The sequence below is a fragment of the Fructobacillus sp. EFB-N1 genome (genome assembly GCF_001038455.1).
Classification (GTDB): Bacteria; Bacillota; Bacilli; order Lactobacillales; family Lactobacillaceae; genus Fructobacillus; species Fructobacillus cardui.
On record NZ_LDUY01000006.1, the window covers coordinates 1 to 57,671 of the forward strand.

57 protein-coding genes and 3 tRNA genes (1 of these 60 running past the window's edge) are annotated in these 57,671 nt (G+C 44.2%); 45 read left to right on the forward strand and 15 right to left on the reverse strand.

Annotated elements, in window-relative coordinates; translation table 11 throughout:
• Positions 1-173: 173 nt before the first annotated feature.
• Positions 174-566 (reverse strand): aldoketomutase, encoded by a 393-nt coding sequence (locus FEFB_RS01825; RefSeq protein WP_047974555.1) that lies wholly within the window; start codon positions 564-566, stop codon positions 174-176.
• Between the two features lie 491 nt (positions 567-1,057).
• On the opposite strand from FEFB_RS01825, the gene FEFB_RS09125 reads away from it, so the two are divergent.
• The 14 genes from FEFB_RS09125 to FEFB_RS01890 all read left to right on the forward strand — a co-directional run bounded on the left by FEFB_RS09125 (position 1,058) and on the right by FEFB_RS01890 (position 13,004).
• Positions 1,058-2,305: a DNA/RNA non-specific endonuclease gene (locus FEFB_RS09125; RefSeq protein WP_304413442.1), complete on the forward strand. Its 1,248-nt coding sequence runs from the start codon at positions 1,058-1,060 to the stop codon at positions 2,303-2,305.
• A gap of 195 nt (positions 2,306-2,500) precedes the next feature.
• A complete protein-coding gene (locus tag FEFB_RS08205; protein WP_152666219.1) occupies positions 2,501-2,680 on the forward strand; it encodes a hypothetical protein in 180 nt (59 codons plus the stop codon).
• Positions 2,641-2,892, forward strand: a complete 252-nt coding sequence (locus FEFB_RS08570) for a hypothetical protein (protein WP_161795085.1) — start codon at positions 2,641-2,643, stop codon at positions 2,890-2,892. Before FEFB_RS08205 ends, FEFB_RS08570 begins: the two co-directional genes overlap by 40 nt.
• Before the next feature lie 252 nt (positions 2,893-3,144).
• A complete protein-coding gene (locus FEFB_RS01840; RefSeq protein WP_047974556.1) occupies positions 3,145-3,678 on the forward strand; it encodes a hypothetical protein in 534 nt (177 codons plus the stop codon).
• Between the two features lie 234 nt (positions 3,679-3,912).
• Positions 3,913-4,650 carry an amino acid ABC transporter ATP-binding protein gene (locus FEFB_RS01845; RefSeq protein WP_047974557.1) on the forward strand — a complete coding sequence of 246 codons (738 nt, stop codon included), beginning with the start codon at positions 3,913-3,915 and terminating at the stop codon, positions 4,648-4,650.
• Between the two features lie 25 nt (positions 4,651-4,675).
• Positions 4,676-5,545 (forward strand): transporter substrate-binding domain-containing protein, encoded by an 870-nt coding sequence (locus FEFB_RS01850; RefSeq protein ID WP_047974558.1) that lies wholly within the window; start codon positions 4,676-4,678, stop codon positions 5,543-5,545.
• Positions 5,542-6,183, forward strand: coding sequence for an amino acid ABC transporter permease (locus FEFB_RS01855; RefSeq protein ID WP_047974559.1), 642 nt, complete (start codon positions 5,542-5,544; stop codon positions 6,181-6,183). Before FEFB_RS01850 ends, FEFB_RS01855 begins: the two co-directional genes overlap by 4 nt.
• Positions 6,184-6,195: 12 nt before the next feature.
• Entirely contained in the window at positions 6,196-6,849 is a 654-nt protein-coding gene (locus FEFB_RS01860; RefSeq protein WP_047974560.1) for an amino acid ABC transporter permease, read from the forward strand.
• Between the two features lie 241 nt (positions 6,850-7,090).
• The gene (locus tag FEFB_RS01865) at positions 7,091-7,828 is read left to right on the forward strand and encodes an amino acid ABC transporter ATP-binding protein (protein ID WP_047974561.1); all 738 of its coding nucleotides are present in this window, start codon (positions 7,091-7,093) and stop codon (positions 7,826-7,828) included.
• A 46-nt stretch (positions 7,829-7,874) separates the two neighbouring features.
• Positions 7,875-8,744, forward strand: coding sequence for a transporter substrate-binding domain-containing protein (locus FEFB_RS01870; protein WP_047974562.1), 870 nt, complete (start codon positions 7,875-7,877; stop codon positions 8,742-8,744).
• A complete protein-coding gene (locus tag FEFB_RS01875; RefSeq protein WP_047974563.1) occupies positions 8,741-9,382 on the forward strand; it encodes an amino acid ABC transporter permease in 642 nt (213 codons plus the stop codon). The genes FEFB_RS01870 and FEFB_RS01875 overlap by 4 nt, the downstream gene beginning before the upstream one ends.
• A 12-nt stretch (positions 9,383-9,394) precedes the next feature.
• A complete protein-coding gene (locus FEFB_RS01880; RefSeq protein ID WP_047974564.1) occupies positions 9,395-10,048 on the forward strand; it encodes an amino acid ABC transporter permease in 654 nt (217 codons plus the stop codon).
• A 24-nt stretch (positions 10,049-10,072) separates the two neighbouring features.
• Positions 10,073-10,300, forward strand: a complete 228-nt coding sequence (locus FEFB_RS01885) for a hypothetical protein (protein ID WP_047974565.1) — start codon at positions 10,073-10,075, stop codon at positions 10,298-10,300.
• Positions 10,301-10,886: 586 nt separating this feature from the next.
• Positions 10,887-13,004: a KUP/HAK/KT family potassium transporter gene (locus FEFB_RS01890; RefSeq protein WP_082131884.1), complete on the forward strand. Its 2,118-nt coding sequence runs from the start codon at positions 10,887-10,889 to the stop codon at positions 13,002-13,004.
• Positions 13,005-13,041: 37 nt separating this feature from the next.
• Here the strand turns inward: FEFB_RS01890 and FEFB_RS01895 are convergent, their stop codons facing one another.
• From FEFB_RS01895 to FEFB_RS01915, 5 genes are all read right to left on the reverse strand, one after another.
• Complete coding sequence (locus FEFB_RS01895; protein WP_047974566.1) at positions 13,042-13,473, reverse strand: arsenate reductase ArsC; 432 nt, start codon at positions 13,471-13,473, stop codon at positions 13,042-13,044.
• Between the two features lie 88 nt (positions 13,474-13,561).
• A complete protein-coding gene (gene mmuM, locus FEFB_RS01900) occupies positions 13,562-14,482 on the reverse strand; it encodes a homocysteine S-methyltransferase (RefSeq protein WP_047974567.1) in 921 nt (306 codons plus the stop codon).
• Positions 14,436-15,827 carry an amino acid permease gene (locus FEFB_RS01905; RefSeq protein WP_047974568.1) on the reverse strand — a complete coding sequence of 464 codons (1,392 nt, stop codon included), beginning with the start codon at positions 15,825-15,827 and terminating at the stop codon, positions 14,436-14,438. Before FEFB_RS01905 ends, mmuM begins: the two co-directional genes overlap by 47 nt.
• Before the next feature lie 70 nt (positions 15,828-15,897).
• Complete coding sequence (locus tag FEFB_RS01910) at positions 15,898-17,538, reverse strand: peptide ABC transporter substrate-binding protein (protein ID WP_047974569.1); 1,641 nt, start codon at positions 17,536-17,538, stop codon at positions 15,898-15,900.
• Between the two features lie 14 nt (positions 17,539-17,552).
• Entirely contained in the window at positions 17,553-18,695 is a 1,143-nt protein-coding gene (locus FEFB_RS01915) for a 5-methyltetrahydropteroyltriglutamate--homocysteine S-methyltransferase (protein ID WP_047974570.1), read from the reverse strand.
• A 506-nt stretch (positions 18,696-19,201) separates the two neighbouring features.
• Between FEFB_RS01915 and FEFB_RS01920 the strand changes: the two genes are divergently transcribed.
• From FEFB_RS01920 to FEFB_RS01950, 7 genes are all read left to right on the forward strand, one after another.
• Positions 19,202-19,759, forward strand: a complete 558-nt coding sequence (locus FEFB_RS01920) for an NADPH-dependent FMN reductase (protein ID WP_047974571.1) — start codon at positions 19,202-19,204, stop codon at positions 19,757-19,759.
• Positions 19,752-20,084 (forward strand): CHY zinc finger protein, encoded by a 333-nt coding sequence (locus FEFB_RS01925; protein WP_235271948.1) that lies wholly within the window; start codon positions 19,752-19,754, stop codon positions 20,082-20,084. The genes FEFB_RS01920 and FEFB_RS01925 overlap by 8 nt, the downstream gene beginning before the upstream one ends.
• A gap of 109 nt (positions 20,085-20,193) precedes the next feature.
• Positions 20,194-20,901, forward strand: coding sequence for an AzlC family ABC transporter permease (locus tag FEFB_RS01930; protein ID WP_047974572.1), 708 nt, complete (start codon positions 20,194-20,196; stop codon positions 20,899-20,901).
• Positions 20,888-21,217: an AzlD domain-containing protein gene (locus FEFB_RS01935; RefSeq protein ID WP_152666221.1), complete on the forward strand. Its 330-nt coding sequence runs from the start codon at positions 20,888-20,890 to the stop codon at positions 21,215-21,217. Before FEFB_RS01930 ends, FEFB_RS01935 begins: the two co-directional genes overlap by 14 nt.
• An 82-nt stretch (positions 21,218-21,299) precedes the next feature.
• Positions 21,300-22,226: an L-lactate dehydrogenase gene (locus FEFB_RS01940; RefSeq protein ID WP_047974573.1), complete on the forward strand. Its 927-nt coding sequence runs from the start codon at positions 21,300-21,302 to the stop codon at positions 22,224-22,226.
• A gap of 101 nt (positions 22,227-22,327) precedes the next feature.
• A tRNA-Asn gene (locus tag FEFB_RS01945) sits at positions 22,328-22,400 on the forward strand.
• 193 nt (positions 22,401-22,593) lie between these two features.
• Positions 22,594-22,666, forward strand: a tRNA-Asn gene (locus tag FEFB_RS01950).
• A gap of 77 nt (positions 22,667-22,743) precedes the next feature.
• Here the strand turns inward: FEFB_RS01950 and pnuC are convergent.
• Positions 22,744-23,511 (reverse strand): nicotinamide riboside transporter PnuC, encoded by a 768-nt coding sequence (pnuC, locus tag FEFB_RS01955; RefSeq protein WP_053068918.1) that lies wholly within the window; start codon positions 23,509-23,511, stop codon positions 22,744-22,746.
• 226 nt (positions 23,512-23,737) lie between these two features.
• Here pnuC and FEFB_RS01960 point away from each other — a divergent pair, with 226 nt between their 5' ends.
• From FEFB_RS01960 to FEFB_RS02040, 17 genes are all read left to right on the forward strand, one after another.
• On the forward strand, positions 23,738-25,006 hold the full coding sequence (locus tag FEFB_RS01960) for a NupC/NupG family nucleoside CNT transporter (protein WP_047974574.1): 1,269 nt from the start codon (positions 23,738-23,740) through the stop codon (positions 25,004-25,006).
• A gap of 283 nt (positions 25,007-25,289) precedes the next feature.
• Positions 25,290-25,826: a hypothetical protein gene (locus FEFB_RS01965; RefSeq protein ID WP_047974575.1), complete on the forward strand. Its 537-nt coding sequence runs from the start codon at positions 25,290-25,292 to the stop codon at positions 25,824-25,826.
• 309 nt (positions 25,827-26,135) lie between these two features.
• Positions 26,136-28,817: a valine--tRNA ligase gene (locus FEFB_RS01970; protein WP_047974576.1), complete on the forward strand. Its 2,682-nt coding sequence runs from the start codon at positions 26,136-26,138 to the stop codon at positions 28,815-28,817.
• Positions 28,818-28,958: 141 nt separating this feature from the next.
• Entirely contained in the window at positions 28,959-29,933 is a 975-nt protein-coding gene (locus FEFB_RS01975) for a beta-ketoacyl-ACP synthase III (RefSeq protein WP_047974577.1), read from the forward strand.
• A 141-nt stretch (positions 29,934-30,074) separates the two neighbouring features.
• Positions 30,075-30,836, forward strand: coding sequence for a CAP domain-containing protein (locus FEFB_RS01980; protein ID WP_053068919.1), 762 nt, complete (start codon positions 30,075-30,077; stop codon positions 30,834-30,836).
• A gap of 210 nt (positions 30,837-31,046) precedes the next feature.
• Entirely contained in the window at positions 31,047-32,210 is a 1,164-nt protein-coding gene (locus FEFB_RS01985) for an LCP family protein (protein ID WP_047974579.1), read from the forward strand.
• A 109-nt stretch (positions 32,211-32,319) separates the two neighbouring features.
• Positions 32,320-33,264 carry an exopolyphosphatase gene (locus FEFB_RS01990; RefSeq protein WP_047974580.1) on the forward strand — a complete coding sequence of 315 codons (945 nt, stop codon included), beginning with the start codon at positions 32,320-32,322 and terminating at the stop codon, positions 33,262-33,264.
• The gene (locus FEFB_RS01995; RefSeq protein ID WP_047974581.1) at positions 33,257-34,495 is read left to right on the forward strand and encodes a hydroxymethylglutaryl-CoA reductase; all 1,239 of its coding nucleotides are present in this window, start codon (positions 33,257-33,259) and stop codon (positions 34,493-34,495) included. The genes FEFB_RS01990 and FEFB_RS01995 overlap by 8 nt, the downstream gene beginning before the upstream one ends.
• Positions 34,476-35,447, forward strand: a complete 972-nt coding sequence (locus FEFB_RS02000) for a hypothetical protein (protein ID WP_047974582.1) — start codon at positions 34,476-34,478, stop codon at positions 35,445-35,447. Before FEFB_RS01995 ends, FEFB_RS02000 begins: the two co-directional genes overlap by 20 nt.
• Positions 35,448-35,473: 26 nt before the next feature.
• Positions 35,474-36,196, forward strand: coding sequence for an NAD-dependent protein deacylase (locus FEFB_RS02005; protein ID WP_047974583.1), 723 nt, complete (start codon positions 35,474-35,476; stop codon positions 36,194-36,196).
• Between the two features lie 99 nt (positions 36,197-36,295).
• Positions 36,296-37,309, forward strand: a complete 1,014-nt coding sequence (locus FEFB_RS02010; RefSeq protein WP_082131885.1) for a cation diffusion facilitator family transporter — start codon at positions 36,296-36,298, stop codon at positions 37,307-37,309.
• A gap of 415 nt (positions 37,310-37,724) precedes the next feature.
• A complete protein-coding gene (locus tag FEFB_RS02015; protein ID WP_047974630.1) occupies positions 37,725-39,125 on the forward strand; it encodes an Nramp family divalent metal transporter in 1,401 nt (466 codons plus the stop codon).
• A 451-nt stretch (positions 39,126-39,576) separates the two neighbouring features.
• On the forward strand, positions 39,577-40,965 hold the full coding sequence (locus FEFB_RS02020) for an Nramp family divalent metal transporter (protein WP_047974584.1): 1,389 nt from the start codon (positions 39,577-39,579) through the stop codon (positions 40,963-40,965).
• A 56-nt stretch (positions 40,966-41,021) separates the two neighbouring features.
• The gene (locus FEFB_RS02025; protein WP_047974585.1) at positions 41,022-41,483 is read left to right on the forward strand and encodes a universal stress protein; all 462 of its coding nucleotides are present in this window, start codon (positions 41,022-41,024) and stop codon (positions 41,481-41,483) included.
• 118 nt (positions 41,484-41,601) lie between these two features.
• On the forward strand, positions 41,602-42,219 hold the full coding sequence (locus FEFB_RS02030) for a cadmium resistance transporter (RefSeq protein ID WP_047974586.1): 618 nt from the start codon (positions 41,602-41,604) through the stop codon (positions 42,217-42,219).
• A 7-nt stretch (positions 42,220-42,226) separates the two neighbouring features.
• Positions 42,227-42,577, forward strand: a complete 351-nt coding sequence (locus tag FEFB_RS02035) for a helix-turn-helix transcriptional regulator (RefSeq protein ID WP_047974587.1) — start codon at positions 42,227-42,229, stop codon at positions 42,575-42,577.
• 82 nt (positions 42,578-42,659) lie between these two features.
• Positions 42,660-42,743 (forward strand) — tRNA-Leu (locus FEFB_RS02040).
• Positions 42,744-42,862: 119 nt separating this feature from the next.
• Here the strand turns inward: FEFB_RS02040 and FEFB_RS02045 are convergent.
• From FEFB_RS02045 to FEFB_RS02060, 4 genes are read right to left on the reverse strand one after another with little or no spacing between them, the layout of a single operon-like run.
• Positions 42,863-43,777 (reverse strand): DNA/RNA non-specific endonuclease, encoded by a 915-nt coding sequence (locus FEFB_RS02045; protein WP_047974588.1) that lies wholly within the window; start codon positions 43,775-43,777, stop codon positions 42,863-42,865.
• The gene (locus tag FEFB_RS02050) at positions 43,777-44,511 is read right to left on the reverse strand and encodes an amino acid ABC transporter ATP-binding protein (RefSeq protein ID WP_047974589.1); all 735 of its coding nucleotides are present in this window, start codon (positions 44,509-44,511) and stop codon (positions 43,777-43,779) included. The genes FEFB_RS02045 and FEFB_RS02050 overlap by 1 nt, the downstream gene beginning before the upstream one ends.
• On the reverse strand, positions 44,508-45,206 hold the full coding sequence (locus FEFB_RS02055; RefSeq protein ID WP_047974590.1) for an amino acid ABC transporter permease: 699 nt from the start codon (positions 45,204-45,206) through the stop codon (positions 44,508-44,510). The genes FEFB_RS02050 and FEFB_RS02055 overlap by 4 nt, the downstream gene beginning before the upstream one ends.
• A gap of 27 nt (positions 45,207-45,233) precedes the next feature.
• A complete protein-coding gene (locus tag FEFB_RS02060; protein ID WP_047974591.1) occupies positions 45,234-46,025 on the reverse strand; it encodes a transporter substrate-binding domain-containing protein in 792 nt (263 codons plus the stop codon).
• A 435-nt stretch (positions 46,026-46,460) separates the two neighbouring features.
• Between FEFB_RS02060 and metG the strand changes: the two genes are divergently transcribed.
• The gene (gene metG, locus FEFB_RS02070) at positions 46,461-48,503 is read left to right on the forward strand and encodes a methionine--tRNA ligase (protein WP_047974593.1); all 2,043 of its coding nucleotides are present in this window, start codon (positions 46,461-46,463) and stop codon (positions 48,501-48,503) included.
• A 122-nt stretch (positions 48,504-48,625) separates the two neighbouring features.
• Here metG and pyrE read toward each other — a convergent pair whose 3' ends face one another.
• The 4 genes from pyrE to FEFB_RS02090 all read right to left on the reverse strand — a co-directional run bounded on the left by pyrE (position 48,626) and on the right by FEFB_RS02090 (position 52,339).
• Complete coding sequence (pyrE, locus tag FEFB_RS02075; RefSeq protein WP_047974594.1) at positions 48,626-49,261, reverse strand: orotate phosphoribosyltransferase; 636 nt, start codon at positions 49,259-49,261, stop codon at positions 48,626-48,628.
• Positions 49,262-49,308: 47 nt separating this feature from the next.
• Positions 49,309-50,022, reverse strand: a complete 714-nt coding sequence (gene pyrF / locus FEFB_RS02080; RefSeq protein WP_047974595.1) for an orotidine-5'-phosphate decarboxylase — start codon at positions 50,020-50,022, stop codon at positions 49,309-49,311.
• 217 nt (positions 50,023-50,239) lie between these two features.
• Complete coding sequence (locus tag FEFB_RS02085; RefSeq protein ID WP_047974596.1) at positions 50,240-51,574, reverse strand: NAD(P)/FAD-dependent oxidoreductase; 1,335 nt, start codon at positions 51,572-51,574, stop codon at positions 50,240-50,242.
• Between the two features lie 273 nt (positions 51,575-51,847).
• Positions 51,848-52,339 (reverse strand): ECF transporter S component, encoded by a 492-nt coding sequence (locus FEFB_RS02090; RefSeq protein ID WP_047974597.1) that lies wholly within the window; start codon positions 52,337-52,339, stop codon positions 51,848-51,850.
• Positions 52,340-52,555: 216 nt separating this feature from the next.
• Here FEFB_RS02090 and gap point away from each other — a divergent pair, with 216 nt between their 5' ends.
• The 6 genes from gap to FEFB_RS02120 all read left to right on the forward strand — a co-directional run.
• Positions 52,556-53,566, forward strand: a complete 1,011-nt coding sequence (gene gap / locus FEFB_RS02095; RefSeq protein ID WP_047974598.1) for a type I glyceraldehyde-3-phosphate dehydrogenase — start codon at positions 52,556-52,558, stop codon at positions 53,564-53,566.
• A gap of 180 nt (positions 53,567-53,746) precedes the next feature.
• Complete coding sequence (locus tag FEFB_RS08685; RefSeq protein ID WP_047974599.1) at positions 53,747-54,871, forward strand: hypothetical protein; 1,125 nt, start codon at positions 53,747-53,749, stop codon at positions 54,869-54,871.
• A complete protein-coding gene (locus tag FEFB_RS02105) occupies positions 54,852-55,850 on the forward strand; it encodes a MucBP domain-containing protein (RefSeq protein ID WP_047974600.1) in 999 nt (332 codons plus the stop codon). Before FEFB_RS08685 ends, FEFB_RS02105 begins: the two co-directional genes overlap by 20 nt.
• Before the next feature lie 147 nt (positions 55,851-55,997).
• Positions 55,998-56,810 (forward strand): metallophosphoesterase, encoded by an 813-nt coding sequence (locus FEFB_RS02110; protein ID WP_047974601.1) that lies wholly within the window; start codon positions 55,998-56,000, stop codon positions 56,808-56,810.
• Positions 56,811-57,048: 238 nt separating this feature from the next.
• Positions 57,049-57,492, forward strand: coding sequence for a 3-hydroxyacyl-ACP dehydratase FabZ (gene fabZ, locus FEFB_RS02115; RefSeq protein ID WP_047974602.1), 444 nt, complete (start codon positions 57,049-57,051; stop codon positions 57,490-57,492).
• Positions 57,479-57,671, forward strand: the 5' end (the start) of a protein-coding gene (locus tag FEFB_RS02120; protein WP_047974603.1) for a MarR family winged helix-turn-helix transcriptional regulator. 278 nt of this gene lie beyond the right edge of the window; 193 of the gene's 471 nt are visible here — the first part of the coding sequence; it begins with the start codon at positions 57,479-57,481; its stop codon lies off the right edge, out of view. The genes fabZ and FEFB_RS02120 overlap by 14 nt, the downstream gene beginning before the upstream one ends.

Below are 57,671 nucleotides of genomic sequence, written 5' to 3' on the forward strand. Positions count from 1 at the left end.
ACCACGGTCATAAGATGATAAAATTAAATGGCTCAAAGAATTTCTCCTTTTGGTTGGTCTAATCAACTACCATTGTAAAGAAATTCTTTGGGTTTTTATTTTAAATTTTCTCGTTCGAATTAATTATAGAATCTGCCATATTAAAAGGCTGAGTGGTCAACACTCAGCCTTTTTTAATCCGTAAATCTCAGTAAGTAGCCATTTGAATCTTGAATTAAAAATTCTTTTTGAACAATCAAAACGTCAGCACCTTCGTATCGGTTGACTGTTAGTTTACGAAATAGGGACACACCACTGCTCATAATTTCATGATAGAAATTATCAATTGCTGGGATTTCAAATGATAAATTGATACCACGCCCGAGAGGATAAACGAGCTCTGAGGTGTTCCAACCGCTATCGTGAATTTCTTCCAACATGACCTGGTTACCATCTTTACTTAAGAAAACGAAATGTCCACCTGGTCGTTCATACTCAACTTTAAATTTTAAAGTCTCGAGATAAAAGCGTTTTGATTGTTCAAGGTTAAAGACTGAAAACTCGGGGATGGTTTTATTAAATTTCATTGCTTTTTTCCTTTATTAATCAAGATGTTGTGGAGGATTTAGCCCTTTCTTGAATTATACTGTAAAAGTTGAAGGTGTGCTTTTGTTGATTATAGGGTTTTTGAACGAATGTTTAATCGACAGGAGGAGACAAAACCTAAAATTTCCTCATCCAATCAATTAATCAAATAATGCCGGGGTAAATGCTGGTTGATAAATTTGTCATGCGTTAGTCGATATAAAATTACTTTTTATTACAGCCTCTTTGAATATTTATGCACTGATACACATTAGAAAAAAATACTGTAAAATAGAAAAAGGTATAAATTAATATCTAAATGTCTAACGTTTGGATTGGGTGAAGGTAGAGGTACTAGAGAGAATTTTTTAGCAACGTCTTTAATTGCTAAGAAAATATAATCAATAAATTTAGTATTTTCTTCCATTAACTTGAACAACGTGCGCAAAAACACGCTAAGAGCGAGGGAGAAATCATGAATGGATTTTTTGTAATGCTATTTTTCGTATCCCTGATTTGGCTAATGGTCGAATGGGTGAAGGATAAGCGGGCGGGGTTGAAACTGCAAAAGCGAGGTAAGTGGTTACTAGTGGCAACGCTGGCCTTCTTTATGATTGCTGGAGTAACGACACCTGCCGATCAATCACAGGCGGATGACAAGCCAAAGGCGAAAAAATCAGCTATAAGAGCATCGCAGTCAAAAAAATCGGCTGCTACTTCAAGTAGTGCCACAGCTACTCAAAGTTCAAGTGCCAATGTTGACCAAAAACAGCAAACGGATAGTGGCCTCTTAACATTTACCGGCAAGCGGCAAATGGTCATGGGTGACTTGGATCGATTGGGTCGAGCAACTTATTCTCATATTCAATTGCAGGATAAGGATGAGCCAAAAGTTAAACGGCCAGCAAAATTAAAGTACAACCCGGTCGGGTGGCACAACTTTAAATTTTATTATGGTGATGGAACCAAGCAGGCTTGGGTAATGAACCGAGGTCATTTGGTTGGTTACCAATTTAGCGGTTTGAATGATGAACCCAAAAACTTAGTACCAGAAACGGCTTGGATGAATGCTGGTAATTATAAGGGAATGAACGATAGTAACCAGGATTCGATGCTTTTCTATGAAAATCGTCTTGACTCTTGGTTGGCTAACCACCCCAACTATTGGCTAGACTACCAAGTAACACCAATTTACCAGGGGGATGAACTGATCCCTCGACAAGTAAAATTGGATTATGTCGGCTTAGATAGCTCCGGTAAGGCACTTACGATTCAACTAGGATCAGGTAAAGAGTCCACTGATAGTAACGGAGTTACTCATGTTGTTCTTGATAATGTGACACCAAACGGGACAATTGATTATGCTAGTGGGCGGGCAACAAATACAGTGGCCAAAGCCGGTAGTGGCACTGGAGCCAAGGAAAATAAGACCAGTAGTAGTAAGTCAAGCGAAAACCAGGAAAAGAAGCAGGAACAAAGTACGGCTGCTGCAACGCAACCAGCCGCTCCAGCGGCATCATCATCACAGCCTGCTGCCTCGACTTCCCAACCAGCCCAGTCTTCTAATCAAGAAAATGGTGGCGGATCCGATAGAATCGTTTATGTTACTGGTGGTGGTAAGTCAGATGTTTACTGGTACAGTACCGATTCAATGCCGGCTCGCACTAATAAGGCAAACATCATTACAATGACTGAGGCACAGGCAAAGGCTCTGGGGAAACGTCTTTCGTTAAAGCAGTGATTGGAAACGAAGCAGAAGAACTTCCCCTATTCAACACTATGCCATCTTGCGTGGCTATCTGACTTTGCGTACAATAGCAATTAATAGGAAAAGAGAAGGAGAACAACACAAATGACTATGGGGGCTTCTTTCAAAAGCTTTTGGAAAAACTATTTTAATTTTACCGGTACTGCGACTAGGGCCGAATATTGGTGGATGGTTTTACTTGGCGGCATTTTGGCAATTCTTTGGGTAATTGCGACTGTGATTATGGCTGTTTTTGCCGGCCTGTCACCAGCTAATGAAAAAATGAATATTTGGCATTGGTTAACGACCTTGTCGGGTGGTCTAATCCTTTGGCTAGTTGTCTCAACATTGGTTTTTTGGCTATTTTAATTCCTTCGCTATCGTTGGAAGTCCGACGTATTCGAGATACAGGGTTGAATGCCGTCCTGGTTTGGATTGTTTTTGCCATCGATATGTTGTCTGATGCTTTTGGTTCCACCGGGGTGTTGAACGATATCGTGTCCTTATTGATTCTGTTGATCTTAGTCTTTCCAACCGATAAGTTAGCAAACGTTCGAATGATTGGTAAAAATCAGCGCTAAAGCTTGCCGACAATAACATCAATTGATACAACTTTGAGAAAGCAATTCCAATTCTGAATTGCTTTTTTAGTTTATAATTTATTGCTAGTAAGATAGAAACATTAACAAATTTAGACAAATGTCAGGTTTTCTGTTATGGTTGAAATATAAGTGCTTTGACATTTCCTGCCGTTGAATCAGCTAGGGTTGCCATCGGGTCGCCCAGGCTGATTTTTTTGGTGGAAAAATAATAAATGAAAGGAAAATTATTAGATGAAATCGTTATCCAAATTTTTACATAAGCTTTTGCACCACCCTAATACCCTTGCTTGGGTTTTTCCAATCGTGATGGTTGCCATCATGTCCACATATAATACTGTTATTCGTTTTGGTTTTTCTGAACAGAAGCTAGAACGCGTTTGGCTCATGTACCCCGTTATTGTGGTTTTTATTTATTGCCTGCGAACGTTTGTGACCCTGCCAATTACCATGCGGCTTCATAAGCATTATCCGAAATTTATTAAAAATCATTTGTCCGAAAGTTACACGGTCCCATTGACTGTGATGATGCTTAATGTTGCCATCATGATGCTCTGGCTGACCGAAATGTACCATCGTCTTTACCCACAATTCTTGCCAGGTTACTTGATGAATTGGGTCAAAACGTTCTTTGTTGCTGTACCGATTTTCTTCTTGATTGTTCGACCAATTATCTTAGCCATTTTTGATTACCTCAGAAATCGGTTCCCTGTCGAACCATTAATTGAAAAAATGGAAGATAGATTGGAAACGGGTCACCGGGCCTAACGACAAGGTTGAAAATCAGGTGAATTATTTTAGAGTAAAAGCAGAACGTTTGTCTTCTTTTGCTCTTTTTGTTTGTTTTTAGGCGGTCAATATAAGAAAAACCTTAAACTTTTTTCATTCTTTTGTTATGTTAGCTAACAAAGTTTGTCAGTTTATAGGACGTTGACCCGTAAGATGGAAATAAGCTTGGCCCACTTACGGTCGACTAGAATAAATGTTGCAAGGAGAAAAACGATGTCAATGATCGAATTCAAAAATGTACAAAAGTACTATGGTGACTTTCATGCCCTCCACGACATCAATTTAAAAATTGATGCTGGTGAGACTGTTGTCTTAATTGGCCCTTCTGGGTCAGGAAAGTCGACCTTGATTCGAACCGTCAACGGTTTAGAAGAAATCGAAGACGGGCAGTTGATTGTGGATGGTCAAGACCTCCACGACCCCAAAACCGACATTAATAAGATCCGTCGGGATGTCGGGATGGTCTTCCAACACTTTAATTTGTATAACAACAAAACAGCGTTGGAGAACATCATGTTGGCACCGCGTCTAGTTTTGGGCCGTGAAGAGGCCGAAAACAAGCGAATCGCAATGGAATTGCTTGAAAAAGTTGGTTTGGCTGATAAGGCCAACAACATGCCATCTGCCTTATCAGGTGGTCAAAAGCAACGAATCGCCATTGCCCGGTCTTTGGCAATGAAGCCAAAGGCACTCTTGTTCGATGAACCAACTTCTGCATTGGACCCCGAAATGATTGGAGATGTTTTGGATGTGATGCGTGATATTGCCAAGGATTCATCCATGACTTTGTTGGTTGTGACGCACGAAATGGGCTTTGCCAAGGCAGTGGCCGACCGGGTGATCTTTATGGCTGACGGTCGCATTTTGGAAGATAATTCGACAGCTAGTTTCTTTGAAAATCCTCGAGAACCGCGGGCGAAGAAGTTCTTAAGCCAGGTGGAACACCACTAAGAAGACGGGAAAGGGGAATTGCTTTATGGAAAAAGCAAAGAAGCGGCGCTTTGGCTTAATCGCGACTATTATTTTAGCCCTGGCCATTGTCCTTGGTCTATTTTGGGCGCAACAAACGGTTGCACATAATGCCAAGCACCAAGATACCCTCACTCGAGTAAAGAAGAGTGGGAAAATTGTTTGGGGAACCAAGGCTGATACGAAGCTGTTTGGTTTGATGGACACGAAGACTGGTCAATCTGAAGGATTCGATGTCGATATGGCCAAGGCTGTCACCAAGCAAATTGGTAAGCAAATCGGCGAAAAGTTGACACCATCCTTCGTGACGGTTTCAACTGCTTCTAAGATTCAATTACTGAAGAACACCAATATTGATGGGGTCTTCGGTGTGATGACGATTACCCCAGAACGGGCAAAGATTGTTGATTTCAGTCAACCATATTTCCCAGCGGGTCAGTCACTGTTAGTTAAGAAGGATTCAGGTATTAAGTCTGTCAATGATTTGAACGACCCAAGCAAGACTGTTTTGGTCGTTGTCGGAACAACCGCAGCTCAAAACATTAAAAAGTTTGCACCGAAGGCCAAGACGATTGCCTTACAAGACTATGCTTCTGCCATGCAGGCATTGAAGGCTGGTCAAGGACAAGCAATCTCAACCGATAACGCGATTTTGTATGGTTTGGCCACGGAAAACCCAGACTACCAGGTTGTTGGTGGTACGTTGACCAACGGTCCTTACGGGGCAGCCTTTGACCATGATCAAAAGCCAATGGTTGATCAAGTCAATCAGGCAATTAACACCATGAAGAAGAACGGTGTCTACAACCAGTTGATTAAGAAGTGGTTCGGTCAGGTGCCAGGTTTGGATTGGCATGATTTGGAGGTGCACGAATGAGTTTGTTTGAACAAAATTTCTCGGTTTTCCTCCAAGGATTTGGTCACACCCTGTTGGCTAGTATCTTTGCCTTGGTGGGATCACTGATTTTAGGAACAATTTTTGCGATTATGCAGGTCACGAATTCAAGAACGGCCCGCTCGATTGGTAATATTTATGTCCAGGTTTTCCGAAATATTCCTTTGTTGATTATTACACTCTTCTTCTATCTCGCGGTAGCGAAAGTGATTAAGATGACTGGGTTTACGGCTGGAACAATTGCCTTGACGCTGTATACGTCAGCCTTTATTGCTGAATCTGTCCGAGCTGGTATTCTTTCCATAGAAGCTGGCCAGATGGAAGGGGCACGAGCAAACGGATTGACGTTTGGTCAGGCAATGCGGGTGATTATCTTACCTCAGGCCTTCAAGGTGGCGATTCCGTCATTAGGAAATCAGTTTATTAACTTAGTTAAGAACTCATCAATTTTGGCCTTTGTCGGTGGATTGGACTTGATGTACCAAGGAAACATCGTGGCAGCGAACTCCTTTGATACCTTTACGACTTACATTATCATTGGACTCTTCTATCTGGTAATCACCTTGCCACTCAGTTACTACATCCAACACCTTGAACATAAATTGAAGAAGAACGCATAAGGAGGCCGCAGAATGTCAGGATTTTTTAGTGCCTTTACAGAGGCAAACCTCGGCTACCTGATGGGCGGTCTAGGGATTACCGTTGGGGTCTCAATCATCTCGGTTGTTTTGAGTCTGATTTTTGGTTCCATTATTGGAATTGTTTTCTTTGAAAAGATTCCTTACTTCTCAAGTTTCGTTGGAACAATCAACAACATCGTCCGTAACTTGCCGTTGTTGTTAATTATTTTCTTTACCTACTTTGCTTTGCCACAATTAGGCCTGCACTTGCCAATTTTTTGGGCAACGGTCGTGGCCATGACGGTTTTCCAGTCGGCAATGTTGGCTGAAATTGTCCGTGGTGGTTTGGAAGCTGTTGATGTGGGCCAGTTTGAAGGGGCCCGTGCCAATGGTTTGACGAACATGCAGACGATGTGGCATATTGTGTTGCCACAAGCCTATAAGAAGATGATTCCGCCAATTATCTCGCAACTGATTTCCTTAGTGAAGGATACGAGTTTGGCATCCGGAATTGTTCTTGCGGAATTGACTTACCGTGGCCAAATTATCTACGCACAAAACACGAATTTCATCGTGCCCGTCTTGGTCGTGATGACCTTGGTTTACTTCCTGTTAAACTACGGCTTGTCATTGATTGCCAAGTGGTTTGATCACAAGTTGGCATAATTGTTTGCCTATTATATATGAAGAAAACGATTCACTTTTGAGTGGATCGTTTTTTCTTTTGGACAAATTAGTTGTCTTTAGTTCGGCAACTTAGCAATTAACTAGTAGAACTAGGTCGATTTCAAGTCTTTTAGTCAAAATACCTAACGTAGAGGGGCTATAAATGGTAAAATGTACGTATTAATCTTAACGCCTTTTCCTGCAGTTAGGAAGAGGCGACTTTTTTGTGAGGAGAAAAGCGATGTCAATGATTGAATTCAAAGATGTACAAAAGTACTACGGGGATTTTCATGCCTTACACGATGTGAACTTGAAAATTGACGCGGGTGAAACGGTGGTCCTCATTGGCCCTTCCGGTTCCGGAAAGTCAACCTTGATTCGCACAATCAATGGTTTGGAAGAAATCGAAGAGGGACAATTGTTGGTTGATGGGTTTGACCTGCATGACCCCAAGACGGATATTAATAAGATTCGTAAGAACGTTGGGATGGTTTTCCAGCACTTTAACCTCTACAACAACAAGACAGTTTTGGAAAATATTATGCTGGCACCACGCTTGGTTTTGCACCGCGATGAAGCCGAGAACAAGCGGATTGCCATGGAATTGTTAGAGCAGGTTGGTTTAGCAGATAAGGCGAATAGCATGCCGGCAGCGTTATCAGGAGGCCAGAAGCAACGAGTGGCAATCGCTCGTTCATTGGCAATGAAGCCAAAGGCTTTGCTGTTTGATGAGCCAACTTCCGCCTTGGATCCTGAAATGATTGGGGATGTGCTGGATGTCATGCGTGATATTGCGCGCGATTCCGATATGACCTTGCTGGTGGTGACTCATGAAATGAGTTTCGCCAAGGCGGTCGCTGATCGGGTGATTTTTATGGCCGATGGCCGAATCTTAGAAGATAGTTCAACGGAAGCTTTCTTTGAGAACCCAACAGAACCACGGGCCAAGAAGTTCTTGAGCCAGGTAGAACATCACTAAAATGGAAGGAAGGGTCTAGCTAAATTAACTTAGTTAGACAAAGCGTATGGAAAAGATTAGAAAACGCCGTTTTGGAATCATTGCTTCGCTGGTTTTGGCTGCCCTGATTTTGCTGGGGGCTTTTTGGGCCAGCGTGACGATTGACAAAAACAAAACGCACCAAGATACCCTGGCCCGGGTTGAAAGGAAGGGGCAAATTACCTGGGGTGTTAAAGCCGATACGAAACTTTTTGGCCTGATGGATACTAAAACTGCCCAACCGGCCGGTTTTGAAATTGATTTGGCAAAGGCGATGACCGCCCAGATTGCTAAACAAACCAATACGAAACTTTCAGCAGCCTTTGTGCCAGTATCTTCCGCTTCGCGGATTCAGTTGCTGAAAAATACGAACATCGATGGGCTGATTTCCACGATGACGATTACGCCAGAAAGAGCGAAAATCGTTGACTTTACCAACGTTTACTTTAACGCCGGTCAGTCATTATTGGTTAAAAAGGACTCTGGCATTCAATCCGTCAAGGATATGAACGATCCGAAGTACACGGTGTTGGTCGTTGTCGGAACGACCGCCGCCCAAGAAACGAAGAAGTATGCGCCCAAGGCTAAGATTATTGCCTTGCAGGACTACGCTTCTGCGATGCAGGCTTTGAAATCAGGACAGGGACAGGCACTGTCAACGGATAATGCCATCCTTTATGGTTTGGCGACCGAAAATCCAGACTACCACCTTGTTGGTGGGGTCTTCACCAAGGCACCTTACGGAATGGCCTTTGACCATAACCAAAAGCCAATGACAAAGCAGGCCAACCGCGCTTTGAAGACTTTGCAGGAAAATGGCACGTACAACCGTTTGGTTGAAAAGTGGTTCCATAACGTTCCTGGCTTGGATTGGCATGATTTGGAGGTAAACAAATGAGCCTTTTAAATCAATATTTTTCAGTGTTTGTCCAAGGATTTGGGCACACGCTTTTAGCAAGTATTATTGCCCTAATTGGTTCACTAGTTTTGGGAACCCTGTTTGCCATTATGCAGGTCTCATCTTCGAAGACCGGTCGCATCATTGGCAATATCTATGTTCAGGTTTTCCGGAATATTCCACTCTTGATTATCACGCTTTTCCTGTATTTGGCAGTAGCGAAGGTGATTAAGATGACTGGTTTTGTTGCCGGAACGGTCGGTTTGACCCTGTACACGTCCGCCTTTATCGCTGAATCGGTTCGTGCCGGCATTCTTTCGATTGAAGCTGGCCAAATGGAGGGGGCCCGTGCAAACGGGTTGACCTTTAACCAGGCTATGCGGGTGATTATTTTACCCCAGGCCTTTAAGGTGGCGATTCCTTCATTGGGAAATCAGTTTATCAACCTGGTCAAGAATTCCTCCATTTTAGCCTTTGTTGGTGGTTTGGACTTAATGTACCAGGGTAACTTAGTGGCGGCTTCATCCTTTGATACCTTTACGACGTACATCATTATTGGTGTCTTCTATTTGGTGATTACGATGCCACTGAGTTACTACGTTCAACACTTGGAAACCAAGTTGAAGAAGAAAGCCTAAGGAGGAAAGGTCATGTCTGAATTTTTTAACGCTTTTACCTCAGCGAACATGGGCTACCTGCTTGGCGGCTTAGGCATTACCGTTGGCGTTTCAGCCATTTCGGTTGTCTTGAGTCTGCTGTTTGGTTCCATTGTGGGGATTATTCAATTTGAAAAGATTCCATTCTTTTCATCATTTGTTGGCACGTTGAACAACATTGTCCGTAACTTGCCACTGTTGCTGATTATCTTCTTTACTTACTTTGCCTTGCCACAATTAGGCATCCACTTGCCAATCTTTTGGGCGACTGTGGCAGCGATGACTTTCTTTGAGTCGGCCATGTTGGCTGAAATTGTTCGTGGTGGACTGGAAGCGGTTGACCGCGGTCAATTTGAAGGCGCACGGGCAAACGGCTTGTCCAACATGCAGACAATGTGGCACATTGTGCTGCCGCAGGCCTATAAGAAGATGATTCCGCCAATTATTTCACAGCTGATTTCTTTGGTGAAGGACACGAGTTTGGCATCCGGAATTGTGCTGGCTGAAATGACGTACCGGGGTCAAATCGTCTACGCGCAGAATACGAATTACATTATTCCTGTTCTTGTGGTCTTGACGGTGGTATACTTCTTGCTAAACTATGGTTTGTCATTAATCGCTAAGTGGTTTGACAAAAAATTAGCTTAAAACACGACAAGAGGACAGTTGTTTATGTTCGATCCAAAGAAAAAATCAAAAATTATTGCTGCTGTGGCCTCAGCTTTTTTTGCTGTGTTGATGACCTTTGCTGTGGTTAATCATATGAAGTCACCAGCCGCCTTTGCATCGGATGTGAGTTTGGCTGTTCAAAAAAGCATCGCTCGGGACCAGCGTGGTCTAAACAATATGGTCGATGAAGTATGGGCGCAAGCTGCTCGTGATAACTTCGATAATGACTAAGAGCGATTACTGTTAGCATCAAAAAAGACATCACCTGATCCATGTGTTACTATCTGAGTTAAAAGATAGTGCTTCCCATGATGACGGTGATGTCTTTTATTTTTGGGTGAGCTGACAGTGGTTGTTCTAGTAGCTATTGGCTTTTTGATGTTGACAGGTAGGCTAGGTTTGTCGCAGTTCAGTACCGATGCAAGTAAGATGATGCTCAAGCTGGCCTGATAGGATTGATATTTTCGAAATGAATTTAATATAACCGCTTACCTGTCAGGACCGCATTTGCGCCATTAAATGCTGATACTTTGCTTCTAAATTAGTGCTTGTTGAAATAAAAGTAAAATAGTGGTAAAAATGAACTAATGAAAAGCATTATTTTTCCTTGTATATTCTTTCCAAGCGAGTTAAACTCTCCTTTGATTGGTAGAAAAAAAGTTGCGCGACAAGAGTGCTTCTGATGTTGGAAAAACGATTTGAAAACCAAGAAAATAGATTGAAAAAATACTTTTATCTAAATTAGATTAGTTCTTTGAGGCACTCAAAAGTCATGAAGAAAGTGACCGTCAATGACTAATTTTATAGGAGAGAAGAAATGACGGATTCAGCAAAGAAGCGGTTAAAGTACGGTGGCTTCCTGATCGCCTTAGGCATTGTCTATGGTGACATTGGAACGTCCCCACTATATACCATGAATGCTATTATTGCCGGCAATGCACATACCGACAATATGAAGAACTTGGTAATTGGGTCAATTTCCCTTGTTTTTTGGACTTTGATGTTAATTACGACGATTAAGTATGTCTTAATTGCCCTGCAGGCGGATAACCACGGTGAAGGTGGTATCTTCTCCCTGTATAGTAAGGTCCGTAATCGCAACATGAAGTGGCTCATCATCCCGGCCATGGTCGGTGGGGCAGCTCTGCTGGCCGATGGGGCTTTGACCCCGGCTGTGACGGTCACGTCTGCTGTGGAAGGGCTAGAGGGGCAAAAGTTTGGTTCCCTGATGTTCCCAACGGGAATTGACTTCGTTGTGCCGGTGGTGCTGACGATTTTGTTGGTCGTCTTTACTCTGCAAAGAAAGGGGACAACCAAGATTGGCCGAATGTTTGGTCCAATGATGCTCATTTGGTTTACCTTTATTGGTTTCTTTGGCCTGTTACAAGTCATTCAATATCCAGAGATTTTAAAGGCCCTTTCCCCTGTTTACGCCATACAAACGCTATTTAGTCCGGATAACCGCCTAGGTATTTTTATTTTAGGAAATATCTTCTTGGCCACAACCGGTGCCGAAGCACTGTATTCGGATATGGGCCACGTTGGTAAGCGCAATATTTATTTGAGTTGGCCATTTGTGTATGTCACATTGGTTTTGAACTATATGGGGCAAGGTGCATGGGTGATTATGCACAATGCGAGTGGTTCAAACTTGAACCTCTTCTTTGATATCTTGCCAAACCAGTGGCGACTGGTCGGCGTTATCTTGAGTACAATCGCAGCCGTCATTGCTTCACAGGCTTTGATTACAGGTGCCTTTACTCTGGTATCAGAAGCCATCTCGCTGAAGATTATGCCCCGGTTGCGGATTACTTATCCAAACGATTTCCGCGGTCAAATGTATATCTCAATTGTCAACTGGATGCTCTTTGTTGCCGGTGTAGTTGTGGTTGTGCTTTTCCAGACTTCTCATAACATGGAATCAGCCTATGGTCTGGCCATTACAGTTACGATGTTGATGACAACGACGTTGCTGTTCGAGTTTATCCGCTTTAAGACCCGTACAAGCCTGGCAATTTTGTTTGCCGTTCCATTCGGATTGCTGGAAACGCTCTTCTTGATTGCCAGTCTTGGTAAGTTCATTCACGGTGGATACTTCACGGTGATCTTGATGTTGCTGATTTTGTCGGTGATGGTTTTCTGGTTCTATGGAAACAAGCGCCGCGAAGCACTGTCTTATAACAACGATTATTTGTCCTTGAAAGACTACCGCCGTCAGTTGATGCAGTTGTCTAACGACTCAGAAGAGCCATTGATGGCGAAGAACCTGGTTTATATTGTTAACGTTCATGACGATTATCAAATTAAGAAATCAGTCATCTACTCGCTCTTGGGGGCTCGGCCAAAGCGGGCCAAGGTTTACTGGTTCGTCACGATTCGTGAATCCATTAACCCATACGAAAAGAGCTATTCGGTTGATTTGATGGGTAGCCAAAATATGGTTCGAGTCGTTTTGAATCTTGGTTTCAAGGTTGACCCACAAGTTGAATACTACATTCACCAAATTGCCAAGGTTTTGGTTAAGCAGGGTGTACTGGAACCACAAAAGATTCGCTACGGACTGGATAAGAACCGGAGTATTGGTGACTTTAAGTACGTGATTACCAATAACTACTATACGGATTTGAAGGCTATCTCCAAGATTTCATCATGGGACCGGTTCTTAATCGGTGGCCGCATTTGGTTGCAATCCCACTCTGTCCACCTCCGTTACTTCTATCGCTTGCGTTTGAGTGATACGGTTGAGGAAGTTGTGCCGCTCTTTATTGAACATAAAACCGTTTCGAAGCTACGGCAATTGGAAGTTAAAAATCAGATGCCAAAGATGGATCGGTGGAACCGCCGCATCGATGATCCGGTGAACCCAATCGATAAGAAGCGTCGTCAAGATGGGGATGAACACCCTCACCGCCACGATGATCACCATCACGAATAAAATAATTTTAGCTAGTAAAAACGCCTAGGGGGCTTCTTCAGAAGTTGTCCTTAGGCGTTTTTTGTATATCAGTGATGAATGTCTGCATTAATTGCTTGATTTCTGAAGCGGTTTCTTTGAAAAAAGCAGTAATTTCTTCATCGGAACCGGTTACCCTAGCAGGGTCTGCTAATGGGAAGTGCACTTTTTGGACGGAATCCGGAGTAATTGGACAATTGTCGCGCGCATCACCGCAAAGTGTTACGACGTAGTCGGCTGAGTTTAAAAAATCATCATCAATGGCATCTGATGTTAGACGACTGGTATCAAAGCCCTCCTGATTTAAGCCCTCGATGGTCTTGGGGTGGACTCCATGGGGATTTGTCCCGGCGCTTTTGATTAGCCAATCGGCCGGTGCATAGTAGCGGGCGTAAGCCTCGGCAAACTGGCTACGTGATGAGTTACCAGTGCATAAAAAATAAAGTTGCATAGCATTTCTCCAAAAATTATCGTATTTAGATTATACAAAATTTGGGTCAAAAAAGCCCGCTCAACTGAACGGGCTTTCTCAAAGGTAATCATCTTTCAAAGAGGGCAGTGCGAACTTTCTTTAACTCTGCGGGAATCATCTCGCAGCAACCACTAATCCACGAAGCGCCGTGACGACGCCAGCTTGGTGCTTTTTCCGAAAAGATTTTTTCGTTTGGCTCGCCCCAGGTCTTCGTGACGGGGTCATAGTCGGCACCAGCATTGGGAGCGACAGCAATCGCTTTATCGGTTGTGGCAGTTGCCATTACATAGTCCAACGCATCTTCAGTGAATTCGGGCTTAAAGCAGTTAAAGCCATAAGCGATAACGTTTTCTTGTGCTTCCAATACAGCCTGCACTTCCCGTAAATCAGTACCATCACTGATGTGCTGACTGTCCTTTAACGAACAGGTAAAGAGGACGTCAACATCTGGGGACTGATTTAACAGTTGGCAGAGCACCTTGATTTCAGCAAAGCTAGGAACTGTCTGGATGGCAATCAAATCACTACCAGCCTCAACCAGCCACTTAAGCCGATCTTCATGGAAGGCCTTTAAATCGTCATCCGTAGTATCACCATAATCACCGGTATATTCGGCGCCATTGGTGAGATAGGCACCGTAGGGGCCGATATTGCCGGCCACCCACTTATCTTGCTGGCCAGTGCTATCAAAGCTGGCTTTTTCTGCCAAGGCAACGGACTGCTTGATTAGTTTTTCAGCCTCGTCTCGTCCCAGACCCTGCTTGGCAAAACCAGCGGTTGATGCTTGGTAAGAATCAGTTGTGGTGATGTTGGATCCAGCATTAAAAAAGTCGAGGTGAACTTGGTAGACCTTATCGGGGTCCGTAATCAGCGCTTTTGCTGTCCAGAGGAGGTTATTCGTATCGAAGCCCTGGTTACTCAGTCCAAGTCCCATTGAACTATCAAATAAAATCGTCTTCTGTTGTTTGGCCCAATCGTGAAAATTCATGGTGATATTGTCCTTTACTTTTAGTTTGAAAAATTTGGTAGTAACCGTACAAAAAGAGTGAAAAGGGAACGCCGATAATCAGGGCAATCCGTTGGTTGGGATCAAAGCCGATGCCAATAATGGAAGCCAGGCAGGCGACAATGACGACAATTGGCGTTAACGGATAAAGGGGTGCCCTATATTTCAGGTCCTTGATATCGTGCTCTTTTTGGTAGTGTTTACGGAAGTTCAACTGCGACCAGGCAATCACAATCCAAACAGCAACAACGGCAAAGGCTGAAAGAGCGTTGAGGGCTAAATAGAGCGTTTGTGCTGCGTAAATACTGGAGAGGAGGGACAAGGCACCGCCGGCCATTGTTAGGATTAAGCCGTAAACCGGAAGACCATGACGACTTAACTTACCGAACTTAGGGGAAATTTCACCTTTATCGGCTAGTGACCAAATCATCCGTGAGGCGGCAAAGACACCAGCGTTTGAAGCGGAGAACAGCGTAATAATTAAAATCGCGTTCATGATATCAGCAGCGCCAGGAATACCGGCTTGGCCCAAGATGGCCACAAAGGGACTCGTTGCCAGGGCGTTATCGGAAGGTGCTAAGAGGGCACCCATGATTAAGATGGCATCAATAAAGAGCGTAATCAGCAAAACGAGGGTTCTGCGACTGGCCCTTGGAATGGCTTTTTCCGGGTTCTTAGTTTCGCCGGCAGCAACACCAATCATTTCGGCCCCAGAATAGGCAAAATTAGCGGTCAAAACGGTAGCTAAAATGGGTCCGATACCGTGTGGAAACCAGCCGTTCTTAGTTAATTCGCCAAAATTAGCGGCAGTTTGAATATGGTGACCAGGAATTATTCTTGTGACCATTAAAAAGCCAATAACGATAAAAAAGAGAAGGGCAAACGTTTTGACCCAAGAAGTGATGGATTCACTCTTGGAGAAACAAGAAAGGTTGCCGATGTTCAAAATAAACATGATGAGGCCAAAAAAGAGGCACCAGAGCCATGTTAGTTCTTGTGGAAACCAGTGTTGCATTAAGACACCCATCGTTAACAGGTTAGATCCTAATGCAATGGTCCAGGTGAGCCAGTATAACCAGGCGACAACGAAGCCGACACCGGGGTTGATATACTGGTTGGCGTAATCGTGGAAGGCGCCCGTGGTTGGCTGATGAACAGACAATTCACCGAGACACTGCATGACCAGGCAAACGAGGACGGCCCCAATCAAGTAGGCAATCACTGTTCCGATGGCACCGGCACTTTTAATGAAATAACCGGGACTCATAAAAATCCCGGTCCCAATTACGCCACCCAGTGACAGTGCAATCAGCTGGTTGGTGTTCATCGATTGGTTTTGTTCTGCTGTTTTAATAATGTTGCTCCTAAAATGAATTGGTTAAATGATTTGCCAAGTGTTAATCGCGGTAGGCGTGAGTCAAGTCCAGCTGCAGACCGGTTGGGTTCAAGACAACACCCTTCACATTTGGTCGATTCAGGATAATACGCTTCCATGAATACAATGGGTTCAAGTTTGCTTGGTCCTTCAAAGCGGCTTCAGCCTTCTTGAAATCAGCGTCTCGGGCTGCCGGCTTATTGGCATCCTGATTTTCCGCTTGATTAACAGCGGCTGTAAAGTCATCATTCTTGAATTGGCCACTATTGGTACCAGTTGTTGGCGTTTTGAACATGTTGTAGTAGCTGACGCCATCTTGGTGATCACCGGTCCAGTTGGTTAAGGTGATATCGAAGTTGCCGTTCTGGGCATCTTGCATTCGCTGCTTGATTGGGACAACCTTTTCCGTGACAGAGATGTTGGAGCCAAAGGTTGATTCCCAAGCCTGCTTGAGGTAATCAACGGTACTCTTGGAAACGACTGCATCGGCATCGGTTTCAATCGTCACGTTCATCTTGCCCTTATTAACTTCTTGAAGACCTTCCTTAAAGAGCTTCTTGGCTTGCGTTAGATCGTATTTGTAGCCAGGGTTAACGTAGCTGGCCAGGTCTTGGCCGTTCGTGGCCTTCACCAAGTTCTTTGGCACCAGACCTGTTGCGGCGTAACGAGTACCACCACTGGCCTGATCAGCCAGTGCTTGGCGATTGGTTGCCAGGTTCAACGCCTGACGAATCTTTTGGTTTGCTAAGAATGGATTCTTGGCCTGGTTGTATTCGAGGTAGGAAGAAACAGCCAGTGGTGTCGTTGTTGCCGCCTTATTATTCTTATTGGCTTCGTAAATTTCTGGTGTACCGTAGATTTTTGCGCGATCAACTTTCCCTTGCTGATAAAGTTTGATGGCACTTTCTGGATTTTTGATAACCTGCCAGTTAACCTGCTTGGTTTTGACGTTTTTTTCATCCCAGTAATCGGGGTTCTTGACCATCTTGAAGGACTCGTTGGTTCCATTCCAACCCTCCAACTTATACGGACCAGAGTAAATCTGATTTTTCGCAGTGGTACCGTAATGAGAACCCTGATCCTTGACGTAGGATTCCTTCTGTGGCATTAACTGGGCGAAACTCAGCAGGTACTTGAATTGCTGCATTGGCTTTTCAAGCTTAAAGGTCAACGTATCGCCCTGGGCCGTCACGCCCAATGATGATACTGGCTTTTTGCCCGCCATGATATCGTCGGCATTTTTCACACCCGAAGTCAGGGAGGCGTATTGGGAACCGGTTTTTGGATCGGCTAATCGTTGCCAGGAGTAGACGAAGTCTTTGGCTGTTAGTTCAGAGCCGTCTGACCATTTCAATCCAGATCGTAACTGGACGGTGTAAGTGAGACCGTCGCTCGAAACGCTGTAGGATTTGGCCAAATCAGGAACTGGTTCGCCCTTGGCATTCAGCCGCAGCAAGTTCGATTCGGTGTTACCCAAGATGGTGGTGGAGTACTGGTCCGAACTCTTTGAGATATCAAGCGTTTGAATATCGCTATCTAAAGAGTAATTCAGAACAGAATCTTCCTTAGAGGCATTCGTCTTAAAATGATTAAAGGCTGCCAGTCCTCCACCGACAACCACTACTAGGGCGGCTGCTACCGGCCATTTTTGCCATTGTTTCATGAATTAGTGTCCGCCTATCCCCAAATTTTTTCGGCCGTGTCGACAACTAATTTAATCTTGGCCCATTGTTCATCTTCTGTTAGGTGGTTGCCTTCTTCAGTCGAAGCGAAACCGCATTGTGTACTCAAAGCCAAGTTTTCCAAAGGAACGTATTGACTAGCTTCCTTGACCCGATCAATCAAAACTTGAGGGTCTTCTAGATCAGGCTTCTTTGAAGTCACCAAGCCCAAAACAACTTCTTTGCCGGCAGGAACCTTTGCCAGTGGTGCGAAGTCGCCAGAACGGTCGTCATCGAATTCCAAGTAGAAGGATTCGACGTTTTCCTGAGCAAACAAGGTATCGGCAACGGCATCATAGCCACCAGTTGCGGCCCAAGTAGAAGCATAGTTTCCACGGCAAACGTGTGTGCTAACACGGAGGTCTTCTGGCAAGTTTTCTAATGACAGGTTATTGATCTTCAGGTATTCTGCTTGCAGTTCATCAACGCCCTTTTGGTCAATGTTTTGTTCTGCCCAAAAATCAGTATCGGAGAGCATACCCCAAGTACAGTCATCTAACTTGATGTCACGACAACCAGCTTCATAGAGGGCTAGGTAAAGGTCGTGATAGGCAGTGGTCAAATCAATGATAAGGTCTTCGTGATTTGGGTAAAATTCCTTCAAAACAGCAATGTTTTCCTCACCGCGAACCAACTCAGCATAGGCCTGAGCTGGAGAGGGGATGCTTTGACGGGGGATAACGTCCAAATCCTTGGTGATTTCCTTCAAGTATAAGAACGCCTGCAAATCAGGATGGTCCTTTGTGAAGCGGATTTTGCCGTCAATTTGGGCTGATTCGGCTCGCGTTTCAATATCGTGGAAAAGGTAGCCGTGGGCGACATTTGTCTTTTTAATACCTTCAAAACCCCAGAAGGTGTCCAAGTGCCACCAGTGACGACGGAATTCACCATCTGAAACGTAGTGGAGGCCGGCCTTGACTTCCTTGTCGACGAGGTCTTTGATTTCTTCATCTTGAATTTTAGTCAAATCAGCTTTGGCGATTTTGCCGTCGGCAAAGTCTTGTTGGGCTTGCTTCAAGCGGGCTGGTCGTAAGAATGAACCCACGATATCAAAATGAACGGGGGCCTTGGTCAATGTTGCTACTGCTGTTTCTGTCATGTCTCTTCTCCTTTTTCTAGACATTAAAAAGCGCCTCTAGGTTTAGATTTTTAAATCTGAACCTAGAGGCGCATGTAAACGCTGTACCACTCTACTTCACTGGTCTTATGACCAGCCTTAGTCGATACACCAATGGGGGCTATATCGCAACATGATAACGGTTGTTAACCGTAGCCAGCTTATCGCAGAGGACTCGCCGCACTATGAACCGCTCCTGGACCATTTTCATCCGTAGCCAATCCACCGTGTCTCATCAAATCACGGTTTTCTGTAGAATCGTTTGCGGATTACTCATCCAATCACTGCAGTTGTTATCTTGGTTATGAGTATAGCATTAAAAAAATATGAGTCAACGGTGAATTTAAAATTTATTTTTTATGTAGGTTCAAAAGTTTATAATAAGCACCAAGACAAAAAGCCACGAGAGCTCTTTTGTAATGGACTTTGTTGATCTCGTAAATGGGACTTTTTATTTTTAAGGAGGCTCTCAAATTACTGGAGAAAAAATGAAAAAAATTGCTGTGATTGTTGGAAGTAATCGAACAAAGAGTGTTAGTCGGCGCTTAGCTTATTGGTTGGCTCCTGTGTTGAGTAACCAAGAGATGAAAGCTGAAGTAGTCGACCTAGCGAGCGTTGCTTTGCCATTTTTGGATGAACCCGAGCTACCGTCTGAGAGCCATTATCAAAATCAGTCCACGATTGATTGGTCGAAGCAAATTAAAAGTTATGATGGGGTGGTATTCGTGGCACCCCAGTATAATTGGGGTTATCCTGCTGTTTTGAAGAATGCGATTGATACCCTCTATGCCGAGTGGCGGGGGCTACCGGTTGCGACCGTTTTCTTTGGTGGCCACGGTGGCTTTCAGGGTGATTTGGCCTTTTCACTGGTTTTGCAGGGCGTGAAGGTTAACCGCTTGCCCGTTAATCTTCGATTGAACCTGGCAGTTGGCCAGGTAACGGAGGAAATGCCGGCGACCGAACTTGCTGAACTGCTGTCGCCATACCAGGATCAGGTGACTTTGTTGCGGTCAGCCTTTCAAAATGAGTTGCATAACCATGAATAAACGCTTTTTTGGTGCCAAACAAGTGGCAATGGTTGGCATTGACATTGGTGCTACTGGGACCTGTGCCCATTACCATTCGGATGTTGATATTGTGGGTCTTCGTTGCGCTCAATGTGAAGAATATTTTGCCTGCTACCAGTGCCATGATGCATTAGAAGACCACCACTTTGTGCCGATGGCCAAAAATTCAGCTGAGCCAGCAGTTCTCTGCGGGCATTGCGGTCAAGAATTAACTTATCAAGAATATAAGATGGGTGCCTGCCTGAACTGTTTAGCATCCTTTAACCCACGTTGCGAAATCCACGAAGACCGGTATTTCTGCTGAGTGGTTTTTTATTTTGTCTGCTTTTTGGCAATCTGGACAGTCATGGTGGCTTCCCCTATAATAACTTTCTAAGGGAAAAGATTAAAAAAAGATGAAAAGAGGAAGTGGGATGGATGATACCTTAACCTCTCGGGCTGGCTGGCGAGATGCCTTACCGACTGTTTTGGGTTACATTGGGATTAGTATGGCTTTTGGGATTGTGGCCAAAGCCGCGGGTCTGAGTACTTGGTTGATTGTATTGATTTCAGCGATTGATTATGGTGGTTCGGCTCAGTTTGTCTTGGTCACGATGGTTGGCTCTCACAGTTCAATAGTGGCCATTGCCTTTGCAGTTTTTCTGGTTAATGCGCGGATGATTCTGATGAGCATGACGCTAGCTCCCTATTTTAACCGGTATTCGCTCTGGCGGAATATTTGGCTGGGAACTTTTGTGACGGATGAAAGCTTTGCATTGGGGATGAGTAAGGTGAATGTTATTCAAAACCGGCTTAGCTTTCCTTGGTTTAACACGGTCAACTTGGTCTCGTATGTGAGTTGGTTGTTAGGCACTTTCTTGGGTGCGGTTTTGGGCGGACTAGTAACGGATCCGAGCAAATTCGGCCTGGACTTTGCCATTACGGCCATGTTTATTGGCCTCTTAATAGCGCAAATCAGTTCGGATAAGACGATTAAGTTGGCCTTACAAGCAGCTGTGGTTGTCTTTGTGTTGGTGCTGATTTACCTCTTTTTGATTTTTGTACCAAAGAATTTTGTTGTTTTACTGGTGACAATCTGCGGCTGCTTATTTGGGATGGTGATGAAACGTGTCTTTGACTAACTATATGCTATTAACAATCATTGCCTGTGGCCTCGTGACCTGGGTATCGCGGATATCTCCCTTTATCATGCTGAAAAAATTTGATTTACCGGAAGGAGTTATCGAATTTTTAAGCTTTGTGCCAATCACCATCATGGCTGGTCTGTGGTTTGAAAGTTTATTTGTGCAGCATATAGGACACCTTCCTAGCATCAATTGGCCCAATTTATGGGCTTCTTTACCAACGGTGGCGACGGCTATGGTAACGAAAAATCTCTTGTTGACGGTAGTGGTTGGGGTTCTTTCGTTTGCAGTCTTAAACTTAATTGGATCTTAAATTAAATTTTTCTCATAAAACCCTTGACGGCCGTGTTTTGAATGATTATCATTGGCACAACAACAGAAAAGGGGAAATGTCGATGCGAAAAATTGGAATTATTGGAATGGGCCATGTTGGTTCAACGGTGGCACATGGTTTGATTGCTGAAGGCGTAGCGGATGAATACGTCTTCATTGATAAAAACGAGAAAAAAGTCCAAGCAGAAGCTTTGGATTTTGAAGATGCCAAAACGAATTTGAACAATAGTTTTTCTGTGACTGTTAATGACTACCAAGCATTGGGGGATGCAGATGTCATTATTTCAGCCATCGGTAAGATTGAATTGCAATACGATAACGTCGAACATGACCGCTTTATTGAATTGCCACACAACGTTGAGCAGGTGAAAGAAGTTTCAGCTAAGTTGAAGGCTACTGATTTTTCAGGGGTCTTGGTGGTTATTACTAATCCTTGTGATGCGATTGCTGCTGTTTACCAGGCAGAAACTGGTTATCCGAAGGAAAAAGTGCTTGGAACGGGAACACTTTTGGATACCGCGCGGATGCACCGGGCAGTCGGTTCGGCCTTCAATGTTGATCCACGTTCGGTTGCGGGTTATAACCTGGGTGAACACGGAAACTCACAGTTTACGGCTTGGTCAACGGTTTCTTTGCAGGGACAACCAATTACCAAATTAGCGGCTGAAAAAGGGGTTGACTTGGCTGCGATTGAAAAGGACTCTGTGGTCGGTGGCTATACCGTCTTTGATGGTAAAGGCTACACTTCTTATGGAATTGCGACGGCTGCCATTCGTTTGGCCAAGACAGTCGTTCAGGATGCGAAGACGGAAATGCCCGTTTCTCATAAGCGTCCTGAATTTGCCTCTTATCTTTCTTATCCTGCTATTGTCGGTCGTGAGGGGGTTGTTGCCTACTCACAATTGGATTTGACGGAAGAAGAGTTGGCTAATTTACAGAAATCAGCAGACTCGATTCAAACTCAATTTGAAAAGGTTGTTGCGCATTAGAACGGCGTTTACACCGATAATGGTTCTAAAAATTAAATAATTTTAATAAAAGGCTTGACTAATTATTAGACGTTATGTATTATAAACGTATGGTAATTAATTGCTCCGTAGTTCAGTTGGTAGAACGCCGCACTGTTAATGCGAGGGTCGCTGGTTCGAGTCCAGCTGGGGCAGTCCTAGCCAAATCAGTGTTGGTTGTCATTTGACAACCAACACTTTTTTATTTTATAAATTAGAATATAAAAGATTGGCAAGAATCTTTTTTCAGAATCGTTCTCAAAAATAGATGAATGATAAATTAAAAATTTCTCATAAAATACTTGACTAATTGTTGGACGTTATGTATTATGAACGTATGGTAATTAATTGCTCCGTAGTTCAGTTGGTAGAACGCCGCACTGTTAATGCGAGGGTCGCTGGTTCGAGTCCAGCTGGGGCAGTAGTGGGTAAAGTAAAAAGACGGTGGTTGCATAAAAGCAACCGCCGTCTTTTTACGTGCGTGATGTTGAAAACCGATTTATAAGGAAGGTTTGCCGGGCTTGGCCTTCTTGTACCAATACCAAGTTCCGTAGAGGGCGTTAATTAAGATAATAACCTGCAAGACAAACATGGAACTGGCATAGGCATCATGAATCAAAAAGATATTACGGTACCAGACAATAACCTGGATCACGTCAGAAGCTAACCAGGCAATCCATTGAGAACGGAAACCATAGGTCATCAGAATCTGGCCAACAATGTTTAATGGAAGAACAGCTGAATCAAGATAAATTTGCAGACCGTTAAAATGCTTTGAAAAAGTAATGACAGTGATATAGGAAACAAGTGTGATTAAAGTTGTGATGAGGGCGGTGTGCAACGTTAATTTACGGGAAGGAAGCTCTTCCTCAACGCTACCACGATAGCGGGCCCAGGCCGCAATACCAATGAACTGCATAATAAAGGCGAATCCCTGGGAGGTGAAGTCACCATAAGTTCTTGAAAAAAGGGCGACAACCATCCATGTTGCTGTCCCAATTAACCCCCAGAAGTAATTGCTTTGTTTCCCCTGGTCGACTAGGGCGAGGTTAATCAACGAACTAACGCCAGTTGAGACGGCCAACCAGGCCATCCCATTAAAGCTGCCACCGATTAAAAAGGTGGCGATTTGGGCAACAATCATCAATAATAAGAGCGCCTTGGTCATCTTACTGAGGCTGACCAAATCTTGTATGATCCGTTTAGGGGCCATTGTCTCCTTAAAAATCAGCCAAAAGCTCGTCTTGTTCTGTACATTTTCCATCATTGTTTTCTCCTTGTTGTTTTTTAGGTGCCGTGACGGAAGCAACGCACCGGTTTGTAACCGCCCTAGTATACGCCTGAAAAAAGCGAACGTATCAACTGATTTTGTGAAAATGTTCGATTTAAATGAAAATTAAATCGCTTTAGGACGGGGCGGAGACGCCCTTTGCGTGCTATAATTAATATGTTTGAAGAAACCGTGATTTTTAAATTTAAGGGAGTATCACATCATGTATTTGTTCATCAACATCATCGGTCTTTTGGTGTTTATCGCCTTGGCCGTCTTGTTTTCAAAAAACCGTTCAGCCATTAATTGGAAGTCGGTTTCAATCATGGTTGTCACCAACTTGGTCTTAGCTTGGCTTTTGACAGGCTTCCCATTGGGTCGGACCATCGTCAAAGGAGCCGCTTCTGGCTTTGACAGCTTGATTTCTGCTGCCAGCGCTGGAATCGACTTTGCTTTGAAGCCAACTGGGATGGCTTTGCCATCAAACTTCGTTGTTTCAGCGTTGTTGCCAATCCTCTTGGTTGTACCATTGTTCGACATTTTGACTTATATCGGGGTCTTGCCATTTATTATTAAGTGGGTTGGTCGTGGTTTGTCAAAGCTTTCCGGTCAACCTAAGTTCGAATCATTTTTCTCAGTTGAAATGATGTTTTTAGGAAACACGGAAGCACTCGCGGTTTCTGGTATCCAATTGAACCAGATGAAGGCTTCACGTAACTTGACGTTGGCGATGATGTCAATGTCTTGTGTGACGGCTTCAATCCTTGGTTCTTATATGCAAATGATGCCCGCACAGTATATCTTGACTGCTGTGCCAATCAATGTCTTAAACGCTTTGATTGTGACGTCAATTTTGAACCCTGTTGAAGTGACAGAAGCAGAAGATACGATTGCAACGATTGGAGCAAATGCTCCTGCAGCTGAAAACGCTGAATCTGGTTCACAAGAATTAGCACAAGAAGAAATCGAAAAGGCTGAAAAGCCAGCACGTGAACCATTCTTCTCATTCTTGGGCGATTCAATTTTGGGCGCTGGTAAGTTGATCTTGATTATCGCTGCCAACGTGATTGCCTTCGTTGCCTTGGCCGCTCTTGTTGACAAGATTTTGGCTTGGGTTAACCCTTGGTTGTCATTGGAACACATCTTGGGAATCGTCATGTTCCCATTTGCTTGGTTAATGGGCTTCGGCAACCAAACAGCCTTTGATTTGGCACAGTTCATGGGAACAAAGTTGGTTACCAATGAATTCGTTGTCATGGGTAAGGTAACCGGTGAAATTGCCCACTATGCACCGCATTACAAGGCAGTTTTGACAGTCTTCTTGACGTCATTTGCTAACTTGTCAACAATCGGTATGATTATCGGAGCCTTCAAGGGCTTGGTTAACAAGGAAAAGAACGAAGTAATTGCTAAGAACGTTGTTTACTTGTTGTTGTCTGGAATTTTGGTTTCATTATTCTCAGCAGCAATGGTTGGACTCTTTGTTTGGTAAAATTTTGTTTCAAAAGCACCCGGAAGGGTGCTTTTTCTTTTGCTGAAAATTGGCTCTTTTCACAAAAGCCTGCTAAAATGAAAAAGTGAAGCTAGTTTAGCTAGCCAGAAATTTTCAGACAAACAGTAGCTATTTGTTTGATGATTAGTAGCAATGTCAAGTACAGGATAGCCAAGGACGGCCGAATCATTTCAGCTGTTATATTTCGATTTAATCCCAAAGTGTTTAGATAAAAAGAGCGGATTTTACGGAAAATGGTTACTGGCAAAGGAAGGTTCTATTTATGTTATCTCGTTCTCAACGGCGGAAGACGGATAGCCGTAAGCGTCGATTTTATAAGCAATGGTGGTTTTGGTTAATTCTCGTTTTGATTGTCGGTGGGGTGGCCTTTTACATGATTGGGTCAGCTTCATCTAAGAAATCAAGTGATACACCAACACCGGATATTTCGTACTCATCGTCTAAGAAGCATACTTACGACTTTGGTGATTCGTCATCATCTGATTCTGACGATACAGACGATACAACAACGTCTTCAAGCTCAACTAATAACACGGCGGCATCTAATTCAGCTGCATTAGCAGCTGCACAATCTTCTGCAGCAGCTGCAGCATCCTCAAAAGCAGCACAAGATGCTGCGAACGCGAAGGCTGCCGCAGATTCATCATCACGGGCAGCGATGTCGCAATCAATTCTGGATAAACAACAATCGTCATCACAGAGTAGTCAAAGTACGCAGACGAATCAAAACACACAAACCAATCAAAATACAAATACCAACACTAACACTAACCAAAATACGACACAAACAAATCACTAAAATTTTGAACCTGGGCGCTCGCCCAGGTTTTTTAGTGTAAAATTAGCTTGACTATTTTCATGGTCCTTTGTACACTTAGAAAAGCTAATGAGGAGTACACAAGCGCAGCTGTGAGAGACCTAGTGGGTGGTGAAAACTAGGACTGTTAATGTGGAAGGTTGCTTTGGCGTTAAAAATGTTAATGAATGAGTGGCTATCAAAATTGTTGATAGCAATTTAGGTGGTACCACGTGTAAGCGTCCTAATCGAAAGATTAGGACGCTTTTTATTTTGGACCACAGGCCACATTACTATTAAAGGAGATTTGCTATGCGTGAAGTTGAAATGTCAACCAAGTACGATCCAACAGCCGTTGAGACTGGTCGTTACCAAGACTGGTTGGATAATGATTTGTTTGCACCAGAAGCAAATCAGGCCATTCAGGGTCAAGAACCAGAACCTTACTCAGTGGTGATTCCACCACCAAACGTTACCGGTAAGTTGCACCTCGGTCATGCCTGGGACACGACTTTGCAGGATATGTTAATTCGCCAAAAGCGGATGCAAGGGTTTGACACTTTGTGGTTGCCAGGAATGGATCACGCTGGTATCGCCACCCAAGCAAAGGTGGAACAACGTTTGCGCGACCAAGGCGTTTCCCGCTATGACTTGGGTCGTGAAAAGTTTGTTGAACAAGTTTGGGATTGGAAAAATGAATATGCCTCAACCATCAAGCAACAATGGGGTAAGATGGGCTTGTCATTGGACTATAGCCGCGAACGCTTTACGCTAGATGAAGGGTTAAATCAGGCGGTTAATAAGGTCTTTATCGACTTGTACAACAAGGGACTGATTTACCGTGGTGAATACATTATCAACTGGGACCCACAGGCTCGAACAGCTTTGTCTGATATTGAAGTCATTTATCAAGATGATGAGGGTGCCTTCTACCACGTCAAGTATCCATTTACGGATGGTACAACGTTGAATGGTAAGGACTATATCGAAATTGCTACAACGCGTCCAGAAACGATGTTCGGAGACGTTGCTGTTGCTGTTCATCCATCAGACGAACGCTACAAGGATTTGATTGGCAAGACGGTTAAGGTACCGCTTGTTAACCGTGAGATTCCAATTATCGCTGATGAATATGTTGAAAAAGACTTTGGAACTGGAATGGTTAAGATTACGCCAGCCCACGATCCAAACGATTTCCAAGTCGGAAACCGTCATGATTTGGAACGCATCAACACGATGACAGAAGATGCTCATTTGAACGAAAACGCCGGCAAGTATGTTGGCCTTGATCGTTTCGAAGGCCGTAAAGCCATGGTCGCTGATTTGCAAGAACAAGGGTTCATGCTTGAAGTAGAACCACTGGTTCACTCAGTTGGCCACTCTGAACGGACAGGTGTTCAAATCGAATCACGTCTTTCAACACAGTGGTTCGTTAAAATGGAGCCATTGGCTAAGCAAATTTTGGCCATGCAGCAAAATGCTGACGAAAAGGTGAACTTTGTTCCTGGTCGTTTTGAAGATACCTTTACTCGTTGGATGGAAAACATCCGCGACTGGGTGATTTCTCGTCAACTCTGGTGGGGCCACCAGATTCCAGCCTGGTATAAGAACAAGGGGACGGACCAAGAAGAAATGTACGTTGGGACAGAGGCGCCTGGCGCTGATTGGGAACGTGATCCAGATGTTTTGGATACTTGGTTCTCCTCAGCCCTTTGGCCATTTTCAACGATGGGCTGGCCAAACGACTTAGATGGCGATTATGCTAAGTATTATCCAACGAATACCTTGGTAACGGGTTATGATATTATCTTCTTCTGGGTTGCCCGAATGATGTTCCAAGGAAAAGAGTTTACTGGCGAACGACCATTTAAGAACGTCTTGATTCACGGCTTGATTCGTGATGGTGAAGGTCGCAAGATGTCAAAGTCATTGGGTAACGGTGTCGACCCAATGGATGTGATTGAAAAGTATGGTGCCGATGCCTTACGTTGGTTCCTGGCAACTGGTTCAACACCTGGTCAAGACGTCCGCTTTACTTATGAAAAGATGGATGCGGCCTGGAACTTCATTAACAAGATTTGGAACGTTGCTCGCTATGTGATTATGAACCTTGATGATGATACGAAGGCCGAAGTACCAGCTAAGGACCAACAGACGCTAGCCGACCAATGGATTTTGGACCGCTTGAACGCGACGGTTAAGGAAGTTTCTGAAAACTTCGAGAAGTTTGAGTTTGGTGAAGCTGGTCGTGATTTGTACAACTTCATCTGGTCTGATTTGGCTGATTGGTACGTTGAAATGACTAAGGAGTCATTGAACGGTGATGGGGATAAGACAGCCGTTCAACAGACCTTAGCCTCTGTCTTGGATCAAACGTTGCGCTTGCTCCAACCAATCATGCCGTTTGTCTCTGAAGCCATCTGGCAAGAAATGCCACAACAAAAGGGCAAGGACGAACACCTCGGCATCCAAGCTTATCCTGTTTACCAAGAATCTTTGGCAAATGCTGAAGCAGCGGCCTCCTTCAAGTCTTTGCAAGATTTGATTGTTGCTGTTCGTAACATCCGCGCCGAAGCAAAAGCACCAATGTCAAAGCCAATCAACGTGATTATCAAGGTCACGGATCCAGCATTGAAGTCAATCTTTAATGAAAATGCGGACTATATCGATCGTTTTGTCAAGCCAGAATCATTGACGATTGATATGGACGTGACTGTGCCGCAATTGGCCATGTCACAGGTCATCACTGGTGCGGAAGTTTATGTCCCATTGGCTGGTTTGATTGATATTGAAGCGGAAATCAGTCGCCTGCAAGGTGAAGCTGATAAGTTCCAAAAGGAAGTTGCTCGTGCCAATGGTAAGCTTTCAAACGAAAAGTTTGTCAATTCGGCGCCTGAAAAGGTTGTTGCTGCCGAACGTGAGAAGCTTGCTGACTGGGAAGAAAAGCTTGCTTCAACTCAAAAGCGCATTGCTGATTTACAAGCGCAAGGGTAAAATAGGCGAATAGTAATAAAAATCCTCACCTTTGGTGGGGATTTTATGTTAGGTTAATATGAGCCGTGTAAATTAGTAAGACGATTTACACATATTGACGAAGTTCCAAGATGGATTGGTTTTATTTATATAGGTAATAATATGTTTGGAAGTAAAATAATCGCCAGTGGTCATTATGTGCCAGAAGATGTTGTCACGAACGATGACTTGGCGAAAGTGATTGATACTTCGGACGAATGGATTGTCAGTCACACCGGAATACAGGAACGGCATGTCTCTTTACAGGGGGAAAATACGTCTGATTTGGCAACGAAGGCGGCCCAACAAGCACTAAAGAAAGCCGGTGTTTCGGCCGAAGAAGTTGATTTTATCATTGTAACCACTTTTACCCCGGATGGACTGGCACCTTCAACGGCAGCTTTGGTGCAACGTAATTTAGGAGCCAAAAAGGCCTTTGGCTTTGATCTATCAACTGCTTGTGCCGGCTTTGTCTTTGGTTTGACGACGGCCGATAACTTTATGAAGACTGGGCAATACCGGTATGGCTTGGTGATTGCTGCTGAAGTGAACTCGAAGATGATGGATTTCCGTGATCGAACGAGTACCGTTTTCTTTGGCGATGGTGCTGGAGCTGTTTTGCTAGCTCCTAACGAACAAGGCGAAGTTTTGGCCACTGATTTGCACACGATAGGAGATGCAGATGTTGTTCATTCCGGTCGAATCGAGCCATTAACATCTTTGAGCGCCGACAACTATCCAAAGATTGATGCCTTTTTTCAGGAAGGACGGATGGTTTATCAAGAAGTGACCACTTTGATTCCAAACCATATTCAACAATTCTTGGCAGACCAAGACTTAACAATTGATGATGTGGACTATGTGATTTTGCACCAAGCAAACCTGAGGATGATTGAGAAGGTGGCTGAAGCCTTGAATCAACCAATGGCAAAGTTCATCACGAATGTCGAAAAGTATGGTAATTCGTCCTCCGCAGGGATTGCGATGGCTTTTGACCAGTTACGAGAAAGTGCGGATTTAGCAGAGAAAAAGGTCTTGTTGACTGGCTTTGGAGCAGGTTTTACCTATGGATCTTTGCTCTATAAGGGTTCTTTGTAATTCAAAAGAGTCAAATGTAATGCCTGTGTAACATTACAGAAAGAGGCCAGCAATAACCAGTGTCTAAAATGAATATATAGATTAAGCGTAAGTTAAGCACTTACTAATCAAACATAAGCAGAAAAAATGGAGATGTCTCTCATGAAGAATAATATTACCAAAACTATTTTAGCGACGGTGGCTGGTGCAGCTGCGTTTGCAGGTGCCGGAGCAGTTGCTTCAGCCAACGATATTACTGTTAAGGCAGGGGATACCTTGTCACAAATCGCTGCCAACAACAACACGACTGTTGATGATTTGGCTTCAAAGAACAACATTCAAAACGTTAACTTGATTTTTGTTGGTGACATCATCAAGACTGATGGTACCGCTGCTGGGACAGCCGCAGCCGCAGCTGCTAACACAACTACGGCAACTGCTCAGACAGAAACAGCGGGTACTGCTGCCGCAGCTGCTACTACTTCTTCAGCAACTACTCAAACACAAGCTACTACAAACACAAACACTCAGGCACAAGCTGCTACTACTTCATCTTCAGCTAACTACAGCACTTACTCAGCTGGTGCTAGCGGTTCAGTTCAAACAATCATCAACGCTATGAACGCTAAGCGTGCAGCTGCTGGCTTGGCACCTGTATCATACGATGCTTCATTGGCTGCTCGTGCACAATCACGTGCTGAAAACGCTGTTGCAAACGGTGGTTTGCCAACTGGTCACATGCAACAAGTTGCTGGACCCGAAGTTGTTGCAATCGACTGGGCTCCAAGCCAAGTTGTTGATGCATGGTACAACGAAACTGGTATGATTGCTGCACCAGCTCACCGTAACTGGTTGATGAACGCCAGCTTCACAAAGGTTGGATTTGGAATCGTTGACGGTACTATCGTTGGTATCGCTGGCTAATCTTAACCGATTAATCTTAATTTAAACTAAAACACTTACATTAGTATGTAGGTGTTTTTTTGTTTAAGAAAAAGTTAAATGTGGGTAGTAAGTAGACAGATAGCTCCATATTTTATTGATTCAACTACATTTGTGGTAAGATAGGGAAACATGAGAGCGCAGCCAGGAAGCGCGCAAATACGGCGAAAAAAATGGAGTGTCGAAGTTCTTATGGCAGATCAAAATAATAATGAATTTTCACGGCAACGGCGGTTTGATGAAGTCCGTCAAAAAAAGAAAAAGAAGAGTCGCGTGAAACGTTGGATTTTATATATCCTACTTGCCATCGTGGTTGGTGTAATCGGATGGGGTGCTTACCTCTATAGCGAATATAAAGGTTCCATTGATTCAATTCAAAAATCGGCTAAAATTTCAAAGACCCGAGATGTTTCAAGTTTGATTGCCCAGGGCAAGTCATTCTCAATTTTGATTTTGGGAACTGATACTGGAGAACTTGATCGTGATCGAACAGGTTTGAGTGATTCAATGATGGTAGCCACCGTTAACCCAACGGAAAATAAGGTCACAATGGTTTCAATTCCACGTGATATTATGACAGCAATTCCAGGTGATGAGGATACCTTCCCCCAGAAGTTAAATGCTGCTTATAGTTTGGATGGCGTTGGTGCTTCCATGAAGGCTGTTCAAAACTACTTAAACGTGCCAATTGATACTTATGCGCTAGTTAATATGAAGGGCTTGGAAACCTTGGTTAAGAAGGTTGGCGGTGTTTCAGTTAAATCCCCACTTTCTTTCCAATATAGTCAAGCAACAGCTCATGATTATGGCCCTGATTTGTATCGTTTCCACAAGGGTTCTACTTCTTACGAGAAGTCAACCGATAACGGTGTGACTTGGTCAGCAAGTAAGACAGTGATGGACGGTGATGCCGCCTTGGCCTTTTCACGGATGCGCTATGATGATCCGCAGGGTGATTATGGTCGTCAACAGCGCCAACGCTTGGTATTGGAAGCAATGCTAAAGAAGGCAGTGAACGTCAAGACGTTGATGGATCCAAGTTTCGTTAAGGCAATTTCAAAGAATGCTCAGACTGATTTGTCCTTTAACGATATTGTTAAAATTGCTCAGAAGTACCGTGGCGCTGTGAAGAACCAAGTTTCTGACCATTTGCAAGGTGAGGGCGTAATGTACGAGGGTGTTTCTTACCAAATGGTGCCAACCTCTGAAAAGCAACGGATAACCAATCTCTTAAGGTCTCAGCTTGGTTTGAAACATAAGGAAACCGGTTCCCAGTTTGCTAGTGATGTGCCATCCGATCAGTTGCGTTCAGCAGCCTATGCTCTAGCACAAATTGATGAAAAATTAGTTCAATAAATCTTTGAATACAGAAGTCAGCTCGCGGTGATAAAAACGCCGTGGCTGGCTTTTTTCTTTCTGATTATTCGTGTTATACTGGGTAATAATCAAACGATTGGGGTCTGATATGCAAGATAAGAAAATTGCCATTATCGACTTGGGCAGTAACTCGACGCGGTTAGTGATCGAACAGTTACATCCAAATGAAACCTATACGGAGATTTTACGTGTAAAGGAAGACACAAGGCTTTCACAAAACATGGGGCGCGATCTGATGTTACAAGAGGAGCCAATTGTGCGGACCATCAAAGTCTTGCAAAAATATCGACAAAAAATTGACGACTACGAAGTTAGCGAGGTCTACGCCATCACAACGGCAGCAGTGCGTTCTGCCAAAAATCAAGCAGAATTCCTAGAGCGGGTAAAAGACGAAGCGAAAATCAGCTTTCGAGTCTTGACCGGCCAAGAAGAGGCCCACTACGATTTTCTCGGCGTCAGAGAAGCATTGCCAGATGTGCTGAATGGTATCATTCTAGATACTGGTGGCGCATCGGTCGAATTAATTCCCTTCAAAAATGGCCAGGCGTTAGCCGAGGTTTCTGTGCCATTTGGTGCGGTTAACCTTTCTGAACGCTATCATTTGGCTGACACCATTGATGAAGCCAATATTCGACAGGCGAATGCGGATATTCAGTCTACTTATCGAAAATTGCACTTTATCGATGACTGTCAAAATCTGCCCGTCATTCTTTTAGGTGGGGCAAATCGGTCATTAGCAAAGATGGCTGAAGAAAAAGAATTGGTTTACCATCCGAAAGCCCTTCATGGGTTTATGATGCCGGCTAACCAGGTTGGCGAAATTTTTCATCAAATTGCTCAGATGTCTCGAACTGAGCGGGAACACCTCGCCGGCTTAGAGAAAAACCGGGCCGATATTATCATATCGGGCCTGTTGCCGGTATTGAACCTGATTAGTGTTTTAAACGCCCCCCAGGTCATCTTTTCAGAATCTGGTGTCCGTGAAGGCCTAATCGAAAGCCTGTTTGAGGAAAAAGAGCAAATCAATGACTAAAAAATTTTACGAATTAACGCCAGAAGAACGACTTGACTTATTGAACTTGCCAGAAGAATTGATGGCGCGGTTCGTAAAAGACCAAGAGGTCGCACACCAGGATTTAGTTGAGAATTATTTGACTGATTTTTCCTTGCCAGAGGGAATGGTTCGGCATTTAGTCTTGGATAACCAGCCCTATCAAGTGCCAATGGTTACTGAAGAACCATCCGTCATCGCAGCGGCTAACAACGGTGCCCACTTGTTTAAGATGGGTGGTGGTTTTAAGAGTGCTGGTACCAGCCAGGCAATTCTGGGCGGTCAGATTCTCTTTGAACACATTGATTTTGAGCAGCTACAGTCCTTTGTAACTGCCAACGAATATGAAATTTTCCAGGCAGCCGAAGAGGCCAAACCAAGTCTCTATCGTCGTGGTGGTGGTTTACGGAGCATTAACCTCCGCCATGTTAGTGGGCTTCGAGCAAGCCTTGATATTTTAGTGGATACGAGCCAGTCGATGGGGGCCAATGCCGTTAACACCATTTTGGAGAGTATTCGATTGATCTTTGAACCCTTTGATGACCAAATTTTAGGGGCAATTTTGACTAATGCAGGTCACCAAAGTGTTGTGAGTGTCACTGGTCGTGTGCCGGTGACAGCGCTAGGTGGCTTTGACGCTGCACAGCGGATCGTTGACCTAGCTGATTTTGCCAAAGTTGACCCTGACCGGGCAGTCACTGAAAATAAGGGCATCTTTAATGGTTTATCCGCCGTTGTTTTGGCCCTTGGAAACGATTGGCGCGCGGTTGAAGCCGCAGGCCATGCCTATGCCAGTCGGACCGGTCAATACCAGGCCTTAACCAACTGGCGGGTGAGCGATGACCATGAATTCCTGGAAGGGGAGTTTTCTCTACCATTGAACCTTGGTCGTGTTGGTGGGGCCATTGCCGGTCTTACTAAAGCACAAGATAATTTAGCCCTATTGGGCAATCCCACATTGGATGAAATGAAGAAAATTGTTTTGTCTGTCGGCCTTAGCTCCAACCTGGCTGCCTTAAAAGCGATTGCTGGTGAGGGCATTCAGGCCGGACATATGCGGATGCAAGCTCGGTTACTGGCCATTTCAGTCGGTGCAAAGACAGATGAAATCGTGCCGTTGTCTAAGAAATTAACCAAGGCACCAGCAATTAACGAAGAAAATGCAAAAAAGTTATTAGGAGAACTGCGTCACCATGAATCCGAAGTTAAATGAGCTCTTAGAGCAGGCAAATCAGGTCTATCCTGGTACCGTGATGACTCGCGTGGGGCAGAACCAAGATGGGCTGCTCCGCATGGACCGTGCCGAACAGTCTGCTTTGGCAGACCGCCTGTTGATTGAAGTGCCCGACCAGACGGAAGCTGATTTTGTCCTGGGAAATGAACTCTTACAGTTAGTTTTGACCTTAAATGGCATTACACCACAGATTTATTTCGCTTTGACCTTTAATGATGAGGATTTGGACCAACAGTTAATTACGATTGCGACACGCCTGCATCGAACTGTTCTGCATGCCATTACTTATCAAGAATTGGCGAAACAAGGTTTCTTAACAGCGGATACTGTGACGGCTTTCTTGGCCGGCGTTAAGGATGAATTGTCGGTTGAGACTGCTAATGTCGACGGCGAGGACCTCTTCCGCTTGTTAACGGTTTTGGACGCGCAAGTCTTTTTGGTAGCTGCTGATAAGGCTGGCTTGTCTGATTTGGCAGCGGACGCTTTCGCAACGTTACAAGAGGATTATCCACGGGCCACTGCCCAGGGCGAGAAATTAGTTGCACCAATTTTGGCGGCTAATTTGAAGGATTCCCGACAAATTCGTAAGCAAATGGTGCGTTTGTTTACGGGAATGGATGAAAGCTTGACCGAATTAGAATTGCCAACGGTCAACGCTAACCAGTACGTGACTTTGACGCCCGTTTTGTCACAACGCCAGTTGGATGGACCGGTTGCTAACCTCTATGAAGTCTTCCATTCCGAAATGACTGATTTCCAAACGAAGGAAACGGCTTTTGTTGGTGTTGGCAAGCAAGACCACCAAAATACTTTTGTGGTGACGCCACCGAAGGATGAGGCTGATCGACCAAAGTTTTTCACCGAACTATACCAAACATCTGTCAAGGAACTATTAACGAAGTTGGCCTTGCCATATATTTTGCGTCAGTAACATTGTGATTGAAGGAGGGGGAGACAATGCTTGTTAGCCCAGCAATTCAAGAAAATTTTGATCAAGCAAAATCGATTGTTTTTATGACCGGAGCAGGGGTTTCGACCCTTTCTGGTATTCCAGATTATCGATCAAAAAATGGTGTTTATCAGGGACTCGACCTTGCGCCGGAGTATCTTTTGTCCGACCAGGCCTTTGCTGAAATCCCAGAAATTCAGTACAAATTTATGCAGGAAAATCTGTATTTTCCAGCTGCTAAGCCAAACTTTATTCATGAAAAGATGGCAGCTTTCACTAAGGTTGGCCGTGGCCGCATTATTACTCAGAATATTGATGATTTGGATATTGCTGCCGGTGCCCAAAAAGACCGACTGATTCGTTTTCACGGCTCGCTTTACGACTTGTATGTTCCTAAAGATGGCGCTAAGGCAACGTTGGCCGAGTACCAAAAAAGTCTGTATCGGTCGTCTGACCACGCCAAAATCAGGCCGGATATTACCTTCTATGGGGAGCAACCAAAGCACGTTGAAGAAACGATTTCCTGGGTACAGCAGGCTGATTTGGTCGTCGTTGTTGGGACGTCCTTTCGAGTCTATCCCTTTGCCGGACTTTTGGCTTATGCCAACCCAGCGGCAAAGTTAATGGCGGTTAATTTGACTGCTATCCCGGTGCCGAGTCAGGTTGAGCAAATTGTGGGGGATGCGGGTCAGTTCTTTGAAGAACTGACGGTTAAGACCGCCTCTGAATGAAAGTAAATGAGTTATTTTAAACCTTTGTCTTCAAGACGAAGGTTTTTTATTTGTATTTTATATGAAAAAAGATTAATATGTTTTTCAGGAGGAAGTTTTATGACGAATGATCAAGGAGACAACCGGCAAAATGCCGCTGTTCATGCACCAAGAACACCGAGTCAACAAGAAACGCACGAACATCATCATGGGCATGCAGCACCGCAACAGTTATCACAAAAGCCCTATATTATCGGGATTACCGTAAATTTGATTTTTGTTTTAAGTGAGTTAGTCTTTGCGAAAATTGCCCACTCAACAGCCTTGTTTGCCGATGCCTTTCACAATCTTTCGGATGTGTTAGCGCTGGTCATTGCCTGGTTAGCGGTCCTCGTTTTTGCGATTAAGGCGACTAAAAAGAAGACGTATGGCTGGCATAATGTATCGATTCTAGCTTCAATTTTTAATATGATTTTGTTGCTTTTTGCGGTTGGAACGATTTTTATTGAAGGGGTCCGCGACTTAATTGCCCCGGGACAAGTTCATACAAATGGGACAATTATCACCATTGTGGCGGCAATTGGAATTGTGGTGAACTTGTCAACAGCTCTTTTGTTTAAGATTTCGGGTACGCCCGATGAACATGGCCACCAGCATGGCCAGGATTTAAATGCAAAAACAGCTTATCTACACTTATTATCGGATGCCGGGGTTTCAATTGGTGTCATCTTAGCTGGTTGGCTGATTGACCTAACTGGTTGGCAGCTGATTGATCCAATTGTATCGTTAATTATTGGGGTCATTATCTTGGCTTCTGCTTGGCCAGTCATGCGTGAAACGGTCAACCTGGCGATTAACGCGGTACCGGAGACAGTTAATGAGGTTGCCATCAGCGAGTATTTGGTCAACCAAGAAGGGGTGTTGGCCATGCACGACTTGCATATCTGGCCACTTTCAACTACCGAAACGGCGTTGACGGTCCATTTATCCGTTGATGATTACGTCTTTGATGACGACCACGGCCAGGATTTTTTAACTCGAATTGAGGATGATTTGAAAGCTGATTTTGCCATTCAACACGTCACAATTCAATTAGAAGCGGCCGAGCACAAAGAAAATTGTAATGTGATTTAAGGGTGGTCGATTGGGCTGATTTACCCGATGAAGCCTTGAGTGAAGGTGAAATTTAATAAAAGAGATAAAACGCCAAAATGACTGTTGTTACGGCGTTTTTCTTTTGAAATTTGAATCACTACCTGGCTGAAAAATCATTTTAGGGTTGACCTGAGCGCTCACCAGTGTATGATTAACGAGAACTTAGGAAGACCAATCGGGTTAACTAGCTTTCATAAGACTTCAAGTTTGTGCTTGGCGGACGTTATGAAAATTATTTAGCACTTGCATCCTTTTCGGCCAAAAAATTGTTGGCCTTTTCGGCATTTATTATATTTATACTGGCGCGAAAAGAAAATGATGATTTTCAAGACAATCTAATTCGTTTGACACCTTCCTGAGGAATCTAACTTTCCAAAGGAGAATCATTATCATGATGGTACAACAAACCGCAGATAATCAGCCACATGGCGCATTGCTCATGCAAGGCGGCACTCAGAATAAAAGCTTGGAACAGGTGAACGGTACAATCGCCGTCCCGAAGTCCGGTTCGTTCTGGCGCCGCCTCCTCGCATTTTCAGGGCCGGGCGCATTAATCGCTGTCGGCTATATGGACCCTGGCAATTGGGTGACATCCGTTCAGGGTGGGGCATCCTACCACTATCTCTTGATGTCGGTCGTGATGCTGTCAGCTGCTATTGGTATGCTGTTACAGTATTTGGCTGGTAAATTAGGGATTGTAACCCAAGAAGATTTAGCACAGGCAACGGCTAAAAGAACGAAGAAGGCGACACGATATTTTCTCTGGTTCATCACGGAGCTTGCCTTGATCGCAACAGATATTGCCGAAGTAGTTGGTGGGGCGATTGCCTTAAACTTGCTCTTTGGCTGGCCGCTCTTGCTGACCGTCATCATGACGGCCTTTGATGTCATCTTATTGCTAGGGCTGATGAAGTTCGGCTTTCGTAAAATTGAAGCGATTGTCATGACCCTGATTTTAACGATTTTATTTGTTTGCTTATATTTGGTTTTCTTATCAAAACCTGATTTGGCAGGCGTATTTGGTGGCTTACTGCCACAAAAAGAAGTCCTTTCGACGCAGGCAATCCACGGATTGTCGAGCCCATTGTTCTTGACGGCAGGCATTATTGGTGCCACGGTGACACCGCACAACCTTTACTTGCATTCATCGATTGTTCAGACCCGCCAAGTTGATAAGGACAATCCTGCCGAAGTTAAAGAGGCGATTAAGTGGATGGCCTGGGATTCAAACGGCCAGTTGACCTTAGCCTTTATCGTCAATGCTTTGCTTTTAATCGTTGGAGCGGCTCTCTTTTATGGTCATGCCAACGAATTGGCATCATTCAAGGGCATGTACTTAGCTCTACAAAATCAGCAAATGGCGGGTGCAATCGCATCGCCATTTCTCTCAACGCTGTTTGCGGTTGCGCTGCTGGCATCCGGACAAAATTCAACCATTACTGGTACCTTAGCCGGTGAAATCATCATGGAAGGTTTCTTACACTTTAAGATTCCGATGTGGTTGCGTCGCGTAATTACACGTGGCGTCGCGCTCATACCAGTGATTGCTATTGCTGTTTTGTATGGAGGTAACGAGCATGATTTGGATGCTTTGATTACTGGGACTCAAGTTTTTCTCTCCGTTGTTTTGCCATTTTCGATGGCACCGCTCCTGTATTTCACTTCCTCAAAGAAAATCATGGGGCAGTTTGTGAATAAAAAGAGCGTGACCGTCATTGGTTGGCTCTGCTTTATTGTTCTAACTGTGATTAATATTTGGCTGGTTTTGGAACAAATGGGTCAGTGGTTTGGTTAGGAAAAACGACAATGATTCTGATTTAATTTAGAATAATTCCTGTTTTTATTGTGAAAAATCAGAGGAAACCACAAAAAGATTAAGTGAATTTTAAATCATTGTTATTCGTTAAGCCTTGGTATAAAAGCCTTTTGGCCAAAAATGTTGCAATAGGTTTGCAACATTACAAAAATATCACTTGACCTTAGAATTGTCAGGTGTAATATTTACTATAGACTTAGGAAGAAGTTATTGAGTTAAGTAGCTTTCATAAGCTTTCAACAACCAAGTTGAATGAAATCCTTTATGAAAATTATTTAGCACTTGAAAAAAACAACACGTGGTAGACGGACCAGTCTGCCTAAATTTCAATGAGGTCAGGGTGGCAGACTGCCCTTTTTGCTTTGGTCATTTTTTTCGAGTGAGAATTTGATTGCTTCGTCCCTAAGGAGAATTCCGAAGGAGAGATATTATGGATAATCCCGTAAAGAAGAGCCATTCTCTTATCGAACACACGGGCGATAAGAGTTTGGAAGAAGTAAACGGCACAATTGAAGTGCCAAAGGGCGCCCCTTTCTGGCGGCGTTTGATGGCTTTCTCAGGACCTGGGGCCCTGGTTGCCGTTGGTTACATGGATCCAGGTAACTGGGTCACGTCAGTAGCCGGTGGTGCTTCTTACCACTACTTGTTGCTGTCAATTGTTTTGATTTCTTCACTGATTGCGATGCTTTTGCAATACATGGCTGGTAAGTTGGGTATTGTCAAGCAAGAAGATTTGGCTCAGGCTACTGGAAACCGGACGAACAAGTTTGGCCGCTACTCACTCTGGATTATGACGGAGTTAGCGCTGATTGCGACGGATATTGCCGAAGTTGTCGGTGGTGCCATCGCCTTGAACTTGCTCTTTGGTTGGCCACTTTTGGTCACAGTGTTCTTGACGGCCTTTGATGTTATCTTGCTGTTGATGCTGATGAAGTTTGGTTTCCGCAAAATTGAAGCGATTGTTATGACTTTGATTATGACCATCTTGGTTGTCTTCATTTACTTAACAATCTTGTCAAAGCCTGACTGGGCATCATTGTTCTATGGCTACGTGCCACAACCAAAGGTAATTTCACCTGAATCACTTAAGGGCTTGCAAAGTCCTTTGATCTTGACTGCTGGTATCATTGGTGCCACGGTTATGCCACACAACTTGTACTTGCACTCATCAATCTCACAAACTCGTAAGGTTGATCACGAAAACCCAGAAGAAGTTCATGATGCTGTGCGTTTGATGACTTGGGACTCAAACATCCAATTGACGTTGGCCTTTGTGGTTAACACTTTGCTTTTGGTTGTTGGTGCTGCTTTGTTCTTCGGACATGCTCAAGAATTGGATTCGTTTAAGGCAATGTACAACGCCTTGGGTGACTCAAAGATTGCCGGTGCAATTGCATCACCAATCTTGTCAACGTTGTTTGCCCTTGCCTTGTTGGCTTCTGGACAAAACTCAACGATCACTGGTACTTTGACTGGTGAAATTATCATGGAAGGTTTCTTGCACTTGCGTGTGCCAATGTGGCTCCGTCGTGTTATTACCCGTGGAATCGCCTTGGTTCCAGTTTTGGCTATTACCATTATTTACGGTGGTAACGAGGCCCAGTTAGATAACCTGATTACTGCCACACAGGTCTTCTTGTCAATTGCCCTGCCATTCTCAATGGCACCATTAATCTACTTTACTTCTTCAAAGAAGATTATGGGCGAATATGCTAACAGTAAGTGGATTACTTGGACTGGTTGGATTTGTTTTGCTGTCTTGACTGCCATCAACATTTGGTTGGTTCTTGACCAATTCTTCCCACAATACTTCGGATAAATCAGTCAAGATAAACGAAGTCGTAACGATGTTCTAGCATTCACTGGAGGCAAATAATGGCTGAATTAAAATTAGATGTAGAACCAAAGCAATTTAAGACAATTCTTGTTGGTGTTGATGAATCAGAACAAGGCTATCACGCCTTGTCGAACGCGATTCACCAAGCCCGTGAAGATGATGCACAATTAATTATTGCAACAATTTTGGAAATGGGTGATTTGTCAACGATTTCCGCTTTGCACTTAGACTTCATCAAGGAAAAGCGTCAAGAATTGGAAAACAATCTGGCTAAGTACCGTGATTACGCACTTTCAAAAGGTTTGAAGAACGTGAAGGTTGTCTTCGATGATGGTATCAAGGCTGGTGAAATCTTGAATGATGAAATCGCACCACAGGTTGGGGCTGATTTGATCGTAGTTGGGGCTCACTCACATGAAGGCTTCTTTGAATCAATCGGTTCACAGGCTGCTTACATTGCCCGCAACGCTAAGATTTCTGTTTTGATCGTTAAGGATTAATTAGTTAAAAACTGGTAGCTAATGGCTATCAGTTTTTTTGTCTTCTATACATGAATAACTTTTCATGTTATTCTAAAACAGAACTTATGAAAAGTTATTCATATAAAAGGAGCAGCTGATGACAGCGACATTGATCACAGGATTTTTTTCATATTTAGGAACAACATCTGACTACTTTGTAATTTTAGTTTTACTGTTTGCCACTTTTCGCAAGAAGTCGCAGGTGCGGCCGATCATTCTTGGCGCCTACCTCGGCAATGCTCTTTTAGTTGGGGCAGCTTTGCTGATTGGTGGGGTGCTAAAACAAATACCAGCTGAGTGGATTTTAGGTCTCCTGGGTCTGGTGCCGGTTGCTATCGGTGTAAAAAATTATTTCTCAAATGAGGAAGAAGAGGAGGGTGAGGCTTTTATTACCAAGGTCCAAGAAACGCCCAATCAGCGGATTGTTTTGACGGTCATTTTGATGACCATTGCTGGCTGTGGTGCCGATAACTTAGCGCTCTACATTCCTTATTTCTCGCTAGCTAATTGGGCAGCCTTACCAATCATCTTTTTGATGTTTACAGCAATTTTGACAATTTGCATTTTTTCGGCTTACCGATTGGCGAAGGTGCAGAAGGTTCAAGATCTTTTTGAACGCTATGGTGATTTAATGCAATTGCTAGTCTATGTGGCCCTGGGTATTTACATTTTATTTGATGCTGGAACAGTGACACATTTACTTTCCTTGTTATAATAGGGATATGAAAAAAGATGTCCAACATGAATTGAGTATAATTTTCAAATTGCTGGGGTCGGAAAGGCGTCTGGCGATTTTAGCCCTGTTGCGCGAGAAGCCTTGTTCGGTTTCTGAAATCGTGGACCAGCTCTCGATGGAGCAGTCTGCCGTTTCTCATCAGCTACAAATGCTGCGAGAGGCGCAAGTCGTGACGGTGGAAAAAGTAGGGCGGTCCGTCTACTACCAGCTGAACGATTCCCATATCTTAACCTTACTCAATAATGCCGAGCATCACGTGGACCACGTTTTGCGGCAAATGAGCCACGCTGAAGCGGTGGCTGAAGAGCAAGCTGAAACCAAGAAAAATCGTCAATAAAATTAATCAAAGAAAATGCATATTTTTATTGACAGATCTGTCTGCCGTTGATATACTAATATAGTTGTGAAATACAGCAAATGCCCTTGTGGCGGAATTGGCAGACGCGCTGGACTCAAAATCCAGTGGTGGCAACACCGTGTGGGTTCGACTCCCACCGAGGGCATTCATGAGAGCAAACAGCTAACAAAGTTAGCTGTTTTTTTCTTACCCAAATAATCAAAGAGAAAGACCGCAACCATGTCATCATGAGTTGCGGTCTTTTGATTGTAATTCAATTATTGATTAGTTTACTTGGGCATCGCCGGTCTGGTAGTTGATGGTAACACCAGGCTCGACGTTAAAAATCCAGTAATTCAGGTTTAAAGTCTTGCCGTTGTCTTCAACTGATTTGGCCATATAATGGACACCCTGTGGCAGTCGGTCGGTGCCATTATAAAGCGGTGTGACCTGGCCGCGAATGCTAATATTAGGGTTGGTTTTCAATGCATTGCGGATATCATCTTCGGGTACCAATTGCCCGGGATAGGCGTTTTCGACCCGAGTTCCCGTTGTCATATTTTCGGTCACCATGGTGGCCATTCCGAAGAATTGGTAGCCAACGATATGGGACTTATTCCAAAGAGCTTGTTTGCTACCGCCAAGGTTCACCTGTGGATTTTTATGGTAGCCGCCAACCCAGACACTTCCTGTAAAGTGGTCGTTGATGTACCAACCAGAAGGGCGAACACTTTCGGGAATGCGGGCGGGCCGCTTAGTGACTGTGTCCATGCTAGCTTTAGTAGCAACAAAGTTTGCTTGGCCGGACCGACCTAGCGAATCAAGGGCGGATAAGGCTAAACCGTTGGTTGGTCGTAACTTGTTACCGCTTTGAGCTGGGAAGGTCTGTTGTAATTCCTGGCTGGTAAAGGTGGCCTGATTTTGGTTAATGTGGACGATATCACCGTCGAGCGTGCCGTCCCATTTAATCTTTAAAAGATCTTGGTCGGAATTAGTCGTGGCAGCAGGCCGAGGGACACTCTTTGACCTATTCAGGCTTTGGCTCGCGGTATTTGTGTTTGTCTTTTGGTAACTTTGATTATGGCCATTTTTACCTGGTAAGAACGACAAAGCCGCCACAACCAGAATTAAGGCTGTGACGGCCGAACCAAAGTGCTTGGGCCGGTTGGGCCGCCGCTTATAAGAACTTTTTTTTGTCATTAGAAAGTCATTGCTCCTAAGAATTGTTTGATCCGTGGGTCAGTTGAATGGAAGAAATCCTCGGTTTTGCCATCATAGCCAACGTGACCATTGTCGATAAAGACAATTTTATCGGCCACTTGTTGGGCAAAGGCCATGTTGTGGGTGACGATAATCATGGAGGTTTCTTTTTGGGCTAATTCGCGCAGAACACGTAGAACTTGGGCTTCTAGCTCAGGGTCCAAGGCAGAGGTGGGCTCGTCTAAGAGAAGGTATTGGGGCTCCATTGCTAGCGCTCTTAAGATGGCTACTCGTTGTTGTTGTCCACCAGACAACTGGTAGGGATAGCGATTGGCTAACTCTTCCATATTGAACTGCTTGAGTAAGGCATGGGCCTTTTCCAAAGCTTGGTCTTGGCTGATTTTTTTAACCTTAGTGGGTCCTTCAGTTAAATTTTTGAGGACTGTTAAATGAGTAAAGAGGGCTTTTTCTTGAAAGACCATGCCGAAGTGCTTTCGGACATCGAGAACTTGCGCCTTGGTGAGGGTCTTATCCAAATTTAGGTCAAGTTCATCGACGATCAGCCGGCCGCTCGTTGGTCGCTCAAGCAAATTGAGTGAGTGCAGGAGAGTTGATTTTCCAGAACCAGAAGGACCGACAATGGCCGTTGTTTCCTCAGCCGGGAAGGTGACGGAAATGTCATCGAGGGCATTTTTATCGGGGTACTTTTTGCTTAAATTTTCAACTTTAATCATTGGGCAAACCTCGATGTATACTTTTCTAGGTAGTGTTGGCCAATCGAGAGAATCGACGTAAAGAGGGCATAGACCATGGCTACGAGGATGTACATCGAAAGGACCTTATAGTTCGTTGCGGCAATTTGCTGGGACAGGTAAAACATTTCCACAATTGTAATCACGGATGCCAGTGACGTGTCTTTTAACAAAGAAATCAGCGAGTTCGACAACGGCGGAATTGAAATGCGGGCCGCCTGTGGCAAGACAACGTAGAGGTAAACCTGCGTGGTTGTCATTCCAAGTGACTCGGCTGCCTGCTTTTGAACCTCGGAGACCGATGAGATAGCTGCTCGAATGGATTCGGAAGCATAGGCCCCGGTGTTCAGAGAAAAGACCGTGATGGCCGAAACCCAAGCTGATTGGAACAGGGCAATGTGGGCATTTGGCAAGCCGTAGAAAACAATGAACAATTGTACCAACATTGGCGTTGACCGGAAAAACCAGACATAGGTGGCGGCAACACCCTTTAAAATTTTCAAAGCGGCATCAGCCCACTCGTTCTGCGGTGCCTTGGCAACGCGAATCAAAGCGGTCATGATGGCAAAGATAATTCCAAAGAAGAAGGAAATGGCCGTCAACGGCAGGGTGTATTGAAAAGCCGCCACTAACAGTCTTGGCAAGTATTTGATTGCCAGATCGATAAAATCTGTCATGAAAGAGTTCCTCTTTACTTTTATTAATTAGTCGTGGCTCAAGTCCATACCAAAGTACTTCTTAGAAAGCTTTGTCAAGGTACCATCCTTCTTTAACTCAGAGATGGCCTTGTTCATGTCCTTTTGCAAAGCAGCGTTCTTCTTGTTCATCAAAACACCGGTTGGTACAGATTGGATATCCTTTGAAATATCAACTGTGGTCAAATCAGCGTCTGGATTAGCCTTCTTCCAAGCGGCAAAGGCACCTTGGTCATTCAAAGAACCATCGGCGCGGTTCGTTGTAATCAAGTTCATGGCTTCAACGATACCGGCAACGGCCTTGATGTTGGCACCCTTTTGTTGGGCCACTTGGCCGTAGTTCGATGTCAATGACTGGGCCATTGTCTTACCCTTGATGTCAGCCAATGAATTCAAATCAGTTTCACCGCTACGCTTAATCAAAACTGACTTTGAGTAGAGGTAAGGTTCTGACATTCGGTAATTCTTTTCACGGTCGGGACGGATACCGATGTTGTTAATCACGGCATCGTAGCGGTCTGAGCCAAGACCGGCAATCAAAGAATCCCACTTTGTTTGAACGAAAGTGACCTTCATGTTCAATTTCTTACCGATAGCCTTGGCCATGTCGACTTCGTAGCCAACTAACTTACCAGAGTCATCATGGTAAGAAAATGGTGCGTAGGTTCCTTCTAGACCAACGGTTAAGGTTCCTGGCTTGATGGTCTCATCTTTTTTTGGTTGGTTTAGCTGGGCAAAACCAAAGATAGCGCCGATGACCACGATAATCCCGGCCAGTAAAATCAAAACTTTCTTATTCATCTTACTTCTTCTCCTCAAATAGGTAAAACAGTGCAAAATAAAACCGCCCCTAGTGTACACCAAGGGCGGTTTTTACGTCTGTAAATCAGATAGACCCACCCTAAAAAAGCGGTAAGTAACACTTTACCGCAGTCATGTTTGGGTTGTTAGTTAAGTTTTTAGCTAACATTAATCTTCTCCGATTTCTTTCTATCAGTGTAACGGGACAAGAAAACTTTGTCAACAGAATTGAACTGATTTTGCTAAAAAAGACAAAATTGGTTTACTTTCAAAATAGTCGGTTAAAAGCGATTGTTCGGCTTTTATTGCTGATTTTTCCAAAATGGTTTACTGGAAAGTCTGACTGAATGCTGGTTTGGCCACCTAGTCGGGCTAGCCGGCTTTTGCTATAATGAAAACATGGTATCGGTCATCATTTGACCAGAAAGGACTCATATGTCAGACAAGAAAACATTTTATATCACAACCCCAATTTACTATCCATCGGGAAAGTTACAATTGGGAAATACTTATACGACAGTTTTGGCGGATGCCGCTGCTCGTTACCATCGTCTTTTGGATGAAGACGTCTTCTTTTTGACTGGAACCGATGAACACGGGGAAAAGATTCAAAAGAAAGCGAACGAGGCCGGTACAAGTGAAATCGAATACTTGGACAAGATGATTAAGGACATCAAGGACCTGTGGTCATTGATGGGCATTTCATATGATAAGTTTATTCGAACGACTGATGAAGGTCACGAAAAGGCTGTCCAAAAGATCTTCCAGCAATTGCTGGATCAGGGTGACATCTACAAGGGCCAATACGAAGGTTGGTACTCTGTTTCCGATGAAGAGTATTTCACGGAATCACAGTTGGCTGAAGTTTACCGTGACGAAAACGGTAAGATGATTGGTGGTAAGGCACCTTCTGGTCATGAAGTTGAAAAGATTCAAGAAGAATCATACTTCTTCAAGATGTCCAAGTATGCTGACTGGTTGGTTGATTACTACAAGTCACATCCTGATTTTGTCCAACCACATGCACGAATGAATGAAATGTTGCAAAACTTCATTTTGCCGGGCTTGGAAGACTTGGCTGTAACGCGAACTTCTTCAAACTGGGGTGTTCCCGTTCCAGGTGATGAACGCCACGTCATTTATGTTTGGATTGACGCCTTAGCTAACTATATTACTGCCTTGGGTTACGATTCAGCTGATGATTCACTTTTGAAGAAGTTTTGGCCGGCTAATGTGCAATTGGTTGGAAAGGAAATTGTCCGTTTCCATATTATTTACTGGCCAATCATGTTGCATGCGCTTGGTTTGGAATTGCCAAAGGAAATCATTGGCCACGGTTGGCTGGTGATGAAGGATGGCAAGATGTCAAAGTCAAAGGGAAACGTGATTTATCCTGAAGACTTAAAGGCCCGTTATGGTTTGGATGCTGTTCGTTACTACCTGTTGCGTTCAATGCCATTTGGCAACGATGGGGTCTTCTCACCCGAAGACTTTGTGTCACGCGTGAACTTTGATTTGGCTAATGATTTGGGAAACCTCTTGAATCGAACGGTGGCCATGATTAATAAGTATGAAGATGGTGTGATTCCAGCCTTTACAACCGGTAAGACTGATTTTGATGAAGACTTGGACTTGGTTGTTGAAAAGCAGATTACAGAATACAACCAACACTTGAGTGCTGTTCATACAGCGGATGCGCTTGAAGCTGTTTGGGGTGTTGTTCGTCGTGCCAACAAGTACATCGATGAAACGGAACCTTGGGTTTTGGCTAAGCAGTCAGGCGAAGACGAAGACGCGAAGGCAGCTTTGCAATCCGTCTTGGCTCACTTGGCTGGAGCACTCCGTGCAGTTGCAGCGATGTTGCAACCGGTCATGACGGATGCGCCACGACAAATGTTTGCCCAACTTGGCTTAGATTACCCTGAAAAGGGCGTTTCTTTGGTTGACCTTGCCATCGATCAAGTGCCAGCCGGTACGAAGGTGGTTGCCAAGGGTGAACCAATCTTCCCTCGTTTGGACGTGGAAGAAGAGGTTGCCTACATTGCTTCATTGGTTTCAAAGGATACCAAGGGTAAGGGCCGGGTAGTCAAAGAAGCCGCTAAGCAGGGCGCAAAGGAGCAAGAAGTGAGCGAAGAAATCCAACATAAGGATTTGATTGAGTACGACGATTTTGATAAGGTCGAAATTTTGGCGGCTAAGATTACGGCTGCTGAATTTGTGGAAAAGTCAAAGAAGTTGATTAAGTTCACTTTGGATGATGGTTCTGACAAGCCGCGTCAGATTTTGTCGGGAATTCGTCAATGGTACCCAGAGCCTGAAGTCTTGTTAGGCAAGACAGTGGCAATCGTGGCCAATATGGCACCACGGAAGATGGCTGGCGAGTTATCAGAAGGAATGATTCTTTCTGCCGAAAAGAACGGCATTGTGACCGTTTCGGTTTTGCCAGAAATCATTGAACCTGGCTCAGGAATTGAATAAAAATCAGTAAAAAGGCGGTTGCGTGAGCAACCACCTTTTTTTGTTTGTTTGAAGAAATGCTGGGTACGAAAAATGTTAGTAGTGCGGCATGGTGAAAGCGCTAGCCACCTAGGAATAAAGCCTTACTTCAATGGCCAAGCCCATGGGTCTTGGTGCCACTTGGCTAGGCGGGTATGGTCTTCATCACTAATCACTTTCTGGTTGGCCAATAACTTGATTAAACCGGTATAAGTCAAAAGTGGAGCAAAGGCAAAGCCAGCCTCTTGGAAGTTCTTGTCAGCATCGGGGAAACCATACGAGAAGATGGAAACCACACCGGCCACGTTGAAACCTTCGTTTTTGACGGCTTTTGCAGCGCCAAGAACGGATCCACCAGTCGAAATCAGGTCATCAATCAAGACCACTTGGTCATCTGCTTGGATAACACCTTCGACTTGGCGACCGGTACCATGGTCTTTTGGCTTGGAACGAACATAAACCATTGGTAAGTCTAATTCGGCAGCAACCAGGGCTGCTTGGGGGATGCCGGCAGTGGCAACACCGGCAATCACTGATACTTGAGGGTATTGCTCCTTAATCAATGCAGCTAAGGCTTTTGCGATGGCGTGGCGTGTTTTTGGATAAGAAATCGTTAGGCGCAAGTCGGTATAAATTGGTGACTGGATGCCAGAGGCGAAGGTAAAGGTGTCGTCGACCTTCAATTGGACGATTTTGTGATCGATTAAATCTTGGAGAATTGCTTCAGTTGAAACTGTCATTGGTAAAACCTTTCATTCTTTCTTTAATGGCTTTTTGTTGGTAAAAATTAGTTTTGCCAAGCACTTTGGTAGCGGAGCCAAGCAGCAACTGGGTCGCTTGCCTTGGTAATTGGCCGGCCAACGACGATGGCCTTGGCACCATCCGCAGCTGCTTGGTCGGGACTAGCAACGCGCACCTGGTCATCCGTTTGGTCTTCTTGCATGCGAATGCCGGGGACAACGAAGAGAAAATCAGGACGCAAATGGGCGTTGAGTGTTGTCAACTCCAAGGCGGAGCAGATAACGCCGTCGCAGCCGGCCTGGTCCGCCATTTGGGCTAAGGCCAAGACCTGGTCCTGCATTGGCAGGGCCGCGTGCTGTTCGTTTTTCAGGACTTCATCAGAAATAGAAGTTAGCTCCGTGACTGCCAGGAGGGCAGGCATGTTGACGCTAGCCTTTGCTGCACCGATTTTCAAACCTTCCTTGGCAGCTTTCAACATGGCAGACCCACCCAGTGAATGAACGGTCACGTAGTCAACGCCGAGTTGGCCGATTTGAGCCATTGCCTGTCGGACGGTGTTGGGGATATCAAAGAGCTTAAGATCTAAGAAAATCTCGCAACCGCGCTTTTTCAAATCAGTGATAATGGCTGGCCCAGCTTGGTAGAAGAGCTCCATCCCGACCTTGACGGTTAATTGACTGGGGTCGGGAAAACGATCTAAAAAGGCTGTGACGGCGGCTAAGTCGTCAAAGTCCAAGGCAATCATTAGTGGTTTTTCCATGGTTACTCTCCTTCATGGGCAAGAAAAAAGACTATTCCCTAAAAAAGTTCAGAGAATAGTCTTATTGTGTTAAAAATTAAGCGTAATTTAATCATCTGGCTTCTCTGAACCAATTAATGACTAATGAAAGTATAAACTATCTGCCGGCTTTCGACAAATTTATTTTAAAAAAAGCCCGAAGGAGTGTTTCCTTTGGGTTTCAAAATCAGTCCTGATTTTAAAGGAGGTCGCCGATGGCAGAATAACCAATGGTTGGGAAAATTGTCACCAAACGACTGAGTTGTGCTGGTGTGTACGCGAATTCAATGGCAGGCAAGAGGGCGTTAATAACATCCTCTGCATGTTCTGAAATTTCGATTGCACCAACCAAGTGCTTTTCCTTGTCATAAATCAATGAAAGGTGGCCTTCTTTTTCATAGTCGACCATGCGATACCAGTCATCCATGACATCCTTTTCAACGACATCATATTGGTCAGGGTGAGCGGCAGCTTCATCGAGTGTTACGCCGGCTTGGGCTAAACGAGGGGTCGTGAAGACCGTTGTCCCGATGGCTGGATAGTTGATGACTTTGTCATCTTGGCCTAAGAGGCGCTTGGCAACATACTGGGACTCAAATGTTGCCGTTGGGGTCAACTTTGGTTGGGCCTTCTTCACTACGTCACCGGTTGCATAAATATTCGGCACGGCTGTTTGGAGGTATTCGTTAACCGTAATCCCGGCCTTGTCGAATTCGATTCCCAGATCTTCCAGACCAAGGTCGGCAGTGTTTGGTGTGCGACCGGTAGCATCCATGACGTAATCGGCTTCATAGGTACCGGTTGAAGTTTTAACGGCAAAGCCAGAAGTAACTTGTTCGACACTTTCAGTTTGGCTATTCTTGACGAATGTAATGCCTTGTTTTTCAAGGGCTTGCACCAAGGCATCACTATAGCGTTGGTTAAATTCAGGTAAAGCGCGGTCAGAACGGAGAATAACAGTGACGGCAACGCCTGCAGCGTTCATCATTGCTGCGCTTTCGAGGCCGATATAGCCTGCCCCAATAATGACCATTTTGTCGGGCGCCTGGTCTAATGACAGGAAGTCCTTTGAATCATGAAGGTACTCAGCACCGGGGATGTCCAAGCGATTGGAGTGCATACCAGTGGCAATCACGATGTTTTCGGCTGTAACGGTTTGATCACCGATTGTCACAGTGTGGGCGTCGGCTAAGCGACCAGCACCGAAGTAGAACTTGATGCCCAATTCTTCCATCCCGCCTTGGATGGCGTTTGGGAAGATGGCGATGATTTCCTTTTTACGGGCCATGTTCTTGGTCCAGTCAATGTCGCCGCTACCTGAAACAATGCCGTTTGAAGCACGTAATTCACGTTGTAAGGAAACTGCGTTTTCCAGGATAACTTTGGCGTTGCAACCCCAGTTTGGACAAGTTCCGCCGACCTTTTCTTTTTCGACAAAGGCGACTGTTTTACCGGCCTGAGCCAAAAGCGGTGCACCATCAAAGGCCCCGTGGCCGGCCCCGAGGTACAAAACGTCGTAATCGTATGCTGTCATTTTCTAGATTCCTCCTAAGTTGAAAGCTTAATACGATTATCTCACAGTTTCTTTTGGAAATGAAATTTAAACTATACCAAATTGTCGTTTTCTTTACATGTTCAACTCATGATCTCAATAAAGAAAAAGGGTCTGTAAAGATAAAGATAAAGAGTAAAGAAAAAAGCCCATACCAACGTTAGTAGATGGCCCCATAGTTTCGTTATCCTAATCTTTGGTTTTTCATCAGTTGGTCAAGGCTTTTTATTTTTGTTGCTTCTTGTCTTGCGTCAATTAGTTTAAGGCCAGGCGTTTTGACAAAGCGGGACGAACGACTAGGGCAATGATTAGACCAAAGGCACATTGGGCTATGTTACCGATGATCGAAGCAAAGCCTGTCGCCCAGCTGTGTGAAAGGAAGGCTGTGGCAAAGAAGTAGCCGACAACCATGACAAAGGAAGCCACGATAACGGCAATCGTTTGGCTCATCACTGATTTCTTAGTGCCAATCAATCCAGCCAAGTAACCCTCTAAGCCGTGAATGACCAAGGAGAAGGGAGCCCAGGCAGCATAGCCAGCTAAAAGATCCAAGAGCAAACCGGATAAACCACCAACAATCATTCCTGAACGGGCACTACCCAATAGCGCCACTAAGAAAATGCCGGCTTCCACTAAGTTGACATAGCCACCTGGCGTTGGAATTCGCACCACATAAGAAAGGGCGAGGTTTAAAGCAGTAATCACGGCCAAAGTCGTGATGGTTTTGGTAGTAAAGTATTTATTCATAATCATCTCTCCATGTATTTCATAATAATAGGAATATTATAGCAAGGATTTCAATGAATAAAAAAGACAGTTTTCTTTCAGTTATCCGACAAAATCAGGAAATGGTATGGTTAATTTTTCAAACAATTTCTAGTGAACACTTGCACTGGTTTCTAGCCTTTGTGTTATAATGTCCTTGTTGACATAAGTCAAAAAATTAATTGGAGGTCTACACACATGACTGTGAAGATTGGTATTAATGGATTCGGTCGGATTGGTCGTTTGGCATTCCGTCGTATCTTGGAACTTGGCGACTCAGCAGCTGATGTTGAAGTTGCAGCCATCAACGATTTGACTAGCCCATCAATGTTGGCATACTTGTTGAAGTATGACTCAACTCATGGAACTTTGGATGCTGAAGTTTCTGCTGATGAAACTGGTATCGTGGTTAACGGTAAGCATTACACTGTTTATGCAGAACGCGATGCAAAGAACATTCCTTGGGTTAAGAACGATGGTGTTGAATATGTATTGGAAGCTACTGGTTTCTATACTTCAGCCGAAAAGTCACAAGCCCACTTGGACGCAGGTGCTAAGAAGGTTTTGATCTCAGCTCCAGCTGGTGATGTACCAACTGTTGTTTATGGTGTAAACCAAGACATCTTGAAGGCTGACGACAAGATCGTTTCAGCTGGTTCATGTACTACACAGTCATTGGCTCCAATGGCTCGTGTATTGCAAGACCAATTTGGTGTTGAAGTGGCAACGATGACTACTATCCACGCCTTTACTTCAACTCAAATGATTTTGGATGGACCTAAGTCAAAGAAGTTCCGTTCAAACCGTACTGCTTCAGTAAACACTATCCCTCACTCAACTGGTGCTGCTAAGGCTATTGGCCTTGTTGTTCCAGAATTGAAGGGTAAGGTTGACGGTCACGCACAACGTGTTGCCGTTGTTGATGGCTCTGTTACTGAATTGACTTCTGTTTTGTCAAAGAAGGTTTCAGCAGACGAAATCAACGCAGCTATGAAGGCAGCTTCATCTGACTCATTTGGTTACAATGAAGACGAAATTGTTTCATCAGACATCATTGGTGACACTCACGGTGCTACTTTCGATGCTACTCAAACACAAATCGTTGAAGCCGGTGACAAGCAATTGGTTAAGACTGTTTCATGGTACGACAACGAATACGGTTTCACTTCAAACATGATCCGTACTTTGTTGCACTTTGCAAACGTATAATCATTTATATAAAGGAAGAACGCTTCGGCGTTCTTTTTTTGTGCAAACAATCTAATTTAAACAGATACAATAGAAACAAATGTGTACATAAAGAAATATATTTGATACAATGTTCTCGAGTTAACAAGGAGAAGTTTTAAAATGATGATGATTCATTAGTTGAAATGGAGGGCTATTTTCATGAAGTATAACAAGATGCAATTGACGAAAGTTAACGAACGTAAGGTTCTGAAAAAAGTCAAGAAGAATTGGGTAGTGCTTTCAATATCAGCTTTTGCCGTTGCTGGTGGCCTTACTTTTGCTAGTGAGGGGTTGACCACACCGGCTTTTGCTGATGGAAATGCATCCATTCAGACTAACAATCAGGTACAAACTTTTAATTATACTGATTTAGCCAAAGAAGGAATTGTGAAGACCGATAGTATTACGTGGTCATACCAAGACGGACAACAAATTCCAACCGGGACTTTTGATTCATTGCGTGGCAATGGTGGCACTTCTTCGGTGACCTTTACAATCAATGCCAATCAGACTCTGAAGCAAGGTGATACCATCAGCATCCCACTTTCGACCAATATCGCTAATCAGCCAGATATGCAGACTTTTAGCGTGTCAAATTTTAATAGTCAGGTTATCGAAAGTGCAACGAAATCGGTATTATCAACTAGTGTCTCTTATGATGCGGCTAGTCAAACGATTCGATTGCCCTTGAATGGATCTAGCTATGACTCCAGTCGTGCTCATCAGATTACTTTGAACTTTAATACGGTTTCTGGATCAGTTTTTCCAAAGTCCGCTGGCAATGGCACTGATTTATCCATTAGCGAAACGGTGGCGGATCAAACACATACCTATTCCTGGGCTGCTAAGCCAACACAAGCAAACTACCAGGAAAATAATACGCCACAGCAGATGAAGGGTAACGTTGCTGATGTGAGTTCAAGTGGTGTTTCAGCGCGGACAACGATTACGAATACAGATGGACTGCCCTTTACTCAGCCAGTTATTCTAAATGACGGAAAAGATTATATTCAAACAATCGATATTAAGGCAACAGCCTCTTCTCAGGGAAAGGTGACACCGGTCTATATCGAAGATGGTGGCTATTTCTGGCCTCATTTGGCATCAGCTAGTGGCTACGGACCAGCGACCGAGGAAGCGGGTTGGACCGATCAGGCAGCAAGTAATAATGGTAGCACCTCAAATGCGGTTGGGGGTGCACAGGTTGCGTGGACAAGCAAGGTTGACGGGGGTCAACCTGCAGCTAATCAGTATTCAGTATTCAGTGGTACGTGTATCAGATAATGAATTGAAAGTAATTATTAATTATGGCCCTTCGCAATATTATAAGTTAACGAAAGACCAATTTGAGCACGTAATTAAGTCTCAATATGCCAGTGTTTCTGACGATGTGATCGCACAAATGGAAAGCAAGTATGGGGATGGCCAGGGAAATGTTTATTTCCCATTTACTGTTTTAAGTAATTTTAAAGCGATTAATCCTAATAACGACAATCAACAGGTTCGCTACGATATTACTTTTTCTGATAACAAGGGTTTCTATGATAAGAAAACGCCTGTTTACACTAATGCAATTCTACACAATACTGCGAGTGGTCAGACGATGGTCACAACGCGTTACGTGGATGAAAATGGCAATCAATTAGCACCAAATGATGATACCCTTGGCTTTATGACTAAAGATAACTTTTCGGCAGATAGCTTATCGATTGATGGTTATACTCTAGACGAGAACAAGCTACCCGAAGGGGCTGTGAAGAATAGCGATGGTTCATACAGTGTCAATGGTACGTATAGCAAGGATGATGCGACGTATACTTATGTTTATAAGGCTAATACGACGAACACGAACCCTACTCCTGATCCATCAACTAGTACCACACCTTCTAATAATGGGGGTGGATCGGAAAGTGCTAGTGAATCAGCAAGCACCAGTGCATCAACCAGTACGAGCCAGTCTGAGTCAGCTAGTGCCAGTGCATCAACAAGTGCAAGTACCTCAACCAGTACGAGTCAACATGAATTAGTGAGTGCCAGTGTTCCAGTACAGACTAGCTCAGTGGCACCGGTGGACAATCCGAGTGCATTAGTCCAACCAGATCAAACAGTGACAGCTGTGACACCTTCATCTGTTTCACAGGCATCATCAGTTTTCCCACAAACAGGCAAGCAGCATGAGAGTGACAAGGACGCTTTTGCTTTGGCAGCTTTGGGTTTGTCTTCAGCGGTGTACTTTTTCGCACTAGGCAAGAACAAAAAGTAAGATGATAATATTAAATCAAAAGAGCACCCGTGCTTTACGGGCGCTCTTTTTGACTGAACCACTGCAAAATCAGCCTCTTGTAACCGACCTTGCTTGTGCTCTCGTGGTAGACTGGGTTATACGAACAAGAAGAACATGAGGGCCAAGATGCAAGTTGCTATTTCGTCAGATAATCATTTGGATTTAAATAAGGTTGAAAACGAGTGGGCACTGGAGCAACAAGCCGCCTACCTGCAAAAAAATCAGATTGAGGTTTATGTCATTGCCGGGGATCTGTTTAATCGCTTTGATAAGACATTAGACTTTGCCCGCGACTTGCAGCGACGGTTAGGGCCGGCCACGGCAATCCGCTTTTTGGCCGGCAATCATGAAATGGGGGCGGGGGTCAGTTACCAGGAGTTGGAAAGTCCGGTGGATGACCTTTATTTCCACCATAAGACTCTTGATGTGGGTTCGGCCCGTTTGATTGGTAATAATGGCTGGTATGATTATAGTTTTGACCAAAACCAGCATAGTGTTGCGGAAATCACACGCTTCAAGCGTGAATTTTGGTATGATCGACGGATTGAACAGCCGATGACCGATCCAGAAAGGTTGGCCATTAACTTAAATCAGATGAAACAGGATATCAAAGAAGCAAAGAAGGTGGGGAAAACTCCAATCTTAATTAACCATTTTGCCCAGGAACAGGCCTTTATTGATCAAATGCCGTTTCGCATGGAACGGCTGGATGTGCTGCGGTCCTTTCTAGGCAGCCAGGCCGTTGGCGATTTAGCGGTGGTCAATCAGGTTCAGGCTGCCATTTCTGGCCACTTGCACCTTCATATGCAGGCGTTGCCCATTCAGCAAACGACCTTTTATAACGCTTCGGTTGGTTATCGGACTCGTCGAGTCAAAGAATGGTTTAGTCATGACTTTATGACGGAGTGGCAAAATCGTTTGATTGTTCTCGACGTTTGAGGGCAATCAAACGATTTCGAAATGAAATGTGGAATAAGTATCTCTCTCACACTATGTCGGGCATTACAGTACGAGGCTGTGAAAGGGCTGATTTTTAATAATTAATATAGGTAGAAAGTGTTAAAATGAGTTGAGAAACGCTAATAGTTTGACTATCGAAATATTAACTGTTAGACTGTTTTTATTGTGAATTGAAGTTAACTAGGGCCATTCTCGGCCATTAAGAAAGGAAACCCTAATGCCAGTACTGACTACGACTGAAATTATGGACCTCATTCCAAACCGTTACCCAATCATCTATATGGACTACGTTGAAGAAATGGTTCCTGACGAATCAATCGTTGCTGTTAAGAACGTGACGATTAACGAACAATTCTTCCAAGGACATTTTCCTGGTAACCCAGTGATGCCCGGTGTCTTGATTATTGAGTCATTGGCGCAAGCAGCGTCAATCTTGATTTTGTCATCACCACAATTTAAAGGCAAGACAGCCTACATGACAGGTATCAATGATGCCAAGTTCAAGAAGATGGTTGTTCCTGGTGATGTTTTGAAGTTACATGTTACATTTGGCAAGGTTCGAGAGAACATGGGGACCGTTATGGTCACGGCTAAGGTCAATGATAAGGTCGCAACCAGCGCGGAACTAATGTTCGTGGTGGCACCTGATGAGCAAAACTGAGCTGGCTAACCAGCAGGTCAACATCAAGCAAATCAATCATGATTTGATGGAGATGTTTGCCAATGTTGTTTGGGTGGAGGAGTATGAGCTCAAGCAGAGCCCCTTTTCGGCCTTGACGGTCAAAGAAGTGCACACGATTTATGCTATCTCCATGTACGAGGAAAAAACTGCCTCGCAGG

Bases quoted from the DNA above. Each gene is read 5' to 3' on its own strand.
- FEFB_RS08205 (WP_152666219.1), top strand. From the start codon at position 2,501: ATGGTTTTACTTGGCGGCATTTTGGCAATTCTTTGGGTAATTGCGACT.
- metG (WP_047974593.1), top strand. From the start codon at position 46,461: ATGTCAGACAAGAAAACATTTTATATCACAACCCCAATTTACTATCCA.
- FEFB_RS01860 (WP_047974560.1), top strand. From the start codon at position 6,196: ATGTCAGGATTTTTTAGTGCCTTTACAGAGGCAAACCTCGGCTACCTG.
- FEFB_RS02055 (WP_047974590.1), bottom strand. From the start codon at position 45,206: ATGACAGATTTTATCGATCTGGCAATCAAATACTTGCCAAGACTGTTA.
- FEFB_RS01875 (WP_047974563.1), top strand. From the start codon at position 8,741: ATGAGCCTTTTAAATCAATATTTTTCAGTGTTTGTCCAAGGATTTGGG.
- FEFB_RS01870 (WP_047974562.1), top strand. From the start codon at position 7,875: ATGGAAAAGATTAGAAAACGCCGTTTTGGAATCATTGCTTCGCTGGTT.
- FEFB_RS01880 (WP_047974564.1), top strand. From the start codon at position 9,395: ATGTCTGAATTTTTTAACGCTTTTACCTCAGCGAACATGGGCTACCTG.
- FEFB_RS01975 (WP_047974577.1), top strand. From the start codon at position 28,959: ATGTTTGGAAGTAAAATAATCGCCAGTGGTCATTATGTGCCAGAAGAT.
- FEFB_RS02030 (WP_047974586.1), top strand. From the start codon at position 41,602: ATGACAGCGACATTGATCACAGGATTTTTTTCATATTTAGGAACAACA.
- FEFB_RS01930 (WP_047974572.1), top strand. From the start codon at position 20,194: ATGGATGATACCTTAACCTCTCGGGCTGGCTGGCGAGATGCCTTACCG.
- FEFB_RS01905 (WP_047974568.1), bottom strand. From the start codon at position 15,827: ATGAACACCAACCAGCTGATTGCACTGTCACTGGGTGGCGTAATTGGG.
- FEFB_RS01925 (WP_235271948.1), top strand. From the start codon at position 19,752: ATGAATAAACGCTTTTTTGGTGCCAAACAAGTGGCAATGGTTGGCATT.
- FEFB_RS01965 (WP_047974575.1), top strand. From the start codon at position 25,290: ATGTTATCTCGTTCTCAACGGCGGAAGACGGATAGCCGTAAGCGTCGA.
- FEFB_RS01850 (WP_047974558.1), top strand. From the start codon at position 4,676: ATGGAAAAAGCAAAGAAGCGGCGCTTTGGCTTAATCGCGACTATTATT.
- pyrE (WP_047974594.1), bottom strand. From the start codon at position 49,261: ATGACAGTTTCAACTGAAGCAATTCTCCAAGATTTAATCGATCACAAA.
- FEFB_RS09125 (WP_304413442.1), top strand. From the start codon at position 1,058: ATGCTATTTTTCGTATCCCTGATTTGGCTAATGGTCGAATGGGTGAAG.
- FEFB_RS02025 (WP_047974585.1), top strand. From the start codon at position 41,022: ATGGCTGAATTAAAATTAGATGTAGAACCAAAGCAATTTAAGACAATT.
- FEFB_RS02045 (WP_047974588.1), bottom strand. From the start codon at position 43,777: ATGACAAAAAAAAGTTCTTATAAGCGGCGGCCCAACCGGCCCAAGCAC.
- FEFB_RS01845 (WP_047974557.1), top strand. From the start codon at position 3,913: ATGTCAATGATCGAATTCAAAAATGTACAAAAGTACTATGGTGACTTT.
- FEFB_RS02010 (WP_082131885.1), top strand. From the start codon at position 36,296: ATGACGAATGATCAAGGAGACAACCGGCAAAATGCCGCTGTTCATGCA.
- FEFB_RS01990 (WP_047974580.1), top strand. From the start codon at position 32,320: ATGCAAGATAAGAAAATTGCCATTATCGACTTGGGCAGTAACTCGACG.
- FEFB_RS02005 (WP_047974583.1), top strand. From the start codon at position 35,474: ATGCTTGTTAGCCCAGCAATTCAAGAAAATTTTGATCAAGCAAAATCG.
- gap (WP_047974598.1), top strand. From the start codon at position 52,556: ATGACTGTGAAGATTGGTATTAATGGATTCGGTCGGATTGGTCGTTTG.
- FEFB_RS01885 (WP_047974565.1), top strand. From the start codon at position 10,073: ATGTTCGATCCAAAGAAAAAATCAAAAATTATTGCTGCTGTGGCCTCA.
- FEFB_RS02000 (WP_047974582.1), top strand. From the start codon at position 34,476: ATGAATCCGAAGTTAAATGAGCTCTTAGAGCAGGCAAATCAGGTCTAT.
- FEFB_RS01960 (WP_047974574.1), top strand. From the start codon at position 23,738: ATGTATTTGTTCATCAACATCATCGGTCTTTTGGTGTTTATCGCCTTG.
- FEFB_RS02020 (WP_047974584.1), top strand. From the start codon at position 39,577: ATGGATAATCCCGTAAAGAAGAGCCATTCTCTTATCGAACACACGGGC.
- FEFB_RS02110 (WP_047974601.1), top strand. From the start codon at position 55,998: ATGCAAGTTGCTATTTCGTCAGATAATCATTTGGATTTAAATAAGGTT.
- pyrF (WP_047974595.1), bottom strand. From the start codon at position 50,022: ATGGAAAAACCACTAATGATTGCCTTGGACTTTGACGACTTAGCCGCC.
- FEFB_RS01840 (WP_047974556.1), top strand. From the start codon at position 3,145: ATGAAATCGTTATCCAAATTTTTACATAAGCTTTTGCACCACCCTAAT.
- FEFB_RS01940 (WP_047974573.1), top strand. From the start codon at position 21,300: ATGCGAAAAATTGGAATTATTGGAATGGGCCATGTTGGTTCAACGGTG.
- FEFB_RS02085 (WP_047974596.1), bottom strand. From the start codon at position 51,574: ATGACAGCATACGATTACGACGTTTTGTACCTCGGGGCCGGCCACGGG.
- FEFB_RS02035 (WP_047974587.1), top strand. From the start codon at position 42,227: ATGAAAAAAGATGTCCAACATGAATTGAGTATAATTTTCAAATTGCTG.
- fabZ (WP_047974602.1), top strand. From the start codon at position 57,049: ATGCCAGTACTGACTACGACTGAAATTATGGACCTCATTCCAAACCGT.
- FEFB_RS01865 (WP_047974561.1), top strand. From the start codon at position 7,091: ATGTCAATGATTGAATTCAAAGATGTACAAAAGTACTACGGGGATTTT.
- FEFB_RS01890 (WP_082131884.1), top strand. From the start codon at position 10,887: ATGACGGATTCAGCAAAGAAGCGGTTAAAGTACGGTGGCTTCCTGATC.
- FEFB_RS02050 (WP_047974589.1), bottom strand. From the start codon at position 44,511: ATGATTAAAGTTGAAAATTTAAGCAAAAAGTACCCCGATAAAAATGCC.
- FEFB_RS08685 (WP_047974599.1), top strand. From the start codon at position 53,747: ATGAAGTATAACAAGATGCAATTGACGAAAGTTAACGAACGTAAGGTT.
- FEFB_RS01920 (WP_047974571.1), top strand. From the start codon at position 19,202: ATGAAAAAAATTGCTGTGATTGTTGGAAGTAATCGAACAAAGAGTGTT.
- FEFB_RS01825 (WP_047974555.1), bottom strand. From the start codon at position 566: ATGAAATTTAATAAAACCATCCCCGAGTTTTCAGTCTTTAACCTTGAA.
- FEFB_RS01980 (WP_053068919.1), top strand. From the start codon at position 30,075: ATGAAGAATAATATTACCAAAACTATTTTAGCGACGGTGGCTGGTGCA.
- FEFB_RS01910 (WP_047974569.1), bottom strand. From the start codon at position 17,538: ATGAAACAATGGCAAAAATGGCCGGTAGCAGCCGCCCTAGTAGTGGTT.
- FEFB_RS01915 (WP_047974570.1), bottom strand. From the start codon at position 18,695: ATGACAGAAACAGCAGTAGCAACATTGACCAAGGCCCCCGTTCATTTT.
- FEFB_RS01995 (WP_047974581.1), top strand. From the start codon at position 33,257: ATGACTAAAAAATTTTACGAATTAACGCCAGAAGAACGACTTGACTTA.
- FEFB_RS01895 (WP_047974566.1), bottom strand. From the start codon at position 13,473: ATGCAACTTTATTTTTTATGCACTGGTAACTCATCACGTAGCCAGTTT.
- FEFB_RS02090 (WP_047974597.1), bottom strand. From the start codon at position 52,339: ATGAATAAATACTTTACTACCAAAACCATCACGACTTTGGCCGTGATT.
- FEFB_RS01985 (WP_047974579.1), top strand. From the start codon at position 31,047: ATGGCAGATCAAAATAATAATGAATTTTCACGGCAACGGCGGTTTGAT.
- mmuM (WP_047974567.1), bottom strand. From the start codon at position 14,482: ATGAATTTTCACGATTGGGCCAAACAACAGAAGACGATTTTATTTGAT.
- FEFB_RS01970 (WP_047974576.1), top strand. From the start codon at position 26,136: ATGCGTGAAGTTGAAATGTCAACCAAGTACGATCCAACAGCCGTTGAG.
- FEFB_RS02060 (WP_047974591.1), bottom strand. From the start codon at position 46,025: ATGAATAAGAAAGTTTTGATTTTACTGGCCGGGATTATCGTGGTCATC.
- pnuC (WP_053068918.1), bottom strand. From the start codon at position 23,511: ATGATGGAAAATGTACAGAACAAGACGAGCTTTTGGCTGATTTTTAAG.
- FEFB_RS01855 (WP_047974559.1), top strand. From the start codon at position 5,542: ATGAGTTTGTTTGAACAAAATTTCTCGGTTTTCCTCCAAGGATTTGGT.
- FEFB_RS02015 (WP_047974630.1), top strand. From the start codon at position 37,725: ATGGTACAACAAACCGCAGATAATCAGCCACATGGCGCATTGCTCATG.